Origin of the sequence: Stenotrophomonas ginsengisoli (assembly GCF_001431485.1) — a bacterium.
GTDB lineage: Bacteria > Pseudomonadota > Gammaproteobacteria > Xanthomonadales > Xanthomonadaceae > Stenotrophomonas > Stenotrophomonas ginsengisoli.
Genome location: NZ_LDJM01000010.1, coordinates 1 through 57,320, shown reverse-complemented (window position 1 = coordinate 57,320; position 57,320 = coordinate 1). Strand labels below are relative to the sequence as shown.

At 65.3% G+C, this 57,320-nt stretch carries 53 protein-coding genes and 2 pseudogenes (1 of these 55 running past the window's edge); 49 read left to right on the top strand and 6 right to left on the bottom strand.

What is annotated here, in order from left to right:
• The 33 genes and pseudogenes from ABB30_RS03755 to ABB30_RS03605 all read left to right on the top strand — a co-directional run.
• A protein-coding gene (locus ABB30_RS03755; RefSeq protein ID WP_057636980.1) for a putative Ig domain-containing protein crosses the window boundary here: on the top strand, positions 1-7,627 show its 3' portion. It extends 8,573 nt beyond the left edge of the window; the window shows 7,627 of its 16,200 coding nt (coding positions 8,574-16,200); the start codon falls outside the window, past its left edge; its stop codon occupies positions 7,625-7,627.
• 2 nt (positions 7,628-7,629) lie between these two features.
• Positions 7,630-7,995 (top strand): hypothetical protein, encoded by a 366-nt coding sequence (locus ABB30_RS16105; RefSeq protein WP_152980543.1) that lies wholly within the window; start codon positions 7,630-7,632, stop codon positions 7,993-7,995.
• Positions 7,996-8,360: 365 nt separating this feature from the next.
• Positions 8,361-8,618, top strand: coding sequence for a hypothetical protein (locus tag ABB30_RS03750; RefSeq protein WP_211263444.1), 258 nt, complete (start codon positions 8,361-8,363; stop codon positions 8,616-8,618).
• Positions 8,619-8,695: 77 nt separating this feature from the next.
• Positions 8,696-9,406: pseudogene (locus ABB30_RS03745) on the top strand (IS30 family transposase); the annotation flags it as partial.
• A gap of 71 nt (positions 9,407-9,477) precedes the next feature.
• Positions 9,478-9,735 carry a hypothetical protein gene (locus ABB30_RS03740; RefSeq protein ID WP_211263443.1) on the top strand — a complete coding sequence of 86 codons (258 nt, stop codon included), beginning with the start codon at positions 9,478-9,480 and terminating at the stop codon, positions 9,733-9,735.
• 113 nt (positions 9,736-9,848) lie between these two features.
• A pseudogene (locus ABB30_RS03735) lies at positions 9,849-10,052 on the top strand (transposase); the annotation flags it as partial.
• A gap of 21 nt (positions 10,053-10,073) precedes the next feature.
• Positions 10,074-10,664, top strand: coding sequence for a putative Ig domain-containing protein (locus ABB30_RS15620; protein WP_083489666.1), 591 nt, complete (start codon positions 10,074-10,076; stop codon positions 10,662-10,664).
• Positions 10,665-10,688: 24 nt separating this feature from the next.
• A complete protein-coding gene (locus ABB30_RS16920) occupies positions 10,689-11,840 on the top strand; it encodes a tetratricopeptide repeat protein (RefSeq protein WP_083489665.1) in 1,152 nt (383 codons plus the stop codon).
• Positions 11,837-12,100: a flagellar biosynthetic protein FliQ gene (locus ABB30_RS03725; protein WP_057636975.1), complete on the top strand. Its 264-nt coding sequence runs from the start codon at positions 11,837-11,839 to the stop codon at positions 12,098-12,100. The genes ABB30_RS16920 and ABB30_RS03725 overlap by 4 nt, the downstream gene beginning before the upstream one ends.
• 2 nt (positions 12,101-12,102) lie before the next feature.
• On the top strand, positions 12,103-12,861 hold the full coding sequence (locus ABB30_RS03720; protein ID WP_057636974.1) for a flagellar biosynthetic protein FliR: 759 nt from the start codon (positions 12,103-12,105) through the stop codon (positions 12,859-12,861).
• Position 12,862: 1 nt separating this feature from the next.
• Complete coding sequence (locus tag ABB30_RS03715; RefSeq protein ID WP_057636973.1) at positions 12,863-13,930, top strand: EscU/YscU/HrcU family type III secretion system export apparatus switch protein; 1,068 nt, start codon at positions 12,863-12,865, stop codon at positions 13,928-13,930.
• Positions 13,927-15,993 carry a flagellar biosynthesis protein FlhA gene (gene flhA, locus ABB30_RS03710; protein WP_057636972.1) on the top strand — a complete coding sequence of 689 codons (2,067 nt, stop codon included), beginning with the start codon at positions 13,927-13,929 and terminating at the stop codon, positions 15,991-15,993. Before ABB30_RS03715 ends, flhA begins: the two co-directional genes overlap by 4 nt.
• A gap of 3 nt (positions 15,994-15,996) precedes the next feature.
• A complete protein-coding gene (locus tag ABB30_RS03705) occupies positions 15,997-16,686 on the top strand; it encodes a flagellar hook-basal body protein (protein ID WP_057636971.1) in 690 nt (229 codons plus the stop codon).
• Between the two features lie 11 nt (positions 16,687-16,697).
• Positions 16,698-17,471 (top strand): flagellar hook-basal body protein, encoded by a 774-nt coding sequence (locus ABB30_RS03700; protein WP_057636970.1) that lies wholly within the window; start codon positions 16,698-16,700, stop codon positions 17,469-17,471.
• Between the two features lie 3 nt (positions 17,472-17,474).
• Positions 17,475-18,140, top strand: coding sequence for a flagellar basal body P-ring formation chaperone FlgA (flgA, locus tag ABB30_RS03695; protein ID WP_057636969.1), 666 nt, complete (start codon positions 17,475-17,477; stop codon positions 18,138-18,140).
• Positions 18,133-18,729 carry a flagellar basal body L-ring protein FlgH gene (locus ABB30_RS03690; protein WP_245626409.1) on the top strand — a complete coding sequence of 199 codons (597 nt, stop codon included), beginning with the start codon at positions 18,133-18,135 and terminating at the stop codon, positions 18,727-18,729. The genes flgA and ABB30_RS03690 overlap by 8 nt, the downstream gene beginning before the upstream one ends.
• A gap of 2 nt (positions 18,730-18,731) precedes the next feature.
• Positions 18,732-19,847 carry a flagellar basal body P-ring protein FlgI gene (locus ABB30_RS03685; protein ID WP_245626408.1) on the top strand — a complete coding sequence of 372 codons (1,116 nt, stop codon included), beginning with the start codon at positions 18,732-18,734 and terminating at the stop codon, positions 19,845-19,847.
• Positions 19,848-19,860: 13 nt separating this feature from the next.
• On the top strand, positions 19,861-20,229 hold the full coding sequence (locus ABB30_RS03680) for a flagellar basal body rod protein FlgB (protein ID WP_057636966.1): 369 nt from the start codon (positions 19,861-19,863) through the stop codon (positions 20,227-20,229).
• A gap of 2 nt (positions 20,230-20,231) precedes the next feature.
• The gene (locus ABB30_RS03675) at positions 20,232-20,606 is read left to right on the top strand and encodes a flagellar basal body rod protein FlgC (RefSeq protein ID WP_057636965.1); all 375 of its coding nucleotides are present in this window, start codon (positions 20,232-20,234) and stop codon (positions 20,604-20,606) included.
• Positions 20,606-20,899, top strand: coding sequence for a flagellar hook-basal body complex protein FliE (fliE, locus tag ABB30_RS03670; protein WP_057636964.1), 294 nt, complete (start codon positions 20,606-20,608; stop codon positions 20,897-20,899). Before ABB30_RS03675 ends, fliE begins: the two co-directional genes overlap by 1 nt.
• 2 nt (positions 20,900-20,901) lie before the next feature.
• Complete coding sequence (gene fliF, locus ABB30_RS03665) at positions 20,902-22,290, top strand: flagellar basal-body MS-ring/collar protein FliF (RefSeq protein ID WP_083489663.1); 1,389 nt, start codon at positions 20,902-20,904, stop codon at positions 22,288-22,290.
• Positions 22,287-22,730: a hypothetical protein gene (locus tag ABB30_RS03660; RefSeq protein ID WP_057636962.1), complete on the top strand. Its 444-nt coding sequence runs from the start codon at positions 22,287-22,289 to the stop codon at positions 22,728-22,730. The genes fliF and ABB30_RS03660 overlap by 4 nt, the downstream gene beginning before the upstream one ends.
• A 1-nt stretch (position 22,731) precedes the next feature.
• On the top strand, positions 22,732-23,409 hold the full coding sequence (locus ABB30_RS03655) for a FliH/SctL family protein (RefSeq protein WP_057636961.1): 678 nt from the start codon (positions 22,732-22,734) through the stop codon (positions 23,407-23,409).
• Positions 23,406-24,734, top strand: a complete 1,329-nt coding sequence (locus ABB30_RS03650; protein ID WP_057636960.1) for a FliI/YscN family ATPase — start codon at positions 23,406-23,408, stop codon at positions 24,732-24,734. The genes ABB30_RS03655 and ABB30_RS03650 overlap by 4 nt, the downstream gene beginning before the upstream one ends.
• Positions 24,731-25,183: a hypothetical protein gene (locus tag ABB30_RS16100; RefSeq protein ID WP_152980542.1), complete on the top strand. Its 453-nt coding sequence runs from the start codon at positions 24,731-24,733 to the stop codon at positions 25,181-25,183. Before ABB30_RS03650 ends, ABB30_RS16100 begins: the two co-directional genes overlap by 4 nt.
• Entirely contained in the window at positions 25,180-25,797 is a 618-nt protein-coding gene (locus ABB30_RS03640) for a hypothetical protein (RefSeq protein WP_057636958.1), read from the top strand. Before ABB30_RS16100 ends, ABB30_RS03640 begins: the two co-directional genes overlap by 4 nt.
• Positions 25,787-26,215 (top strand): flagellar hook assembly protein FlgD, encoded by a 429-nt coding sequence (locus tag ABB30_RS03635; protein ID WP_057636957.1) that lies wholly within the window; start codon positions 25,787-25,789, stop codon positions 26,213-26,215. Before ABB30_RS03640 ends, ABB30_RS03635 begins: the two co-directional genes overlap by 11 nt.
• A 15-nt stretch (positions 26,216-26,230) precedes the next feature.
• On the top strand, positions 26,231-27,412 hold the full coding sequence (flgF, locus tag ABB30_RS03630; RefSeq protein WP_057636956.1) for a flagellar basal-body rod protein FlgF: 1,182 nt from the start codon (positions 26,231-26,233) through the stop codon (positions 27,410-27,412).
• Complete coding sequence (locus tag ABB30_RS03625) at positions 27,409-28,143, top strand: hypothetical protein (protein WP_057636955.1); 735 nt, start codon at positions 27,409-27,411, stop codon at positions 28,141-28,143. The genes flgF and ABB30_RS03625 overlap by 4 nt, the downstream gene beginning before the upstream one ends.
• 14 nt (positions 28,144-28,157) lie before the next feature.
• Positions 28,158-28,454 (top strand): FliM/FliN family flagellar motor C-terminal domain-containing protein, encoded by a 297-nt coding sequence (locus ABB30_RS03620; RefSeq protein ID WP_057636954.1) that lies wholly within the window; start codon positions 28,158-28,160, stop codon positions 28,452-28,454.
• The gene (locus ABB30_RS03615) at positions 28,451-28,804 is read left to right on the top strand and encodes a hypothetical protein (protein WP_057636953.1); all 354 of its coding nucleotides are present in this window, start codon (positions 28,451-28,453) and stop codon (positions 28,802-28,804) included. Before ABB30_RS03620 ends, ABB30_RS03615 begins: the two co-directional genes overlap by 4 nt.
• Positions 28,791-29,552, top strand: a complete 762-nt coding sequence (gene fliP / locus ABB30_RS03610) for a flagellar type III secretion system pore protein FliP (RefSeq protein ID WP_152980541.1) — start codon at positions 28,791-28,793, stop codon at positions 29,550-29,552. The genes ABB30_RS03615 and fliP overlap by 14 nt, the downstream gene beginning before the upstream one ends.
• A 6-nt stretch (positions 29,553-29,558) precedes the next feature.
• On the top strand, positions 29,559-30,254 hold the full coding sequence (locus tag ABB30_RS03605; RefSeq protein ID WP_083489662.1) for a sigma-70 family RNA polymerase sigma factor: 696 nt from the start codon (positions 29,559-29,561) through the stop codon (positions 30,252-30,254).
• Positions 30,255-30,301: 47 nt separating this feature from the next.
• Here ABB30_RS03605 and ABB30_RS03600 read toward each other — a convergent pair whose 3' ends face one another.
• From ABB30_RS03600 to ABB30_RS03590, 3 genes are all read right to left on the bottom strand, one after another.
• Complete coding sequence (locus ABB30_RS03600) at positions 30,302-33,535, bottom strand: efflux RND transporter permease subunit (RefSeq protein ID WP_057636950.1); 3,234 nt, start codon at positions 33,533-33,535, stop codon at positions 30,302-30,304.
• Positions 33,535-36,762, bottom strand: coding sequence for an efflux RND transporter permease subunit (locus ABB30_RS03595; protein ID WP_057636949.1), 3,228 nt, complete (start codon positions 36,760-36,762; stop codon positions 33,535-33,537). Before ABB30_RS03595 ends, ABB30_RS03600 begins: the two co-directional genes overlap by 1 nt.
• Positions 36,763-36,863: 101 nt before the next feature.
• Positions 36,864-38,051 carry an efflux RND transporter periplasmic adaptor subunit gene (locus ABB30_RS03590; RefSeq protein ID WP_425477371.1) on the bottom strand — a complete coding sequence of 396 codons (1,188 nt, stop codon included), beginning with the start codon at positions 38,049-38,051 and terminating at the stop codon, positions 36,864-36,866.
• Between the two features lie 182 nt (positions 38,052-38,233).
• On the opposite strand from ABB30_RS03590, the gene ABB30_RS03585 reads away from it, so the two are divergent.
• Positions 38,234-39,556 (top strand): amidohydrolase, encoded by a 1,323-nt coding sequence (locus ABB30_RS03585; RefSeq protein WP_057636947.1) that lies wholly within the window; start codon positions 38,234-38,236, stop codon positions 39,554-39,556.
• Here ABB30_RS03585 and ABB30_RS03580 read toward each other — a convergent pair.
• A complete protein-coding gene (locus ABB30_RS03580) occupies positions 39,543-39,974 on the bottom strand; it encodes a protease inhibitor I42 family protein (protein WP_057636946.1) in 432 nt (143 codons plus the stop codon). The two genes, ABB30_RS03585 and ABB30_RS03580, sit on opposite strands and share 14 nt — an antisense overlap.
• A gap of 44 nt (positions 39,975-40,018) precedes the next feature.
• Between ABB30_RS03580 and queF the strand changes: the two genes are divergently transcribed.
• The 10 genes from queF (at position 40,019) to ABB30_RS03530 (ending at position 49,720) form a co-directional block, all read left to right on the top strand.
• Complete coding sequence (gene queF, locus ABB30_RS03575; RefSeq protein WP_057636945.1) at positions 40,019-40,834, top strand: NADPH-dependent 7-cyano-7-deazaguanine reductase QueF; 816 nt, start codon at positions 40,019-40,021, stop codon at positions 40,832-40,834.
• Positions 40,835-40,936: 102 nt separating this feature from the next.
• Entirely contained in the window at positions 40,937-41,203 is a 267-nt protein-coding gene (locus ABB30_RS03570) for a LysM peptidoglycan-binding domain-containing protein (RefSeq protein ID WP_057636944.1), read from the top strand.
• 28 nt (positions 41,204-41,231) lie between these two features.
• Positions 41,232-41,702 (top strand): hypothetical protein, encoded by a 471-nt coding sequence (locus ABB30_RS03565; protein WP_057636943.1) that lies wholly within the window; start codon positions 41,232-41,234, stop codon positions 41,700-41,702.
• A 282-nt stretch (positions 41,703-41,984) separates the two neighbouring features.
• Positions 41,985-44,216, top strand: a complete 2,232-nt coding sequence (locus ABB30_RS03560; RefSeq protein WP_057636942.1) for an NADP-dependent isocitrate dehydrogenase — start codon at positions 41,985-41,987, stop codon at positions 44,214-44,216.
• A 188-nt stretch (positions 44,217-44,404) separates the two neighbouring features.
• On the top strand, positions 44,405-45,547 hold the full coding sequence (locus ABB30_RS03555; protein WP_152980540.1) for a hypothetical protein: 1,143 nt from the start codon (positions 44,405-44,407) through the stop codon (positions 45,545-45,547).
• Positions 45,548-45,551: 4 nt separating this feature from the next.
• On the top strand, positions 45,552-46,088 hold the full coding sequence (locus ABB30_RS03550; RefSeq protein WP_057636940.1) for a GTP-binding protein: 537 nt from the start codon (positions 45,552-45,554) through the stop codon (positions 46,086-46,088).
• Positions 46,089-46,119: 31 nt separating this feature from the next.
• Positions 46,120-46,515: a roadblock/LC7 domain-containing protein gene (locus ABB30_RS03545; protein WP_057636939.1), complete on the top strand. Its 396-nt coding sequence runs from the start codon at positions 46,120-46,122 to the stop codon at positions 46,513-46,515.
• A gap of 49 nt (positions 46,516-46,564) precedes the next feature.
• Complete coding sequence (locus ABB30_RS03540; protein ID WP_057636938.1) at positions 46,565-46,924, top strand: hypothetical protein; 360 nt, start codon at positions 46,565-46,567, stop codon at positions 46,922-46,924.
• Between the two features lie 114 nt (positions 46,925-47,038).
• Positions 47,039-48,760 (top strand): bifunctional isocitrate dehydrogenase kinase/phosphatase, encoded by a 1,722-nt coding sequence (aceK, locus tag ABB30_RS03535; RefSeq protein ID WP_057637026.1) that lies wholly within the window; start codon positions 47,039-47,041, stop codon positions 48,758-48,760.
• Between the two features lie 39 nt (positions 48,761-48,799).
• A complete protein-coding gene (locus ABB30_RS03530; RefSeq protein WP_152980539.1) occupies positions 48,800-49,720 on the top strand; it encodes an energy transducer TonB in 921 nt (306 codons plus the stop codon).
• A 63-nt stretch (positions 49,721-49,783) separates the two neighbouring features.
• On the opposite strand, the gene rho is transcribed toward ABB30_RS03530, so the two are convergent.
• Together rho and trxA are read right to left on the bottom strand one after the other, a co-directional pair.
• Positions 49,784-51,523, bottom strand: a complete 1,740-nt coding sequence (gene rho, locus ABB30_RS03525) for a transcription termination factor Rho (RefSeq protein ID WP_057636936.1) — start codon at positions 51,521-51,523, stop codon at positions 49,784-49,786.
• A gap of 225 nt (positions 51,524-51,748) precedes the next feature.
• Positions 51,749-52,078, bottom strand: coding sequence for a thioredoxin TrxA (gene trxA / locus ABB30_RS03520; protein WP_057636935.1), 330 nt, complete (start codon positions 52,076-52,078; stop codon positions 51,749-51,751).
• Between the two features lie 214 nt (positions 52,079-52,292).
• Here trxA and rhlB point away from each other — a divergent pair, with 214 nt between their 5' ends.
• From rhlB to ung, 5 genes are all read left to right on the top strand, one after another.
• A complete protein-coding gene (gene rhlB, locus ABB30_RS03515) occupies positions 52,293-54,035 on the top strand; it encodes an ATP-dependent RNA helicase RhlB (RefSeq protein WP_057636934.1) in 1,743 nt (580 codons plus the stop codon).
• Between the two features lie 64 nt (positions 54,036-54,099).
• The gene (locus ABB30_RS03510) at positions 54,100-54,786 is read left to right on the top strand and encodes a cell division ATP-binding protein FtsE (RefSeq protein WP_057636933.1); all 687 of its coding nucleotides are present in this window, start codon (positions 54,100-54,102) and stop codon (positions 54,784-54,786) included.
• Positions 54,783-55,736 (top strand): permease-like cell division protein FtsX, encoded by a 954-nt coding sequence (ftsX, locus tag ABB30_RS03505; protein WP_057636932.1) that lies wholly within the window; start codon positions 54,783-54,785, stop codon positions 55,734-55,736. The genes ABB30_RS03510 and ftsX overlap by 4 nt, the downstream gene beginning before the upstream one ends.
• A 3-nt stretch (positions 55,737-55,739) precedes the next feature.
• Positions 55,740-56,582 carry a response regulator gene (locus tag ABB30_RS03500; RefSeq protein ID WP_057636931.1) on the top strand — a complete coding sequence of 281 codons (843 nt, stop codon included), beginning with the start codon at positions 55,740-55,742 and terminating at the stop codon, positions 56,580-56,582.
• A complete protein-coding gene (ung, locus tag ABB30_RS03495) occupies positions 56,579-57,295 on the top strand; it encodes a uracil-DNA glycosylase (protein ID WP_057636930.1) in 717 nt (238 codons plus the stop codon). The genes ABB30_RS03500 and ung overlap by 4 nt, the downstream gene beginning before the upstream one ends.
• Positions 57,296-57,320 lie beyond the last annotated feature (25 nt).

Sequence of the window (57,320 nt, the reverse complement as noted above, 5' to 3'; positions counted from 1 at the left end):
CGTAGTGCAGGACGATGCTTCGGCCGGTACAGCCCGGCGCATGTTTGATATCCGCTACGACTACGACGCCGTAGGCAACCGCCGTCACGTGCAGGTGCAGTCCAGCTACGGCCCGAACGCCGCCGCCATGCCGGTGACCAACACTGCGCCCACCGCAGTCAAGGCCGTGGCCGACCGCACTGTGCGCAAGGGTATCCTGTCCGAGTTCCGTGTGCTGTTCAGCGACGTGTTCCGCGATGCCGAGCAGGACGCGCTGATCCTGGACATCACCCTGGCTGACGGCAGTGCGCTGCCGTCCTGGCTGGGTGCCCGCTACGACGCAGCCACCGGCGAGATCATTTTCAGTGCCGCACCGCCGGCAGGCAGCAGCGACGCGGATGTCGTGGTCAAGCTCACTGCCCGCGAAACCGCCAACGCCGCCAATGAGGTGGCCACGCTGTTCACCGTGCGCAGCCGCACCAACACCGCGCCGCGCGCACTCACTGGCGATGTTGCCCAGCTCAACGCCAAGACCGAGCGCCCCTGGGCGGCCGAGCTTCCTGCGTCGATGTACTTCATCGACGAAGACGTGGGGGACATGCTCAGCCTCAGTCTGGACAACGCCGCGGCGCTGCCCGCGTGGCTGAAGCTGGACCTGAGCAATCCTTACGTGCTGCGTCTCAGTGGCACTCCGCTGGTAAGCGAAAGCATCACCCTGACCCTGCGCGCCACCGACCAGAGCGGGGCCTCGGTGGTCAAGACCATCCAGCTGCGCACCGCTGCCAACGCTGGCCCCAATGTGGTGTCCACGCCCAGCCTGGGCGAGGCCATTCAGGGCCGCGCCTACAGTTGGACCCAATCGCTGTCGCAGCTGTTCGTGGACCCCAATGGGGATCGGCTGCAGGTGCGCGCCAGCGGGCTGCCCAGCTGGTTGAATTTCACCTTCATCGACCAGGCCAATCCCACGCTGCGCCTGGACGGCAACGTCCCGTCCACCGTGGCCGATGGCACGCAGTATGCGGTGACCCTGACCGCCACTGACCCGGATGGGCTGACCAGTACGGTCACGCTGAATCTGGTGGTGCGCGCCAACCGGGCACCGGTGGTGCTGAACCCGGGTGGGTACCAGCTGCCCGGCATTCGCGTGCACGACCAACTGGATGTCACCGTCGCCATCAGCAGCCTCTTCACCGACCTCGAAGGCGACAAGATCGCCTTCGAGGCACTGAAGGTTCCCTCGTGGATCACGGCTACGCTGGATCGTGAAGCAGGCACCATTCGTCTGCGTGGCCTAGCCAAACAGGCGGGTTCGGTCAGCCTCGACGTGAAGGGGGTCGACGTAAATGGCCTGAGCAGCACCGCCACGCTGCTGTTGAACATCGGCCAGGACCGCGCCCCGTATCGCGACACAACCGTGCCGTTGAACGACATCAATCTGAGCATCGGCCGCAACTTCAGCATCACCTTGCCGGACAACCTTTTCATCGAGCCCGATGGTGATGGTTTCACCATGCGGATGGCCGTCGTTACCCAGGGTGGTTACAGGCACGACGTCATTCCGCCGGTGTGGATCGATGAGCTGATCACGCAGCCGTGGCCGTCATGGATGACCTTCAATCCGGCCACCCGTACCCTCAGCGGGCAAGTGCCGCCAGGCACCGCCGCCAGCAATTTCACCATCGTCGTGACCGCAAGGGATGGGCGCGGCAACCCCAGTGACCCGGGCGGCAAAATCGGCCAGACTGGCTACGCCAACGACTCGTTCATGCGCGTCAACCTGGTGCCGTTCGTCAACACCGCGCCGGTGTACAACGCCGACAGCATGCCACCACGCACGCTCAACCACGGCACTCCGGTGAATTTCACCCTCCCGCAGGGGGCGTTCTGGGAGCCGGATGGCGACACGCTGACCTACATTGGCTACGTGCAGCAGCCCGATTACTGGGAGTATGTGCGCGACCCGAGAAACCCCAGCGAGTACCTGCCCGACCCGGTGCTGCGCGACGGCTTGCTTGTCTCACTTTCGACCATCGGCCTGTCCATCGATGCGGCCACCGGCACCATTACCGGAACGCCGACCAACCTTGAACACCTCAGCTACCGCATCTGGGTGATGGCACGCGACCCGCAGGGAGCTCTCGCCCAAGGCAAGTTCGTGGCCAACGTGCAGAACGCTGCCCCGATTGCGCCCGGTGGCATCAGCCGCACGGCACCCGCCGGCAGTGCCTGGAGCTACAGCCTTGCTCCGTTCACGGACGCTAACGGTGAGACGCTGATCTACACCGCCAGTAATCTGCCGTCGTGGATGAGCTTCAACCCGGCCACCCGTACCCTCAGCGGAACGCCCTCCGCCGTGGGCAGCTGGACCATCACCATCACCGGCACCGATGCGGCCGGGGCCAGTGCTTCCACCACGATTACCGTCACCACGCCGAACTCCGGTCCGGTGCTGACCAGCCCGTTGTCCTCGCACGAAACCTGGCGCAACACTGCGTGGAGTTACCAGATTCCCGCCAACACTTTCGTGGATGCCAACGGGGATGCGCTCACCTGGAGCGTCAGCGGCCTGCCTGCCGGTATCAACTTCGATCCGGCCACCCGCTACCTGTCTGGCTACGCCACCACCCTGGGTGCGTACAGCGTCACCGTAAGTGTCAGCGATGGCCGCGGTGGCACCAACTCCACCAGTTTCGTCATCAACGTCACCAATGCCGCGCCGGTATACAACGGCGGCCTGGTGAACCGCAACGCGCAGTTGAACGAGCAGGTCAACTGGGCGCTACCGCCGGGCACCTTCACCGATGCGAACAACGACAATCTCACCTACTCAATCATGGTCGAGAATCCGGGCTACGATGAGGTCTATTGGGAGCCCCGCGAAGCGGCATGGATGATCCGCTACATCCCGCCCACTTGGCAGACCTCGTACTCGCTCAAGATCGACCCGAATACTGGCACCGTCACCGGAACCATGCCGGCCTTCACCGAGCCGCGTCATCCGGTCACCGGCGCCGCTGGCCGATACCTGCCGTCGTTCCGGATCAAGATCATCGCCAGCGATGGCATCGCCACCAGTGAGGGGATTTTTGGCGGCTACCTGAACTTTGCGCCGGTGGGTGGCCAGAACCCCCGGACCATCAAGGCCGGTGTTGCCACCAGCATCCAGCTCAACGCCTTCAGTGACCCCAATGGTGACCCGCTGACGTACTCGGTCAGCGGCCTGCCGGCTGGCATGTGGTTCGACGCGGCCAGCCGCACCATCAATGGTTCGGCTTCGGCGGGCAGCTATGCCATCACCATCCATGCCAATGACGGGCGTGGCGGTGTCGGCACGGCCACGTTCACCTTGACGGTACAGGCCAACAACGCACCTGCCGCACCGGCCATCGCCACGATGAACATGCAGGTCGGCACCGGTGTGGGCGTTGTGCTTCCCGCTTTCTCTGACCCGGATTCTGACCCCGTCACCCACAACGTCCCGACACTGCCGCCGGGGCTGTGGTGGGATGCGGCCAGTCGCACCATTGGTGGCACGCCTTCCCGGCCGGGCACATATTGGGTGCAGTACACAGGTACGGATAACCGCGGCGGTGTCGGCTCGGTAACGTTCCAGATCATCGTCGCAGCGGCCCCGATTCCAAACCGCGCACCGTATGTGGCGGTGGCCCCCCCGGCGAACGTCGCCCACTTCCAGAACACCAACCAGTACATCATCCAACCCAGCGGCTTCACGCTGCCGCCCAACACGTTCGCTGATCCGGACAACAATCCGCTCACCTACACCATCATTACCAAGCCGGCCTGGCTGAGCTACGAGTACACCGCCAACGGCCACAGCTTCTGGGGCAAGAGCAACGACAGCCGTTCGTGGGCCATCTGGGCCATCACCATTCGAGCTACTGACCCAAGTGGGTTGTATGCGGATGTCAGCTTCAACGTGACCTCGGAATATTGGGGCACCACCCCGGGTGGCGGCGGCACCGTGCCGCGCCGTGTGGCCGCTTCTGCACCGGTCTCCGATTCGGCGATGACCACTTCCTCCACGGGCCTCGGTCTGCCGGCAACTGGCGCTTCGTCGGGTGGTCTGATTGATCACATCGAGGTCGAGGACATTGCGCAGCGACCGCCGGAGCAGGCCGCGCTGTCGGTCGAAGCCACCTCGAGCCCGGTGCCGCAGGCAAGCCCTTCGCAGGCGCCGGTGGCACCCACGGTGACCGCGTGGGGCGGCCCGGTGAACATCGCTGGCGGTTCGGTACCCTCCGGGCCGGGCGAGGTCTCCAGCGCCACCGGTACCGGTGCCATTGCGGTGGAAACCAAGGACTACTGGTACACCTACGATGCAGAGAACCGCATTGTGGTGAACAACGGCTCGCTGCAGAACGGTGAGATTGTGCTCACCCTCTACGGTGAGGATTCCTATGCGCTGGACTATGACTTGTCCGGCAACGTGGTATCGCGCCGAACCAACCGCAGCGCCAATGGGGTGGAGTTCTACTGGATTGACCGCACGGCATATGACCTGCGCGGTAACCGCCTGTACGAATACGCCACCGACACCATACGCAATGGAATCTTCAATTCCGGCGGTGGCGTGCAGAAGAAGTTTGTCCATGACGCCGCCAACCACCTGACCGCGACCTACAACTACTACGCGTCGGGAAGTGTCTGGGAAGACAAAACCGGGCCCGGTGAGTATGAGGAGATCTGGGGCGTTTACGACTATGGCGGCTGGCTGTACAGCGCCGAAACCTACTCCTACGACATGGACGGCCGGGTTACCGTCCAGCAGTCGTTCCTGCGTGACACCAGTACCTTCACCTGGCTGCGCAATGCCGACAACACCAATGGACGCCAGACCTATGACATCAGCCTGCTGAACTTCCAGAACGGTACCGACTACACCAATGGCTACGACGCAGCGGGTCGTCTGGTCAGCTACAAGTACCAGACCCCGCAGTACACCCACACCTACACGACCACTTACGAGGGCCGTGAGAACTGGCTGCAGAAGTCTGTCACTGGCACCAGCACCAACAGCAACTACAAGACCACCACCAACACGCTGACTTACGATGCGTTCGGCAGGCTGATGTCGCAGCGCGAGACCACGCCGCTGCGCAGCGGCAGCATGGATGACCGCCAGCGCTACTACGCCAGCGACATGGACGGCAAGGTCATCAACCGCCGCGAAGGCACCATCAACGGCAACGGCACCTTCATCCAGGAAGGCGTGGGTGGCCCGGGCAACTACCGTCTGGTGCACGCCAACGGTGAGCAGATTGCCGAGCTGAAGGAAGGCTTCCAGGGGGTGTTCGCCGGCCGGGCCTTCACCACCACGCAGATCCAGAGCGTGGCGGGTCGAGGCGTGTACACCGCCGGTGGCGGGCAGACCACCGCGCAGGCAGGTGACACCTTGCGCACCATCGCCAAGCGCGTGTATGGCAGCGACCAGCTGTGGTATGTGCTGGCCGAGGCCAATGGCTTTGGTGACCCGGATACCGAAATCGGCGCAGGCACGCGCCTCAGCACGCCAGAATCATCGGTCAACCGCAACGATGCCGGCACCTTCAAGCCGTACAACCCGTCAGAGGCCATCGGCAACACCGCCCCGAGCCTGCCGTACATCGCACCGCCGCCGAGCGGTGGCTGTGCAACCTTGGGCATGATCATCATGATTGTGGTGACCATCGTGGTCACGGTGTACACGGCAGGTGCGGCAAGCGGTGCTACAGGTTCGCTTTGGTCCGCAGGCCTCTCATCGCTTGGAGGCGGAAACCTTGCAGCCGCGGGGGTTGGCGGATTCGTTGGCAGCACAGCTGGCCAGGCTGTTGGCAGCGCCATGGATGTAACCAGCTTCAGCTGGCGCAATGCCGCCGTGTCTGGTGCAACGGCCATGGCCAGTGCTGGGTTTGGTGCAGCGGCGAACGCAGGAAAACTCGGCAGTTACGTGCAGAACACGCAGTACGCCCGCGCCGCCGCCCAGTCAGTGGCTGGCGGAATGACCAGCTACGCAGCCGGCCGCGCAGTGGGTCTAGATACCAGCTTCAGCTGGAGGAGCATCGCGGCCAATGCTGTGTCGGCGGCGATCAGTACGCGCGCAGGCGATGCATTGGGCTGGAACCCCACACCCGATGCCGGTGGTAGCGGTGGCTTCTGGACTGACGTGGGGAACGGCGTGCTTGACGGCGTGGTCAACCTGCACACGCGTCGCGCGATGGGCTTTGGTGAACGGGTCGACTATCGCAGCATCGTCGCGGATGCCTTCGGCAATGCGTTGGGGAATGCCGCGGTGCGGGGTGTCCAGAACTGGCGAGCCAATGGTTCCGAGCCGCAGCTCCGTCACGACCTGATGGAGCAGTGGCGCGAGGAAGATATGCGCCGACTGCAGGCGGACATTGCTGCGGAAGAACAGTCGCGCCTCCCGGGCTGGGCTTCGAACAATCAGACCGCGCCTTACGACGCTTCGCGCTACACACAGCAGTTGGATGACATCGTGCTACAGGGACCGAGCACAACGTTGACGGCAGACGAACGTCGGCGCTTGGTGTCAACGACCACCTATCACACGCGTCATGTTGACCCGTATGCCATCGCCAGGAACGGCGGTCAGGTGGACGAGTACAACACTGTGCAGACGTTCCGGTTGCCGGAGAACACCCCGGTGAGAATCGAGGCCTTGCCTTTGGAGGCAGCCCGCACGGTGGCAGCGCGCCTGACGGCGACGGAAGCACGGGCGAACAGCCTTGAGCAATCGAAACAGTCGACAGTGGAGTATTGGGGCCGCAACGTGCCGATGCGGATGGCGGCGAAGGCCGGCTACAACATCATTCAGGGCACCAACAGCCTGTATGGAATGGCAACCGACCTGGAATACGGTCGCAAAGTGCAGGGCGCGATCGGCTACGCCGTGCAGAACCCGGGAGCGGTCGCGGATGCGGCGGGAGCGAGCCTTGGTAAGTGGTGGGATTCCCCGTTGGGCGACAAGCTGGAAGGTGCGGGCACCTTTGGGATAGAGTTACTGGCCAGCGGCGGAACGTCGTTGCTGACGCGCAGCGGAACGGGCGTGCGAACTTTCGGAGCGGTGGTAGACGTGGCCGAGGAAGCGGCGGCGTTGCGCAGGATTGCGGACTTGAATGCAACGCCCGAGGCCCAGTCGCTGCACGCGCGGATCAATTCACGAGCGGAGTTTTCTGCTTTAAGCCCGCAGTTGGCGGAAAACAACGTCCCGCTCTCACAGGCCTATGTCGCTTGGGAGCGCGGAGAGTGGAGCAAGCTTGAAAGCATGTTGCCTCCTGGAGAGTGGCCGCCCTATCGAGGGTTTGTTTCCAGGGGTAATGGCGTTCTCGAGCCTGGTTCGCAAATCGATAGGTTCGGCGGGCGGTTTAAGGATGGGGTATTCACCGATAGAGGCAGTTTTGTATCGCCCGCAGGGACATCTTTTACGTCTCGGGCGCTTCCGGATTCTGCGCTGAAGTCACCATCGAGCGTCTATGAAGTGGTAAGGCCAATAAGAGGGCATTACGGTCCTGCCATGCCATGGTTTGGGCAAACAGGGATGGGGGTTCAGTGGGAGTTGGGTGCTAGTATTGACCAGCTTCTGAAGGGGGGTTACATCCGTTTGGTTGATCGAAAAACTTCTGGGCAATAGAGATGCGAAAAATTGTTCTACGGGATATGGTATTTGATGGAGTAGAGGAAGACCTTTACTCGTTGAAGTTGCGCGTTGGCTGCCCGGGCTGTGGCAGTGGTGTTGATTTCGATTCGGATGATTTGACTCCTCTTGGCGGCGCTGATAATTCGAGACTGTCCAGTTTGCTTGCTAAAGATTTCGGCTTGCGACGCAGATCGGGCGGACTTGGATATGAAAATGAGAAGGGCTTGGAGGCTTGCTTCTTTGGCTATCGGTGCATGTCCTGCAGTGCCAAGGGGTACGTGGTTGCCAGCGTTGGAGAAATTCAGCCGACGCGGTTCCAGGCAATTCTGGAAGGTGTTTTGTTGGAGTCAGAAGGGTCGTAGTCAGCGGCGCTCGGCTCAGGTTAACCGCTGCACGGCTCAAGCCGAAGCCGCTTCGTCGCTCCGTTGAAGTGGCGTCGCGACCGGACGGGTCTGTCAAACGAACTGTGTAACCTCGGTTTTCACAGCGCGTCCAACGGCACGCGGTCCTCGCCGAACATCACCGCGTTGCGCGTGGACTGCTTGTCATCGCTTCGGTGATTCCCTCGCCACGCGCTCGTGCGCGTGCTGCGCACGCCCACAAGAACTTGGTACGAAACGTTAGATCATGCAGGCAGAGTCCGTAGCGTCGCTCCCAAACCTGTAACTGAGCTCAATAACCATAGAATTTTCGATGCTGATGGTAAATGCACTCACCGGAGATGAGGATGAGAAAGCAGTTGCCAACACGAGAGGCGGTTTTCGCTAAGTTGCGCGAGGTCAGATTATCTGACCTCTATCGCGAAGAAGTTGCAGCTTGGGCCTTCTCCTTCCTAGACAACGATGATATTGATGTCACTGACGATGACGTGTGGGAGGCTCTCGCTTTGTTGGGGGCGGCGGATCTTCCTTCGAGTGACCGGGAGTATCTATATGAGGATGCGGATTTTGCAGCATTTGAGATTCGGCTAGGGCAAACTTCTTAGGGAATCTCTAAACAACTGCCCCCGAGACTGCTTAGACTCAACTTCCAAGTGCAACGCCCCCATATCGGGCCGTTGCCATGTCCAGAAGCTATCAACACCTGAGCCCTGAAGAACGAGCCGTAATCATGATCGAGCGCCAAAACGGCAGCAGTTTGCGAGCAATCGGGCTGCGCCTTGGGCGTTCGGCAGCCACTGTTTCACGAGAGCTCCGGCGCTGCGATCAAGCTGCGTACAACGCCAGCAAGGCCGCTCTGAACTATCGCCGGCGCCGCAGCCGTTACAGACCGATGAAGCGGTTGGTGGCCGGAAGCAGGCTTTATCAATACGTCCACGACCACCTTGTCTACAGGCGCTGGTCACCGCAGCAGATTGCCGCCAAACTCCGCCAGATGCCTGAGTCCATCCGCCCTGGCCTTGTCAGCCACGAAACAATTTACGCGGCCATCTATGCCCAGCCACGCGGCGGACTCAAGCAGGCCATGGTGGAGGCGCTGCGGCAAGCCAGGCCGACGCGCGGCCTGGGCCGCAAGTCCGCCGCGGCCAAGACCTTCGTCCCGGAAGAGCTGAGCATCAAGCACCGTCCCGAGGAAATTGAGCAACGACTGCTGCCTGGCCACTGGGAGGGCAATCTGATCAAGGGCGCCTTCAACCGCTCGGCCGTGGGCATATTGGTGGAGCGCAAGGCACGCTTCGTCATCCTCTGCCGGATGGACGGCTGCACAGCAGCAGATGCACTGGAGGGCTTCAGCCGCCAAATGAAGAAACTGCCAGCCCTTTTACTACATTCAAAAATAACGCGATGGATAGGTACGTTGGAAGGCCGTTTCTGAAGCTCCTGGATTGCTATGTGCTGAGTGCAATGGGGCAGCTCGATCCTCAGCAGGATGAGATCCTGAAAGGCATGGAGGGCAAGCTGGCTGAAATCTATGGCGCGACGGGTTCTTGGTTCGAAATTGTCGGCTCGCAGATGGATTTTCCAGATGCCGTGCCAGCTCAGATCAGGGCCATTTGGGACAGTTATTTGATGAAGGTGCATCCGCTCGGTGGCGCCGTTGATCCAATTGAGTTTGCAATGACCTTTGTGAACACGAATTTCCCCTACGTATTGAAACGCTGAGAAATATCATTCAACCTCCAAGCGCTTCGTCCCCGTAAGTGTGGTGGCACTGAACAATTACCTTTTTCGAACATGCCGAACTTCTATCCCCGATTCGATAGCCTGATCCAAAGATGCAAAAGACCTTTGGCGATGCCGAACAACAAAGCCGACGCAAGCGTCCACTGCGCGAGATTTTCCTGTTCGAGATCGAGCAGGTTGTGTCGTGGAGGGCCTTGCTGGCATTGATCGAGCTGTATTGCCCCGCGTTGGACGACATGGGCCGGCAGCCGTATCGCTTGGATACGATGCTTCGCATCCGCCTGTTGCAGCAGTGGTAAGTACTGAGCGATCCGGCGATGGAAAAAGTGCTGTGCGACATGCCCTGGACATCAACGAAAGCGCGTAAATCCACACATCTGGGCTTATTGCTCAGTCGCTTTCTCAAGGTCGGCGTTGACGCCAGCTTTCAGCTCAACGCCTTCAGTGACCCCAATGGTGACCCGCTGACGTACTCGGTCAGTGGCCTGCCGGCTGGCATGTGGTTCGACGCGGCCAGCCGCACCATCAATGGTTCGGCTTCGGCGGGCAGCTATGCCATCACCATCCATGCCAATGACGGGCGTGGCGGTGTCGGCACGGCCACGTTCACCTTGACGGTACAGGCCAACAACGCACCTGCCGCACCGGCCATCGCCACGATGAACATGCAGGTCGGCACCGGTGTGGGCGTTGTGCTTCCCGCTTTCTCTGACCCGGATTCTGACCCCGTCACCCACAACGTCCCGACACTGCCGCCGGGGCTGTGGTGGGATGAACCCGGTCGCGTCGAATTTCTTGGACGAAGTTCGCTTGCTTTCACGCGCCTTTTACCACATGATTTCAAGTCGAACAGCCCGGCATGGGGATGTTCAGGGGGAATGGTTCCGCGCAACGGGCCATTGCATTGAAGTCGACAGGGGTTGTTCTTGAGCATGGTCCGCAAACACTCGCGAGCCGCGCGTTTGCGTGTGTATTTGGCGTCAGATCCCAACAACATTGACCTCGCGTTCGCATTGGGCGAGGAGCTGGTGTTGGATGGGCAGGCCGGTGAGGCCGTCGAACTGCTGATTACGCATCCGTCGGCTGCCAAGCCAGCGGTGATGCACCGCATCTCGCAGTGGGCGCTGGGTTGCGGCGAATACACACAGGCATTGCGCCAGCTGGAAACCTTGCGTGTGTCCCGCGATACGTCGGTCTCCATTGACCACGATTACGCTTTTGCGCTGATGTGCCTGCACCGGCTGGATGACGCCTCCGCGGCAGTGCTTGAAGCAATGCAACGCCATGGGCAGCATCCGGCACTGACGATTCTGCTTGCCCGTCTGACAATGCTTGCGGGTGAGCCTGACAAGGCCATCAGTGCGCTCCAAGCGCTGGAAGCACAACAACCACTGGACGCCCAGGCCCTTGGCGTACTGGCCCTGGCAATGCTGGACGCTGACTCCACAGCACCTGCTGCCGAGCATGCTGCGCGTGCCCTTGAACTGCAGGACAATCAGCACGAAGCCTTGCTGGTCATCGGTACCCTGGCGCTGGCGCAGGCTGACGCAGAGCATGCCTTGGCTGCCTTCGACCGCGCGTTGAGCGCGCATTCCGGGTCCGGCCGGGCGCTGTCTGGCAAGGGCCAGGCACACATGCTGCTGGGTGAGCTGCCAGTGGCGGAAAACACCTTGCTGCAGGCCACCCGCGCCATGCCCGAACACCTGGGCACCTGGCACGCACTGGCGTGGTCGCAACTGCTGCAGGGCCGTGCCGATGCGGCGCGTGGCAGTTTCGAACAGGCCAATGCGGTGGACCGCACCTTTGGCGACACCCATGGCGGCCTGGCGCTGGTGCATGCCCTGCAGGGGCGGACCGACGAGGCCGAAGACGCACTGAAGCGTGCGCTGCGCCTGGATCCGAATTCCAGCACCGCACGCTACGCGCAGCTGGTGTTGCGCGATGGCAGGGGCGATTCCGCGGCCGACTCGCAGGAGCTGGCCGCACTGCTGGCCACCACCGGCCGCAGCGTTGGTATGCCGTTGCCAGTGTTCGCCAGCGCGTTGCGCGGCATTCTTGGCGGGCAGGCCCCGCTGCGCACATGACTGCCGATTTTGCCGTCCGCCTGCTGATTGAGACGCTGCTGGCCGCCGTCAAGATGAGCGCTCCGATCTTGCTCGCCACCTTGGTGGTGGGCCTGCTCATTTCCATTGTGCAGGTGGTCACCCAGGTGCAGGAAATGACGCTCACCTTTGTGCCCAAGATCATCGTGGTGGTGGTGGTCTGCGTGATGCTGGGTGCGTGGATGCTGGGCGTGGCGGTGGAGCTGGCCAAGCGCATGTTCGAAACGGCGGCCGGGTTGTAAGTATGTCGTACATCCACGATTTCCTGACCACCTACCTGTTGGCCATGCTGCGGTTTCTGCCCGCCGTATTGTTGGTGCCGTTGTCACCGCTGCGCTGGGCTCCCGGCTTGGTGCGCATCGCTTTGTTGATGCTGCTGGCCTGGCTGGCCACCGCGCTGATGAGCGCGCCGGTGGGCCTGCACAGTGCAGCGGCGTGGATCTCGGCCATCTGTGCGGAACTGTTGATCGGAACCGCCTTCGGGCTGGCCGTGATGCTGCCCAATGCGGCGCTGCACACGGCGGGCTGGGTGTTGGACGTGCAGGCCGGCAGCAGCGCCGGCGTGCTGTTCGACCCGGGCAGCCAGAATGACACCCAGGCGGTGTTCGGCACCGCGCTGATGCTGGTGGCCATCGCGCTGTTCTTTGTGCTGGACCTTCACCTGCAGCTGTACCGCATGCTGGCGGTGAGCATCCAGCTGGCCCCGTTGGGGCGTGGTGGCGTACAGCTGCAATGGGATGGCTTGGCCGGCCTGCTGGGGCAGAGCTTCCTGCTCGGCTTTGCGGTGGTGTTGCCGGCCATTCTGGGCCTGCTGCTGGTGGATGTGGGCGTGGCCTATGCCACCCGCTCGATGCCGCAGGCCAATGTGTACTTCCTGGCGCTGCCGCTGAAGCTGCTGGCGGCGGTTGGTCTGCTGATGGCCACGCTACCGTTTGTGCCGGTGCTGTTTGCACGGTTGTTCCGCGACGCGTATGCGCGCGTGCCTGCATTGCTGGGGGGCTGAGATGGCCGAAGGTGACCAGGACAAGACCGAACAACCCACCAGCTACCGCCTGGAAGAGGCGCGCAAGCAGGGCAACGTGGCGCGCAGCCAGGATGTGACCGGCATTGTGGTTCTGATTGTCTTCGCTGGCGTGGTGGCGATCACCGCCGGCGACGTCGCCCACGCGCTGGCACAGGCCAGTCGCGAGATGGTGCAGCTGGCCGGCAGCGCGCCCCGCCCAGGTGCCTCACTCTTGCACGCACTGGTAACGTTCTATGCCCCGTTGGGCGATGCGCTGATGCCGCTGGTGCTGGCGTTGTTGGTGGCGGCAGTGCTGGGTAATGCGATGCAGACCGGATTGATGTTCACCACTCAGCCACTTACCCCCGATCCGAAGCGCCTGAACCCGGCGGCGGCGTTCAAGCGCCTGTTCGCGCTCCGCAGCTTGTGGGAGCTGGGCAAGATGGGGGTGAAGTTCGCTCTGTTGGCCATCGTGTGCTGGATGGCACTGCGCAATGCGCCGGCCATTGTGGATGCAGCCACCCGCATTGCGCCCGGCGAAGCCGGCCGCCTGCTGCTCAGTGGATTCGTTCGTGTATCCATCTATGTGCTGCTGATTCTGGCCGTGGTGGCCGCAGCGGACCTGCTGTTCAGCCGTCGCGACTACATGCGCAAGATGCGCATGAGCCGGCGCGAACTGAAAGACGAGGTGAAGCGCCGTGATGGCGATCCGGCCATCAGGGGCCGTCGGCGCGAGAAGCTGCGTGAGCTGCTGAAGAAAACCCAGGCTCTGGGCAATGTGGCCCAGGCGGACATGGTGCTCACCAACCCCACCCACGTGGCGGTGGCGCTGCGCTACCGCCCGGGCAAAACCCTGGGGCCGGTGGTGGTGGCCAAGGGCGCGGGGCTGATGGCCGCGCACATCCGCAAGCTGGCCTCGCAGCACCGTGTGCCGGTGTGGCCGTCAATGACGCTGGCACGGGCGCTGTACCGTGAGTGCGACATCGACCAGATGGTACCTGAGGCGCAGTACGGCGCACTGGCCCCGCTGTATCGCCGGCTGTGGGCGCAGCGTGGAGCTGCCGCATGAAGGCGTTGTTTGGCCAGCTGTGGGAAGGCAAGCGCGACCTGGCGATGGTGGGGCTGGTGCTGGGCGTGCTCATCGTGCTGTTCGTGCCGGTGCCGCCGATGCTGCTGGACCTGCTGCTGGTGCTCAACATCAGCATGGCCCTGCTGATTCTGCTGGTGACCTTCTTCACCGATTCGCCGCTGAAGTTCTCCACCTTCCCCACCATTCTGCTGCTGTCCACCTTGTTCCGGTTGGCGTTGAATGTGTCGGCCACGCGGCTGATCCTGGAAGGCGGCGACGCTGGCCGGGTGATCAACGCCATTGGCGAATTCGTGGTGGGCGGCAATTACATCGTCGGCATCGTGGTGTTCGTCATTCTGGTGGTGGTGCAGTACGTGGTGGTTACCAGCGGTGCCCAGCGCGTGGCCGAAGTGGCGGCCCGCTTCACCTTGGATTCCATGCCCGGCAAGCAGATGAGCATCGACGCCGACATGAACATGGGGCTGATCGACGAGAAGGAAGCTCGGCGCCGCCGCAGCCAGATCGAGCGCGAAGCCAACTTCTACGGAGCGATGGACGGTGCCACCAAATTTGTGAAGGGCGACGCCATTGCCGGCATCGTCATCATTCTCACCAACATCGTCGCGGGCCTGGCGGTGGGCATTGCCCAGCTGGGTCTGCCGTGGGGTGAAGCGGTGCAGCGTTTCACCCTGCTGACCATCGGCGATGGCATCGTCACCCAGATTCCCTCGCTGGTGATTGCGGTGGCCACCGGCATCATCATCACCCGGGCCGCCACCGATGCGCAGCTGGGCACGGAGATTCCCAAACAGATCCTGGCCAACCCGAAAGCACTGCTGATCGTCGCGATGGTGCTGATGATCGTACTGGTGCTGCCGGGCTTCCCGGTGGCCCCGGTGCTGGTGGTGCTGGCCATTCTGGGCGGATTGGCATGGCTGGCTACGCGCGCGCAGCAGGGCGAACAGAACGACGCCGTCGGCGATGCGGAGATGCCAGCTTCGAACGAGCCGTCCAGCGTGGCCCCGCCTGACATCGGCCAGATTCTGCGCGTGGAAGCGATCGAGTTGCGTCTGGGTAGTGAGTTGTGCGATGCCTTCGCCGGTGCGGACAGCGACCTGATGGATCGCATCGAGCACCTGCGCCGGCAGTTCGCGCAGGACCTGGGCTTCGTCATGCCGCGCGTGCAGCAGCAACTGCGCACCGAGCTGGGCCCGGACCAGTATGAGATCCACTTCCACGGCTGCCGGGTTGGGCAGGGCGCGCTGATGGTCGACCGCGTGCTGGCCATCAATCCCGGTGGACAGCGCGCACGTCTGGAAGGGCCCGACACGCGTGACCCGGCCTACAACCTGCCGGCGCAGTGGATCGACCGCCAGGCACGCCAGTCCGCGCGCAGCGCCGGCTATACCCTGGTGGAGCCGGATACGGTGTTGATCACCCACCTGAGCGAGCTGGTCAAACGCCAGTCGGCCGACCTGTTGACCCGTCAGGACACCGAGCGCATGCTCAACCGGGTGCGCGAACAAAATGCCTCGCTGGTGGAGGAGCTGGTCCCGGCCATCCTGAGCATTTCCGAAGTGCAGAAGGTGCTGCAGCTGCTGCTGCGTGAGCAGGTCAGCGTTCGCCACTTGGAAGCGATTCTGGAAGTGCTGGTCGACGCCGGGCGCACGGTGAAGAATCCGGAGGACCTGGCCGAACGCGTACGCGAGCGGCTGGGTGGCACCATCTGCCAGGCACTGCGCGACGCCAACGGCGACCTGCACGTGATGACCCTGGCTCCGGAGCTGGAACACGAACTGCTGTCCAGCGTGCGCGGCAGCGAAGGGCGGGGCAGTCTGTTCGGTGAGATCGCGCAGCTGGATGGCTTCATGAAGAGCCTGGCCACGCAGAGCGAATCGATGATGGGCCGCAACCTGGTGCCAGTGCTGCTGTGCCCGGGCCCGGTGCGGCGCAGCCTGCGCCAGCTGCTGTCACGCTCGATGCCCTACCTGGCAGTGATCAGTCTGTGCGAGATTCCGGCGACGTTGCCGGTGCGCTCCTTCGCAGCCATCCGGAGCCAATAAGCAATGACCGATACCCTGCAAGCGCTGGGCCGCCAGATGAGTACGGACGTGGACACGCTGTCGTCCATCAGCCGCAATGTGGCCAATCTGCAAACGCCGGGCTACCGCGCCGAGCGCATGCGCGCGGACTTCGCGCAGCAGTCCGGGCTGACGCCGGCAGTGGACCAGCGCGACGGCAGCTTGGCGCAAACTGGCCGGGCACTGGATCTGGCACTGCGTGGACAGGGCTTCTTTGCTGTCGAACGCCAGGGCCAGCCCATGCTGGTACGCGCGGGTAATTTCCAGATTGATGCCGATGGCTACCTGGTCACGCGACATGGCGACCGCGTGCTGGGCCAGTCGGGCGCGCTGCAGATCGATCCGACTCTCATCACCGCCGATACGCCGCTGCGCGCCGATGCCGATGGCCAGCTGTGGGCCGGCCAGCAGCCGCTGGGCCAGCTGCAGATCGTGGCGGTAGCGCAGCCGTTGGAGCTGCGCGCAATGGGCAACGGGGCCTACCGCTACAACGGTGCGCTGGCGCAGTGGCAGGGCAGCGTGGTGCAGGGCGCGCTGGAAGCGGCCAACGTGGACCCGGCCGATGAAATGCTGCGGCTGATGGAACTCACCCGACATGTCGACGCGGTACGACGCGCCATGAGCAGCTACGACCAGATGCTGGACACCGGCATCAACCGGATTGGCGAGAACTGAAAGGACACCTCATGATCGACGCATTGCACATTGCCGCCAGTGGTTTGCGCAGTGGCCAGCAACAGCTGGACACAATCTCCAACAACGTGGCCAACCTGCAGACGCCGGGCTTCAAGCGCAGCCGGGTGAACTTCGCCGACATCGCCACACCGTTGCCGGCGGTGGGGGCCGACCTGACGCTTGCCCTGGCTGAGCAACGCCCGGGCGGAGTGCGCGTTGCCTCCACCAGCACCTCGTTTGCACCGGGTGAGATGCGCCAGACCGGCAATCCGCTGGATGTGGCGATTGACGGTGCAGGCTTCTACGAGTTCGAGGCCACTGATGGCAGCCTGGTGTACTCGCGCAGTGGTCAGTTCCGCGTGGATGAAGAAGGCTCGCTGCGCAACTTCCAGGGCTTGCGCCTGAGCGGCGACGTGCGCGTGCCGCAGGAAGGCCGCGACCTCAAGATTTCCCCGGAAGGGGAAGTGACCGTGCAGCTGCCCGACGAGATCGACCGCACCGTGGTCGGCACCATTGAAGTGGTGCGCTTTTCCGCGGCTGAATTGATGCGCTCCATTGGCGACAACCTGTACGCGGTGACCCCGCAGGCCGGTGCCGCCACCTATGGCCGCGCGGGCGAGGCGGGTGCCGGCAAGTTGCGCCAGGGCCAGATGGAAATGGCCAATGTGGAGATCATCGAGGAAATGTCCGGGCTGGTGCTGGCCCAGCGTGCCTATCAGCTCAACGCGCGTGTGCTTCAGGCGGCTGACCAGGTCATGGACACCATCAACAACCTGAGGCGCTGACGGATGTGGAGCCTGCTGCTGGCGCTGACCACGAGCGCCGCCCCCAATGCCGATGCCGTGACTGCGCAGATCCAGAGCGAACTGCAGCAGCGCCTGCTTGCGCAGGGCAGCAGCGCGGTGGTGCAGGTGGGCAGGGTGCGGCTGCAGGCACTGCCGGTCGGTGCCGTGCAGCTCGAAACGGGCGAAGTGGCCGGACGTTGGCCACGCGCGCGTGCTTCGGTACCGCTGAAAGTGCGCGTGGACGGCCATGTGCTGCGCACACTGAACGTGCCGGTCACCGCGAGTGACGTGCGGTCGGTGCTGGTGTTCGAGGCCTCCTACGCAGCGCGCACCGGACTGGACACCGTGCGTCTGCACGAGTCGAACGTCGACATGGTCTGCTGCAGCGGAAACGTGCTGGCGGCGCTGCCCGCCGAGGGCTACCGGCTGCGCCAGGACGTGCGCGCCGGCACGCCGCTCACCGATGCCGTGCTGGAACCCCTTCCCGCCGTGCAGGGCATGCAGGAAGTCCAGCTGCTGGTGCGGCACAAGGACATCGAACTCTCTGCAGCGGCGGTGGCGCTGCAGGACGGCCAGGTGGGCCAGCGCATTGCGGTGCGCCCCAGCTATGCGCGTGGAACGGTGGTGGCTACGGTCACCGCCCCGGGCGAGGTACAGATCCATGACTGATACACAACGCGCGCTGCTGATGGCGGTGTGCCTAATCGGTGCAACGCAAGGGGCACAGGCAACCGAGCCGGTGCGCCAGACCCTGGTGGATATCGAGAACTACCGCCCGCTGATCGCGGACCATCGTGCGTTCCGGGTGGGTGACGTCCTCACCGTCTACGTGTCTGAAGCCACCCGCGCCAAGTCGCAGGCGGCAACAGACGCCTCCAGCCAGCTGGCGTTGGGAGCCTCGCTGTCGTCGCCAAGCACCGACTATTCGGCCAAGGCAGGGCTCAGCGGCAGCAACGGTGCCGGCGCACAGACCACCCGCAGCGGCGAACTGCGCACGCAGATCTCGGTGCAGGTCGTGGACGCGCGGCCGGACGGCACGCTGGCGGTGGAAGGTGCGCAGACCCTGCTGGTCAACCGCGAGCGCCAGCACATCCGTCTGCGTGGTCTGGTGCGACCGCAGGATATTGCGGCCGACAACACGGTCTGGTCGCACCGCATTGCCAATGCGGAAATCGAACTGGACGGCGTGGGCGATGTGAGTGCGTCGCAGCGCCAGAGCCTGATCTACCGCACGCTGAAATGGTTGAGGTTGCTGTGAGCGTGAAGCGCTTTCTTCTGCTGTCCCTGCTGGGTGTCTGCGCACTGGGCGGCGATACCCTGGCCGCCACCGTGAAAGTGAAGGACATAGCCCGCGTCGCCGGTGTACGTGAGAACCAGCTGACCGGTTATGGCCTGGTGTTTGGCTTGTCCGGCTCGGGTGATTCCAGCCGCAACCGCGCCACCGTGCAGTCGGTCGCCAACACCTTGCGGACCTTCGGCGTGAACGTGAGCGACACCGACATTGCCAGCCGCAACGTGGCGGCGGTGATCGTGACCGCGCGCCTGCCGTCGTTCGCTGAACCGGGCCAGTTGATTGACGTTCAGGTAGCTTCGTCGGGCGATGCCCGCAGCCTGACCGGTGGCACCTTGATGCTCACCCCGCTGCGGGCGGCCGATGGCCGCTTGTATGCGTTGGCGCAGGGCGCACTATCGGTGGGCGGCTACCAGTTCGAAGGCATGGCCGCCTCGCTGCAGCGGAATCACCCTACGGTGGGCTGGATTCCTTCCGGCGGCAGCATCGAACAGGCGTCACCCCTGCAGGTGGACACCGATGGCAGCTCGCTGGCGATCGTGCTGAACGAGCCGGACTTCACCAATGCCACCCGCATTGCAGAAGCCATTCGCGGGCTGGGCGATGTGGGTAGCGCCAAGGCCGACCACGCCGGCAAGGTCAGCGTTCACTTCAACGAGCGCCCTGACGACATGGTGGCGTTGATCGCGCAGCTGGAAAATCTCACCCTGGAACAGCAGCGCAAGGCGCGCGTGGTGGTGAACGAGCGCACCGGCACCGTAGTGGCGGGCGGGGATGTGCGCCTGGGCAAGGTCAGCGTCTCGCACGGTGGTTTGAAGATCGAGATCCGTACCGAGTTCCAGGTGTCCCAGCCCGACGGCGTGTACTACCGCCCGGGCAGCGGGATTGCCTCGGTGGTGACGCCGTCCACCCGCATTGAAGCCGATGAGGGCGTGGCACCGCTGGTGCAGATGCAGGAGGGCGCGTCAGTCGCTGACCTGATCAGTGCGCTGCGCGCAGCGCGATTGTCCACGCGCGATGTCATCGCGGTCCTTCAGTCGATCAAAACCGCTGGCGCGCTGGATGGCGAGCTGGTGATCCAATAACAGGGGAAAGGCAATGGAAGCGTCAACACTGGATGCCGTGCGGCTGTCCATGGGGCTGCAGCAGATGCGCGCCGAACTGGCCAGCAGCAACATCGCCCGCGCCGGCGCACCGGGCCTGCGTGCGCACACGCTGGATTTCTCGCGGCTGGAAGGGCTGCTCACCGCCTATGGCGAAGGCCGCGCCTCCGCCGCCGACCTGCAGCAGGGCCTGGCCGAACTGCGTGCGCTGAGCCCGCGCGAAGGCAGTACAGAAGCCAGCGCACTCGGGCTGGATGCACAGGTGGCGGAAATGGCCTCTGCCTCGATGAACTACCAGACCCTGGGCGACGCGCTGAGCCGGCAGTTCAGCCTGATGCGCCTGGCCGTCACCGGAAGGAGCTGATCATGGCCATCGACAGCATTCTCGATACCGTTCGCGCCGGCATGAGCCAGGAGCGCCTGCGCCTGGAAGCGGCCAGCCGCAACATCGCCAACGCAAACACGGCGTTGCCGGTGGGCGTGGAAGCGCAGCGCTGGCAGATGACGGTAGGCAAGGATTTCTCGGCGCAGTTGCAGGCCGTGCCCACGCCCACGCGCGAGGTCAGCGACCCGGGCCATCCGCTGGCCGACACCGAAGGCTTCGTGCGCTATGCGCGCGTGGACATGGTGCAGGAAATGACCACCCTGATGACCGCCAGCCGCGGCTATGAAGCCAACGTGCGCTCGTTCAACCTGCTGCGCGGCATGACCCTGCGCGCCCTCGACATTGGAGCCAAGTAATGGCCATCGAAGCCATCGGCGCGCTGGATGCACTGCGCCTCAATGCCGCCGAGCAGACCGCTGCGGCCCCCACCACCGACTTCAGCACCGTCGTCGGGCAGGGGCTGTCGCATCTGGACGGCCGCCTGCAGGCCGCCGACGCGGCCACCCAAGCGCTGGCCAGCGGCCAGAACGTGCCGGTGCACGAAGTGATGATCGCCATGGAGCAGGCGCGCATGGAGCTGACGTTTGCGGTGGAAGTGCGCAACCGCCTGTTCGAGTCGTATCAGGAACTGGCACGGATGCAGCTGTGACCATGAACGTGCCGTCTTTTTATCGTTCGCTGTCTGCGCCCGCCCGAACCGGCCTTTTGGTGGGTGTGGTGGTGGTGGTGCTGGCCACGCTGGCCGTGCTGTACTGGTTGCTGGCCCCGCGCCAGCAGACCCTGTTCAACAACCTGCGTCAGGCCGATGCGGCGGAGATCGTGCAGACCCTGGGCGAATGGAAGGTGCCCTACCGCCTCACCGACGGGGGTACCACCATCACCGTGGACGAAGCCCGGGTGTACGACACGCGTATGAAGCTGGTGTCGGCCGGCATTCCCAAGGGCGGGCATGTGGGCTTTGAGCTGTTCAACGAGTCCGACTTCGGGGTGACTGAGTTCGCGCAGAAGGTGAACTATCAGCGTGCGCTTCAAGGCGAAATCGAACGCACCATCACCAGCATGCCGGGCGTGCTGGATGCACGCGTGCATCTGACCATTCGCCGCCAGGGCTTGTTTGCCGAACAGGAAGACGGCTCCAAGGCATCGGTGGCGCTGTCGCTGTCGCCGGGGCAGAGCCTGGGCCGGCGTCAGCTGGATGGGATCCGCAGCCTGGTGGCGGCATCGGTGGAAGGGCTGAAGCCCGAACACGTGTCGGTGCTGGATTCGCAGGGTGCGCTGTTGTCTGGCGGCAGCACCGAACTGGTGGGAGGCACGGCTGACGAACAGACCCGAGGTGACCGCAAGAGCGCGTTGGAGAAAACCCTGACTACGCGTGTGGCGGACTTGCTGGGCAAGACGATGGATGCTGGCGACTTTGCCGTCTCGGTCGACGCCACCTTGAACTACGATGCTGTGCGCGAGGTCAGCGAACGGCCGGTGGCGCTGGGCGAGCAGGGCAATGGGCTGGTGCAGCGTCGCCGCACCACCACCCAGGTGCAGGCCGAAGGCAGCACCACCCCGCGCCAGGAAGAAGACACCAAGTACGTGCTGGGTACCAGCCGGCAGGAAGTGAGCCGCGCACCGGGCCGCGTTGAACGCCTGTCCGTGGCGGTGGTGGTGCCGGTGCGACTGGACGACGTGGAGCTGTACCGCCTGCGCTCGCTGGTGGCGGCGGCGGCGGGTATGGACTTCGAGCGCGGCGACCAGCTGGAAATCTCGCGCCTGGGTCAGGTAGCCGTAGCGCCGCCAGTGGCTGACGACGCCCCGGTGGTGAAGCCGGCAATCGTGCCTGCAGACGCGGCACCCGCGCAGCGCCCTGCCGGGACCACACCGGCCGCGACGAGTGGTTGGCACCTGATCGCCGCCGCAGGGCTGGGTATGCTGGTGGCGCTGCTGTGGTTCGGCCTGCGTCGTCGCCAGCCCGCACGCCTCACCGCGCAGGAGCGCGAACAGGCCCTGCAGAAGATGCGCCTGTGGTTGCAGGATGGTAGCGCTTCATGAGTACGCTCGCCGCTGCCCACCGCCGCTGCGCGTTGCTGCTTGCGCCACTGCACCCGCATGACCAGCGCCAGCTGTTGGCGGCCCTGCCTGCCGAAGACGGCGCAGTCGTACGCGTGCTGCTGGACGAACTGCGCGCCTTGAACCTGCCGCTGGACGCGCTGTCCGCGCAGGCGCTGCAGGGCGATGCAGCGGTGTCGGCAGGGCAATTGCCGGGAACACCCGCACTGGACTGGAACGGCTTGGCCGAGCGCAGCTCACCGGCGTGGGCGGCGCGTGCGCTGGCGTGCGTGCAGGGCGCTGAGCGTGAGTTCTGCCTGGCGGCACTGGAGCCGGCGCAGCGCGAGGCCATTGGCCCTCTGTTGAGCCACACGCCCGAGCTGCCCCCCGCCTTGGCGCAGTCGTTGCGCCGCCATCTGCTCAGTCCGGCGGAGGCGCACTGATATGCAGCGCGTCACCACTTCTGCCGCATCGGCGCTGACCCTGTCGCAGGCGCTGGCACCCGCGCCGGCACCGGCGAAACAGGCCGTGGAAGCAGCGGAACCGATGGTCCCCGTGCTGCCTGCGGGTCCCACGCTTGCCGAAGAGCGGGAACAGGTGCTGGCGCAGGCGCGGCAGGAAGGGCTGCGCAAGGGAGAAGCGGATGCCACCGCCCGCTTTGATCAGCGCGTGGCTGTGGCCCGCGCGGAACTGGATGCCGTGCACGCCGAACGCATGCAGGATCTTGCCACGCAGCAGGAACAGCTGGATGCATTGCTGGCGGGCCTGCCGGCGGCGCTGCAACAGCTTCAGACGCGCACGCTGGAAGACGCGGCGGTGCTGGCATTCGAAGTCGCCACGCGGCTGTATGGTGGCGTGGCCGGCATCGACTTCCCGGCGCTGTGCGCGCAACTGCTGCAGGAGCAGACCGAACATACGGTAGTATTGCGGGTGGCTCCGGCGCAGGTTGCTGCTGTAGCGTCACTGGCCGGCCCAGCGGTACGCGTGGTCGCCAGTGCGGGTCTTTCGCCCGGCCAGGTGCAGGTGCAGACCGCCACCGGCACGGTGGATGGCGGGCTGGATGTGCGCCTGGATGCTATTCGCAGCGCGTTCCTGGCCAGCCTGGGCGGAGCAACCGCATGACCACGCCGTCGGTCGCCCACGTCGTGCAGCAGCTGCGCAGCGCGCCGATGGTGCGCCGGCTGGGTCGTGTGGAGTCTTTCAACGGCCTGGTGGTGGAAGCATTGGGTCCGGAGGTAGTGCTGGGCGAGCGCTGTTTGATTGAAGGCAACGCCGGCCACCAGGTGGATGCCATGGTAGTGGGCTTCCGTGCCGGCCTGACCCAGCTGATGCCCTACGGCGAGCTGACCGGCATCGCCCCCGGACACCTGGTGCGTCCACTCGGCCGTGGCGTGGACATCGGCGTGGGCGATGCCCTGCTCGGCCGCGTGATCAACGCCCATGGCATGGCACTGGACGATGGCCCAGCGCTAGAACTGCCGCAGCGTTACCCGCTGACCCGCGCACCGCTGAACCCGCTGCACCGGCAGCCGATTGAACGCGTGCTGGAAACCGGTGTGCGTGTCATCGACACGCTGCTTACTCTGGGCGAAGGCCAGCGCATGGGCATCATGGCAGGCAGTGGCGTCGGCAAAAGCACCCTGCTGGGTGCGTTGGCACGGCAGGTGAGCGCTGACGTGACTGTGCTGGCGCTGGTGGGCGAACGCGGCCGCGAGGTCAATGACTTCCTCCAGCACTCGCTGGGCGAGGAAGGGTTGAAGCGCTCGGTGGTGGTGGTGGCTACGGCTGACGAACCCGCGCTGATGCGTACCCAAGCCGCCTACGCCGCGCACGCTGTGGCCGAATACTTCCGCGACCAGGGCAAGGCAGTGCTGCTGGTGGTGGACTCGATGACGCGATTCGCGATGGCGCAGCGCGATATCGGCCTTTCCATTGGTGAGCCGCCGACCTTTCGTGGCTATACGCCATCGGTGTTCGCGCAACTGCCGCGCATGCTGGAGCGTTGCGGCCGCGTGCGTGGCGGCGGCTCGATCACCGGTCTTTACAGCGTGCTGGTGGAGGGCGATGACATGAACGAGCCGGTAACCGACCACATGCGCGCCATTCTGGACGGCCACATCGTTCTGGACCGCGCACTTGCGGCACGTGGTCATCACCCGGCCATCGATGTGCTGCACAGCGCCAGTCGTCTGCTGGGTGCAGTGGCCAGTGCGGAAGAGCAGGAGGCCGCGCGCCGCGCGCGCCGCGAACTGGCGGTGTATGAAGGCGCTAGGGACCTGGTGGATCTGGGCGCGCACCAGCCGGGAGCCAACCCGGAACTGGACGGCATCCTGGAGCGCCGCATGGCCATGGAAGCCTTTCTGCAGCAACCGCCGGCCGAGCGCACCGCGCGTGCAAGCGCGGTGTCGCGCCTGCACGATGTGCTGGCCAAGGAGGCGTTGGCATGAGCCGCCGCGAACAGGCGTTATCGGTATTGCACCGACTCCGCTCCCTGCAGCAGAGCCAGCAGGCGCTGGCGCATTGCCGCGCCCAACAGGAGGTGCACGCCTGCAATGAGGCACTGCTGCACGCCCGATCCCAACTTGCCGCCGCACTGCGGCAGGCGGGTGACGTGGTGCCGGGCAGCGAGCTTCGGCTGGAGCGTCACCATAGTGTGGGTCAGATGCTGAGTGACCTACAGCATGGTGTGCAGGCACGCCACGCCGAACACGTACACGCGGTGGAACAGTGCGACGCTGCAGCGCAGGCACATCTGGCCGCACAGCAGCACTGCGACCATGCGGCCGACACGCTCGCCGTAGAGCGCGCTCAACTGCAGCAGCAACGCGACCTGCACGACTACGACCACGGCAGCGACCTGCGCCTGGCGCGGACATTGACCGGAGCCAAGGCATGATCAACGCCCTGCTGGACCCCAACCAGATTCCAGTTGTGCGGGCGATCGAGCGCCGATCAGGCGAGACCGCACAGCGAGCATTCGAGCCGGGCCTCCCCTCGGCAGCCGTGGATGCCGATAACCCGCTGCAGATCGAACTCCACACCCACGACACGCAGGGCGAGGCACGCCACATCGCTTTCGCTTGGACGCCAGCGGCGGGCGCGGACATGGCTTCGCCCACCACCCCATGGGCGATGAGCACACAGGCGTTCCTGCTGACCCAGATGGCCGGTCCGTCATTTGTTGCAACGCCGGTTGTTCCGGTGTCGACACCTCCCGTGCCTCCGCCGCTGACCACGGCCGAGCCGCTGACGGGTGCAACGCCGACGGCGGCGGATGCCGGCGCGCCGTGGCAGCAGCGCTGGCTGCAGTGGCTGCAGGAGGGCCACAACGCCGAGCTGCAGGTACGTCTGCGCGACTACCGCCTGCAGGAAAGCGACTACCCCCGTTTGATTGAACAGCTGCATCACTTTACGCGCGAGCAGGGACTCACCTTGACCCGGTTGATGGTCAACGGACGCGAGCTCTGGCGTCTTCCCGCTACAGAAACAGGAGTTTCCCATGGCCGTTGATGCCATCGGCAGCACGCTGGGTACCCAGCAGACCGAACTGACCAACAACAACACGATCAACCAGGATGACTTCATCCGCCTGTTCCTGGCTCAGTTGCAGTTCCAAGATCCGATGGAGCCGGTGGACAACCGCGAGTTCCTGGCCCAGCTGGCGCAGTTCTCCGCGCTGGAACAGTCACGCCAGCTTAGCCAGAACACGGCTGACCAGCTGACCATGTCCGCCGCCAGCCAGGCGGTGAGCCTGATTGACCGGCAGGTGGAGATTGCCGGCCCGGGCGGTAACAGCACCGGCCGGGTGATTGCCGTGCAGTTCGGAGCCAATGGTCCGGAGCTGAGTGTGCGTGACAGCGGCGGGCAGGTCAGCACGGGTGTACGCCTGTCGCAGGTGTCGCTGGTGCAGCCGGTCAGCACCCCCTGAGCAAGGAGGCTTTGAATGTTCCAGGCATTATTCACCAGCCTCTCCGGGCTGTTCAGCTTCTCGCGCAGCCTCAACACGGTGTCCAACAACGTGTCGAACATGAACACGCCCGGCTTCCGGGGCAGTGACTCGTTCTTCGCCAACATCGAGGGCAACCTGGGCACGCGCATTGTGGGCGAGGACCTGCGCACGGTCGCGGGCGACGCTCGCCAGACCGGCAATGCCACCGATCTTGCTGTCGATGGCGAAGGCTATTTCGTGCTGCGCGACCCGCAGGGAGCGCTGTACTACACACGGGCAGGCCAGTTCCGCTTCAATGACGATGGTATCCTCGTCGACAGCGTGAACAACTATGAGGTGATGGCGATTGGCCCGAGCGGGTCACTGGACATCATCTCCATCGAAGGCCTTCGCACGGTGGGCGCGGTACCGACCACGGGTGTGCATGTCAGCGGGAACCTTGTGCCAGTGAGCAACTCGGCCACCGTGCCGGCAACGCCGGTGGACCTCAATTCAATCACCGTGTATGACGCCAGCGGCACCGCCCGTGTACTGAAGATGCAGTTCAGCCGCGCTGCCAGCCAGATTCCGGGCAGCTTCGACGTGGTGGTGCAGGATGATACCGGCGCGACGCTGGGCACGGGCGAGGTGCGCTTCAGTGTGCAGGGTCTGCCCCAGGCGGGTTACAGCACGATGGATATCGTACTGCCGAGCGCTGCAGGTGATCAGACCATTACCTTCGATTTCGGCACACCGGGTGCCTTCAACGGCATGACCTCGCAGTCGGGCACGCCCTCCGGGCTGTCGGCCAAGGTGGACGACGGCCATGGCGTGCTGCCGATCACCAGCATGAAGTTCGATGACAAGGGCGTGCTGCAGCTGGTCTACTCCACGACCGAGAAACGCAGTGGCGGCCAGGTGGCACTGGCCCTGTTCGCCAACGAAAGCGCGCTCAAGCTCAGCGGCGGCCGGGTGGTCTCCGGTGTGGATCCCTCGCAGCGGGAGCTCGGCGCACCGGGCGCGGGGCGTTACGGCAAGATCGCCGGCTCCAGCCTGGAGATGTCGAACATCGACCTGACCCGTGAGTTTGCCGACATGATCATCATCCAGCGCGGCTATCAAGCCAGCTCGCGGGTAATGACGGTCAGCAACGAGATGATCGAGCAGCTGTACAACAGCACCCGGGGCGGATCATGACGTCGCAGATGATCCGGTGGTACGGGCCGGGCCGGCACGAAGCGCTGCGCGCGGCGGTGGCTGCGCGGCTGCAGCTATGGTTGCAGCAGTGGGCGCTCACCCCCGAGGGGCTGAGTGTGCAGCTGAGCACCGGTGCCATCGATTCCGGTGCGTGGCAGCGCTGCACCGGCGCCGATGGTGCGAACGCATGGGCAGGACTGGGGCGCACCGATTTGGCGCAGCTGGGCAGCTTGCTGGCCAACGCACCGTTGCGTCACGCAACCGATTCCGAGCACGCACGCGCCGTGGGCACAGATGCACTGCAGGCTATGTTTGCGAGCCTGCTGGAGCACGCTTCGACGCAGCGGCCGGAAGCCGCGCTTCCCGATGGCGCGCTTGTGGAGCGGCACGGCTGGGTAGCGCTGGACGTGTGCTGGGCAGCTTTTACCTTCGTGCTGCTCATGGATCCGGCGTTGTGCGATCAATTGGCACCCCCTCAACGCAAATCGGCCGGGCTGACGCGCCGAGCCTCGGCGCTCGGTCCCTCCCGCGCCACCCTCACCGCTCGACTGGACCTGGGCAGCGTGGATGTCGCGCTGGTCAGTTCGCTGCGGCCGGGCGACGTATTGCGTACGAGCGTGCCCCTGGACGCGCTGCTCTCACTAGCGGCTGCTGAAGGCCGAACGGTTTCCACCGGGCGTTTGGCCCTGCTGGACCAGCACAAGGCCATCACGGTCGAATCTTCTCTTTGACAGGTACTTACATCATGGAATCCCTTTCCGCTGCGCCAGCTCCAAGCCTGGCCGAAGAACTGTCCGGGCTCGGCTCGGCGCACCCCGCGCTGGCGCTGGTGGGCCACGTTGAGGTGAAGATGGCGGCTGAGATCGGCTCGCTCACGCTCAGCATCGAACAACTGCTGGCGATGAAGGCTGGTGACCAGCTCAAGCTGGACCAGACCCTGGATGCGCCGGTGTCGCTGTTGCTCAACGGCCGGCTGGTCGCCCATGCCGAGCTGATGGCAGTGGACGACCATTACGCCATTCGCATTCTGGAATTGCTGTGACCACAGCGGCACCGACCAGCACGACCGATGCAGCGATTGCGTTCCGCGAGGAGGGCAGCAGTACCGGTGCGGACGCCGCACAGGCGCTGGGCATGACCGTGCTGCTCCTGGCCGTGGTAGTGGTGGGCTTGTGGGTAGCACGTCGGCGCGGTTGGCTGCAGCACTGGCTGGGTGCGGCGGTGCTGGCGCGGCCGGCCGGCAGCGCGGACCTCAAGCTGGTACACACGCTGCGCCTGAGCCCGCGCACTTCGGTGCATCGCATCCAGAATGGCAGCGAGTCCTTCCTGTTGGTGGAGTCCAGTGCGCAGGTCACCCTGCAGCGGGTGGAGCAACACGATGCAACCACGTAGTCCGCGCCGCCATGCTAAAGCCGCGCTGGCCGTGCTGATGGGGGCCAGCGTGCTCGGTTTTGCAATGACCGCGCAGGGTAGTGCGCTCGACAGCGTTGCTGACGAAGTGACACGCCAGGATTTCTCGCCTGTACTGCGCAACTTTGTGCTGCTCAGCCTGTTGTCGCTGGTGCCGGTGATGATGATCGCAATGACCTCGTTCACGCGCATCGTGATCGTGCTGTCGCTGCTCAGGCACGCATTGGGCCTGCCGCAGACCCCGCCCAACAGTGTGATCATCGTGCTGTCGTTGTGCTTGACGTGGTTCACCATGGCCCCGGTGGCGGGCAAGATCGATCAGGACGCGCTGGCGCCTTACCTCAACCAGCAGATAACCGCGACCGAGGCCATTGAACGCGGCAAGGATCCGCTGCGCCAGTTCATGCTCTCGCAGACCCGTGAGAGTGATTTGAAGGTCGTGCTGGAGATGGCCAAGGCTCCAATGCCGGCCACGGCCAAGGAGGTGGCATTCTCACATCTGGTGCCGGCGTTTCTGCTCAGCGAACTGCAGACTGCATTCCAGATCGGCTTCGTGATCTTCCTGCCATTCCTACTCATCGACCTCGTAGTCAGCGCGATCCTGATGGCACTGGGCATGATCATGCTGCCGCCCACCACCATCAGCCTACCGTTGAAGATACTGCTGTTCATCCTGATCGATGGCTGGGTGCTGACGGCAAAGGCATTGCTGGGGAGCTTCTGGAATTGACTGGCCGTGAATACCGATCTGGGAGATAAAACCCTGTGGCGGGCGATGCAGGCAGGAGAGCAGAGAGCCAGCGACAGACTGGTGGCCCGCTTTCGTCCATGGGCCATGAGTGTTGCAGACCGTATCCATCGGCGCGTGGGGGGGCTGCAGGTGCCGCGCGACGATCTTCGCCAGAGCGCGATGGTCGGGTTGCTGGAGGCATTGTCGCGGTTCGATCCGGGCCGCGGCATTCCGTTCGAGGGATATGCCATGGCCAGAGTGCGCGGGGCCGTGTTCAACGAGGTGCGGCATTGTAGTCCTGGCAGAGAGTCGTCTTTTGCGCTGATCAGCACCCGAGAACGGCTGCAGTCCGTGCGTGCGCATGCCCAAGAGGATGAGGAGGGTGTGCTCGATCAAGTGGTCGGCGACATCGTGGTACTCGGCTTGGTCTTTCTACTCGACCATCAGGCAGTGCAGTCTCATGATCCGTTATGCGCCGCGCAGGAATATACGGAGCGTAGTCAGATGAACACGCGATTGCGTGCGGCAATTCAGCGTCTGCCGGAGCGCTCGCGTCTGCTTATCGAAGCACACTACTTCCGTCATCTGCCATTCAATAAGCTCGCAGAGGACCTCGGCATCAGCAAGGGCAGAGTGTCGCAGTTGCATCACGCCGCGCTGGGGGATCTTCGTCGGGTTCTCACTACCCCGTCGCCACGGTAAAGGTCTGGGCCGGGTTTGCTCGGCAGTTCGACGCCTGGTAATCCCCATCACCGCGCAGCCAGCTTCTTCTCCCGCTTCGCCTGCTTGCGCGCCAGCTTTGCTTCCCGCTTGGCCAGCTTCTTTTCACGGCGGCGTGCCGGCCAGCCGCGTACCCAGTCACGGATTGCGCGCCAGGTATCGCGCCACCACTGGCGGCGCCAGGGCTTGAAGCGCTTCAGATGCCCCTTCAGGCAGTTGAACACCACATACAGCGCCGGGGTGCTGAGCAGGGTCAGGCCTTGGGAGAAAATCAGCCCGCCGATCAGGGCGATGCCCAGCGGTCGGCGCAGTTCGGAGCCTTCGCCGATGCCTACGGCCAGCGGCACGGCGGCCAGGATGGCGACCATGGTGGTCATCATGATCGGCCTGAAGCGCACGATGGAGGCTTCGCGTGCGGCCTCGCGCGAGCTCATGCCGTGCTCGCGTTCGGCCACCAGGGCGAAGTCGATCATCATGATCGCGTTCTTTTTGACGATGCCGATCAGCAGCACCAGGGCGATCATCGAGATCACGCTCAGCTCGGTGCCGGTGACAAACAACGCCAGCAGGGCGCCGACGCCGGCGGCAGGCAGGGTGGACAGGATGGTCACCGGGTGCAGCAGGCTTTCATACAGCATGCCCAGCACCACGTAGACGGTGATGATCGCGGCCAGCAGCAGGATCAGCATGTCCATCGGGTCGCCATCGAAGCCGAAGCCACCGCTTTCGGCGATGCGGATGTCGCCGGGCAGGCGCAGGCCGGCCAGGGTGTCGGCAATGATCTTCTTGCCCTCGCCGGCGCTCACGTCAGGGGCCAGGTTGTAGCTCAGCTCCATCGACGGGAACTGCTTGTCGTGGCTGATCTGGGCCGGGGCCAGGCCGGGCACCTGGGTGGCGATGGCGGTCAACGGCACCATCGAGCCGTCCCGGGCCGGCACATGGATGGCATCGATGGCGGCCGGGGTGGCGGTCTGCTCGGGCAGGGCGCTGATCACCACCTTGTATTCCTGGATGCCGGCATGGATGGTGGAGATCTCGCGCTGGCCGAAGGCGCCGAACAGGGCGCCGTCGATATCGCCCACCGAGATGCCCATGCGTGCGGCACGCTCGCGGTCGATCACCAGGTTCTGGCGCAGGCCGGCGGTGTCGATGTCACTGCCCACGTCGGTGAGCTTGGGGTTCTTCTTCAGAGCCTCGGCCAGCACCGGCAGCCACTGCTGCAGGCTGGCCACGTCATTGCCCTGCAGGGCAATGCGGTACTGCGCGCCGCGGCTGGAGCCGCCGCCGTCTTCGCTGGGCAGGTCCTGGATGGCCCGCAGGCGCAGCTCCAGGTCCGGGTACATGGCGGCCTGGGTGGTCAGGCGAGCCAGCACTTCATTGGTGGTGGCCTGGCGGCCTTCCTTGCGTGGGCGCAGCTGGATGATGAACTGCGCGCTGCCGCCCTGGCGGCCCGAGCCCAGGCGTACCGAGACCAGCTCCACATCGGGGTCGGCGCGCAGCATGTCGGTCACCCGCTGCTGGCGGCCGATCATCTGCTCAAAGCTCACCGTGGTGCTGGAGCTGGCACGGCCCCAGATCAGGCCGGTGTCCTGGGCCGGGAAAGCGCCCTTTTTCACTGCGCCCATCAGCATGCCGGTGGCTACCACCAGGATCAGCGGGGTCAGGGCCAGCAGCCAGGCCCGGCGCAGGGAAAAATCCAGCAGCCGGGTGTACACGCGCAGCATCCAGGCGTGGAAGGCCTCGATTGCCTTGCCGGTGCGGGTGGTGGGCAGGGCATCGGCATGGGCGGAAAGGAAGCGGCTGCACAACGCCGGGATCAAGGTCAGCGAGACCACCATCGACACCGCAATCGCCGCCACCAGGGTGACAGTGAACTCCATGAAGAAGGCGCCCATCATCCCCGGCGCAAACAGGATGGGGATGAACACCGCAATCAGCGACACGGTGATGGAGACGATGGTGAAGCCGATCTCCCTGGCCCCGAGCATGGCCGCCTGCATCCGGCTCATGCCGGCATCCAGGTGGCGCATGATGTTTTCGATCACCACGATGGCGTCATCGACCACAAAGCCGATGGCGATCACCAGCGCCAGCAGGCTCAGGTTGTTGAGGGTGTAGCCGAGCACGTACATCACCACCGCCGCACCGGCCAGCGACAACGGCACGGTCACTGCGGCAATCAGGGTCGGGGCCAGGCGGCGCAGGAACAGGGCCATGGTCATGATCACCAGGGCCAAGGCGATCAGCAGGGTGATCTGCACCTCGTGCAGCGATGAGCGCACGGTGGGGGTGCGGTCAAAGAACGGGGAGATCTGGGTGCCCGGTTCCAGGTAGGTCTGCAGGTTGGGCAGGTCCGCCTTGATCTGGTCCACGGTGGCGACCATGTTGGCATCGGAGCGGGTGTTGATGAACATCAGCACCGACTTCTCGCCGTTGATCCATGCGGCCTGGTAGTTGTCCTGCTGGCCGTCGTAGACCTTGGCCACATCCTCCAGGCGCACCACCTGGCCGTTGGCGCGGTTGGCCACCACCAGCTGGGAAAACTCGCGTGCGTTGTGCAGGCGGTCGTTGAGGGTGATGGCCATTTCGGTCTGGCCGTCGGACAGGAAGCCGGTCGGAATGGCCACGTTGGCCGCGCGCACCGCATTGCCCAGGTCATCGGTGGTCAGGCCCAGGGCGTAGAGTTTTTGCAGGTCCACATCCACGCGCACGGCCGGGGTGGAGGCGCCGGCAATGTCCACCGTGGCCACCCCGGGAATGCGCCGCAGGCGCTGCGCCAGCAGCGAATCAGCCAGGTTGTAGAGCTCGTCGGTGGACTGCGTGGTGGAGGTCAATGACAGCGCGAACACCGGGTCGTCATTGGGGTTGGCCTTGAACGCCATCGGCGTCATCATCCCGGCCGGCAGGTCGGCCTGGGAGGCGCTCAGCGCGGTCTGCACGTCCAGGTAGGCCGAGTCGATGTCGTGCCCGCCCTGGAAGATCATGAAGATGATCGAGTTCCCTTCGCTGCTGGCCGAACGCATCATCGAGATGCCCGGCACCTGGCCCAGGCGGCGTTCCAGCGGCGCGGTGACGGTGGCCGCCATGGTGGTGGCATCGGCGCCGGTCTGCGGGGCGATCACGTAGATCACCGGGATCGGCAGGTGCGGCAGGGCCGACACGCCCAGCCGCAGGTAGCTGATCAGGCCCAGCACGAACAGGCCCATGGCCAGCAGGGCGATGCCGATCGGGCGGCGGATGAACAGAGCGGAGATGCTGCCCATCAGGCCACCTGTGCCCCGTTGCCGTTGCCGTGGGCATGGGCACGACGGCGCTGCCACCAGTCACCCAGGCGTTCCATGTACAGGTAGATCACCGGCGTGGTGTACAGGGTCACCAGCTGGCTGAGCAGCAGGCCGCCGACGATGGCGATGCCCAGCGGCTGGCGCAGCTCCGAACCGATGCCGGTGCCCAGGGCCAGCGGCAGCGCGCCGAGCAGGGCGCAGGCGGTGGTCATCATGATCGGGCGGAAGCGCAGCAGGCAGGCGCGGCGGATGGCGTCATGCGCATTGGCCCCGGCCCGTTTGGCCTCGATGGCGAAGTCCACCATCATGATGCCGTTCTTCTTGACGATGCCCAGCAGCAGGATGATGCCGACGATACCGTCCACCGACAGGCTCTTGCCGAACAGCATCAGCGCCAGCAGGGCGCCGACGCCGGCCGGGGGCAGGGTGGAGATGATGGTGACCGGGTGGATCCAGCTTTCATACAGCACGCCGAGCACGATGTAGATCACCACCAGCGAGGCCAGCAGCAGCCAGACCACGTTGGAGCGGCTGGAGGCGTACTCGGCGGCCTTGCCGGTGAAGGTGGCATGCACGGTGTCAGCCAGGTCCAGCCGGTCCACTTCTTCCTCGATGGCGGCCACGCCCTCGGACAGCGAGTAGCCATCGGCCAGGTTGAAGCCGATGGCAATGGCCGGCAGCTGCTGCTGGTGGCTGATCAACAGCGGGGCGGTGGTCACTTCGGCGGTGGCAATGGCCGACAGCGGAATCGCCCCGCCGCCGCCGACCACCAGGCCGGTGTTGCGCTCGCCCACGCCGGTGGCGGTGGAGGAGTTGGCACTGCTGACCATGCCGAAGCTGGTGGCGTTGGAGCCGGTGAGCGCACCGGCACCGTTGGAGGCGATGGCCAGCTGCTCCATCAACGCCTGGCGGGTGCGGAACTCCGGGGCCACTTCCAGCACCACGCGGTACTGGTTGAGGCTGGTGAAGATGGTGGAGATCTGGCGCTGGCCGTAGGCGTCGTACAGGGTGTCATCGATGGTCTGCATCGGCACCCCGAGCATGGCCGCCTTGTCGCGGTCCACGTTGACCGCCAGGGCGCGGCCGACCTGGCCCAGGTTGCTGTCCACATCACGCAGCTCATCGCGGCTGCGCAGGGCGGCGATCAGGCGCAGGGCTTCGGCCTGGGCACGGCTGCTGTCCACGTCGGAAAGCACGAACTGGTATTCGGTGGAGGCCACCCGGGTATCCAGGGTGACGTCCTGCACGGGCTTGAGGGCCAGGGTCACGCCGGGGATGCCGGCCGCGGCGGCCTGCAGGCGCGGCAGGATCCTGGCCACGTTCTCGCGCTGCCCACGGTCGGCCAGCACGATGGACAGCTGGGACTGGTTGAGGGTGGGGTTGAGGGTGCCGGCGCCGATGAAGGCGGCCACCCCGGTCACTGCCGGGTCACGGCGCAAGGCCTCGGCCACGGCAATGGTGCGCTGCTGCATCTGCTCGAAGGCCACGGTGTGGTCGGCCTGCACCACGGCGGTGACCAGGCCGGTGTCCTGATCGGGCAGCAGGCCCTTGGGGATGGCCACGTACAGCAGCACGGTGAGGGCGACGGCCGCACCGGCCACGCCCAGGGTGGTGCGCGGATGGGCCAGCACCACGTCCAGGCTGCGCTCGTACAGGCCGACCAGACGCGACCACCAGGTCACCTTGCCGCTGGCATGTGCCCGCTCGTGCGCATCCTCGCCTTCGGGCAGGGCATCGGCCTTGAGCAGGTAGGCGCACATCATCGGGGTCAGGGTCAGCGAGATCAGCATCGAGATCACCACCGCGATGCTCAACACCCAGGCGAACTGGTGGAACAGGCGGCCGGTGACCCCGGGCATCAGCATCAGCGGCAGGAACACCGCCACCAGCGAGATGGTCAGCGACAGCACGGTGAAGCCGATCTGGCGCGCGCCCACCTCGGCCGCTTCCTTGCCGCTCTTGCCCTGCTCGATGTAGCGCACGATGTTTTCGATCATCACGATCGCGTCGTCCACCACAAAACCGGTGGCCACCACCAGCGCCATCAGCGACAGGTTGTCCAGCGACATGCCCGAGGCCGCCATCACCGCGAAGGTGCCGGCCAGCGACAGCGGAATGGCCAGCGCCGGGATCAGGGTGGCCCAGAAGCGGCGCAGGAACACGAAGATCACCGCGATCACCAGGCCGATGGTCAGCCACAGGGTGAGCTGCACTTCGTGCACCGAGGCGCGGATGGTCTGGGTACGGTCGGAGAACACTTCCAGGCTGACATCGGCCGGCAGCACGCCGCGCAGCTGCGGCAGCAGCTTGGTCACCTGCTCGACGGTGGCCACGATGTTCGCACCGGGCTGGCGGCGGATTTCCAGCAGCACCGAGGGCAGGCCATCGGCCCAGGCGGCGACCTGGTCGTTCTCCACCCCGTCGCTGACCGTGGCCACGTCGCTCAGGCGCACCGGGCGGCCGTTGTTGTAGCGGATCACCGTGTCGGCGTATTCGGCCGCGCTGGTGAGCTGGTCGTTGGTGCCGATGGTGTAGGTCTGGGTGGTGCCGTTGAGGCTGCCCTTGGGGGCGGCCACATTGGCCCGGGTCAGGGCGCCACGCAGGTCTTCCAGGGTCATGCCCATGTTGGAGAGCTGGTCCGGGTTGACCTGGATGCGCACGGCCGGGCGCACGTTGCCGGCAATGGTGACCAGGCCCACGCCCTGCACCTGGGCCAGGCGCTGGGCCAGGATCGAATCGGCCAGGCCGTTGACCTCGCGCAGCGGCACGGTGGGCGAGGACAGCTTGAGCGTCATGATCGGCGCGTCAGCCGGGTTCACCCGGTTGTAGGTGGGCTGGTAGGGCAGCGAGCCGGGCAGGGTGGCCTGGCGGATGGCCTGCTGCACGTCCTGCGCGGCCAGGTCGATGTCGCGGTTCATCGCAAACTGCAGCACGATGGTCGACAGCCCGGCCGAGGAGTCCGAGCTCATCAGTTCCAGCCCGGCAATCTGGCCCAAGCGCCGCTCCAGCGGCGTGGTCACCAGGGTGGCCATGGTTTCGGCGCTGGCCCCGGGGTACTGGGTGGAGACCACCAGCGAGGGCGCGTCGATTTCCGGCAGCGCGGCCACCGGCAGTTTGCGGTAGCCCATCAGGCCGAGCAGCAGCAGGCCGGCCATCAGCAACGAGGTGGCGACAGGGCGGCGGATGAAAAGCGTCGAAAAGCCCACGGGTGACTCCTGCGGGTAGGCACCACGGCAAGCGCCGTGGCGCGGGATTCATGCAACGGGTCGCCGGCAGTGGCCAGGGGCTGGCCGGCTGCCGGGAAGGCTTACTCGACGCTGACCTGCGGGCCGTCGTCCTTTTCCTCGCCTTCGGCCTTGTCGGCCGGCGGCGCGGGCGGGGCCTGGCCCGGCGCCAGGGCAATCACCTTGCTGCCCGGCTTGAGCCGGAACTGGCCTTCGGTGACCACCTTGTCGCTGGCCTTGATGCCTTGGCTGACCTGCACGTGCTGGTCATCCACCTCGACCCCGACGGTGACGGCCTGCTGGCGCACCACGTCGTTGTCCACCACATAGACAAAGTCACCGTCCGGGCCGCGCTGCACGGCCTGGGTCGGGATCACCACCGCGTTGTCGATGCTGCCCAGACGCAGGCGCACATTGACGAACTGGCCCGGCCACAGCGCATCGTCGGCGTTGGGGAACACCGCACGGGCGCGGAAGGTGCCGCTGTCGGCATTGATCTGGTTGTCGATCACCTCCAGCGTGCCATCACCGGCCAGTGCACTGGCCGCGCCACGCTCGCTGACGATCACCGGCACGCTGCCGGCGCTGCGGGCCTGGCGCAGGGCAGCGAGCTGGCGCTCGGGCAGGTTGAACACCACCTGGATCGGCTGGGTCTGGGTCACCGTGACCAGGGCGGTGCCGGCGGTCACCACATTGCCGGCGTCGACATGGCGCATGCCGGCCACGCCGCTGATCGGCGAGCTCACCGCGGTGTACTGCAGCTGCACCCGGGCCGCGCTCAGGCTGGCCTGGGCGGCGGCCACCGAGGCCTCCAGCTGGGTCACCTGGTTGCGCTGGGTTTCCAGGTCGGTCTTGGACACGTACTGGCGGTAGGCCGGGGAATTGGCGCGCTCGTAATTGGCGCGGGCGGTGGCCAGGGCGGCCTGGTCACGGCGCAGGCCGGCCTGGGCCTCGGCCACGCTGGCCTGGTTGGTGCGCGCATCGATGCGCGCCAGCACCTGGCCCTGCTTGACCTTGCCGCCTTCGCTGAAGTGCAGGCTCAGCAGCTGGCCGCCGACCTGCGGCGACACCGTCACCGTGTTCTGCGCGGCCACGGTGCCCAGCGCGGTGGCCACCACATCAACGCTGCGCTGCTGCGCGGCGACCACGGTCACCGGCACCGGCGCGTCTTCCTTCTTGTCCTTGTCATCCTTGCCGCCCGGAGGGCCGCCGCAGGCGCTGGCCAGCAGGGCCAGCAGGCCACCGACAACCGCATTGCGCTTCCATGGCATCAGCTTGCGTGCACGCGACATTTCCAGACTCTCCGCAGGGGTAACCCGGGCCGGTCGGCCCGTGGCGGCGCAAGCATACCGCTATACCGAGGTAACACACCCGTGACGGATGTCATGCCGACTCTGGTCACAGTCTGTGCTTGAACGTAGAGTCTGAATTTCCGTTCATCTTTGGGGGCTGTATGCGCACGAGCGTGCCGTTGTTGCTGCTGTGGGGATCGCTGCTGGGGGCGCCGCTGGCGCTGGCTGCCACGCCGGTACAGCGGGCCGAGGTGGCCGCCGATGCGCAGGCCCTGGGCAGCCAGGTGGTGGCCTGGCGGCGCGACTTCCACCAGCACCCGGAGCTGTCCAACCGTGAAGAGCGCACCGGGCAGAAGATCGCCGAGGCCCTGCGTGCGATGGGCCTGGAGCCGAAAACCGGGGTGGCCGGGCATGGCGTCACCGCGGTGATCCAGGGCGGCCTGCCGGGGCCGAAGATCGCCCTGCGCGCGGACATGGACGCGCTGCCGGTGAGCGAACAGACCGGCCTGCCGTTTGCTTCCACTGCCACCGGTGAATACCGCGGCGAACAGATCGGGGTGATGCACGCCTGTGGCCACGATGCCCACATGGCCATCCTGCTGGGCACTGCCCAGGCCTTGGTGCAGCGCCGTGCGCAGCTGCCCGGCCAGGTGCTGCTGGTGTTCCAGCCGGCCGAGGAAGGGGCACCGCCGCCGGAGCAGGGCGGGGCTGACCTGATGCTCAAGCAGGGCCTGTTTGCCGACTTCAAGCCGGAGGCGGTGTTCGGCCTGCATGTGTTCTCCAATATCGCCGCCGGCCAGATCGGCGTGCGCTCGGGCCCGGCAATGGCCGCCTCGGACCGTTTCTCGGTCACCATCAACGGCCGCCAGACCCATGGCTCGGCACCGTGGAACGGGGTCGACCCGATCGTCGCCGCCGCCGATGTGATCGGCACCGCGCAGACCATCGTCAGCCGCCGGGCCAACCTGTCCAGGCAGCCGGCGGTGCTGACCTTCGGCGCGATCAAGGGCGGCATCCGCTACAACATCATTCCTGACAGCGTGGAGATGGTGGGCACCATCCGCACCTTCGATGAGGGCATGCGGCAGCAGGTGTTTGCCGACCTGCGCAATGTCGCCGACCACGTTGCCCAGGCCCATGGCGGCAGCGCGGTGACCGAGGTCTACGAAAACGACGGCAATCCGGCCACGGTCAACGACCCGGCCCTGACCGCACGCATGCTGCCCAGCCTGCAGGCGGTGGTGGGCAGCGACAACGTGTTCGAGCCGCCGCTGCAGATGGGCTCGGAGGATTTCTCCCTGTATGCCCAGCAGGTGCCCTCACTGTTCTTCTTTGTCGGCGCCACCGGTGCCGGCATCGACCCGGCCACCGCGCCCAGCAACCACTCACCGAAGTTCCTGCTCGATGAGAAGGCGCTGGACGTGGGCCTGCGCGCGATGCTGCAGCTGAGCTGGGACTACCTGCAGGGCGTCAGCGCACCGTAATGGTGTAGCTGGCCGTGCGCGCCGGCGCGGCATCGCCCTCCCACGGGCGGTGCCAGCGCAGGCGCAGTTCGGCGCTGCCGCGCTGCATGGCGCGGAAGTGCAGCCACTGGGTTTGTGGCGCGCCGACCATCGGCACCGCGCTGGCCGGGGTGTCCGGGCCGTCGGGCAGGCCGCTGACCTCCTCCAGCTGGGCCGGCAGGGCGCCGTCCACCGCCCACACATGACCGGTGGACGGATTGCCCTCGAGGGTCACCCGCAACAGCTCGCCGGTGGCCAGTTCGGTGGTGGTTCCGGCCACGGCCGGGATCACCGGTTCGGCATGCGCCGGCTGCGGCGGTGGTGGAGCCTCTGTCGGGGGCACGCTCTGACAGGCGGTGGCAAGCAGGGGCAACAGGCCGAGCAGGGCAGGCAGGCGCATGGGCACTCTCCGGTGGACATTCACTGCAGCCTACAATGTGCGCCATGAATACCCCCAGTGATTCCAGCCTGGGCCGCGAGGTCCGCTATCCCGACCAGTACGACGCTGCTCTGCTGTTCCCGATTCCCCGCCTGGCCGCGCGCAGCGAGATCGGCATCGACGAGGCGGCGCTGCCGTTTGTCGGCCATGACCGCTGGCATGCCTACGAGCTGAGCTGGCTCGATGCCGGCGGCCTGCCGCAGGTCACCGTGGCCACCTTCCAGGTGCCGTGCACCTCGCCCAACCTGATCGAATCCAAGTCGTTCAAGCTGTATCTGAACTCGCTCAACGGCAAGGTGTTCGCCTCGCCGCAGCAGGTGCAGGCCTGCCTGGAGCGCGACCTGGGCCAGTGCGCCGGTGCCCCGGTCACGGTCAGCTTCCAGCTGCCGCCGCTGGTGCAGGGCGGGGCGGCACAGTCCATTGACGGCCAGCAGTTGCAGATCGACTGCTACGGCCCGCCGCAGGCCGATTACCTGGCCGCCGATACCGCCAACGTGGTCGAGGAAGTCCTCACCAGCGCCCTGCTCAAGTCCAACTGCCCGGTCACCGGCCAGCCGGACTGGGCCAGTGTGGACATCGCCTACCGTGGCCCGGCCATCGACCGCACCGGCCTGCTGCGCTACCTGGTCAGCTTCCGCAACCATGCCGAGTTCCACGAGCAGTGCGTGGAGCGCATCTTTGCCGACCTGAGCGCGCGCTGTGCCCCGCAGTGGTTGAGCGTGCATGCCCGCTACACCCGCCGTGGCGGCCTGGACATCAACCCGGTGCGTTGCAGCCCGGGCGCCGCCTTGCCGGCGGCCAGCCGCGACCTGCGCCAGTAAGTGGGGCGGTTTTGCCTGCATCGTGGCCATTAACGTGGCCGCGATGCGGTTTTAACTTCCGCCGTGCCACTGTCGCCCCCTGTGTCCAATCAGGGAACTGGCATGAGCAACAAAGCAGATTTTTCCGGTGTGAGCAGCAGTGTGGACACCACCGCGCAGGTGGTGAGCCAGAGCAGCCCGAACCCGGCTCCGGCCGCCGCGCGGACCCACACCGTGGCCAAGGGCGACACCCTGTCGGCCATTGCCAAGCAGTATCTGGGCAAGGCCAATGACTGGCCGAAGATCTTCGAAGCCAACCGCGACGTGCTCAAGGACCCGGACAAGATCCAGGTCGGCCAGGTGCTCAAGATTCCCGCTGCCAACAACTGAGCCATTACCGAACCCAGAGGAGAAGCTGATGAAGCATGCGTCGTTGAACGTTGCCGCCCTGGCCGTCGTGGCTGGCCTGGCCCTGGTGGGCTGCAAGAAGAACGAACCGGCCAATCCGGCCCCGGTGCCGGCCCCGACCACCCCGGCTCCGGCACCCGCACCGGCTCCGGCCGCAGTGAGCGTGCAGGGCGTCACCGTGGGCACCACGGCGGCTGCCGACAAGACGGTTGCCGCCCAGGCCGTGGTCGGCCAGCGCGACCCGATCATCGTCTCGGTACGCACGGTCGGCACCGCCAGCAATGTGCCGGTGGTGGCCAAGCTGAGCTACCAGGACGGCCAGACCGCCGGTGAGCAGAACGTCACCCTCAACACCTCCGGCCCGGATACCACCAACATCACCTTCAGCAACGCCAATGCCTGGCCGGCCGGTACCTACACCGCCCACGTCAGCGTCAATGGCGTGCCGGCAGGCACCGCACAGCAGTTCGAAGTGCGCTGATTCGCGCCAGCAGCAAGACCTACGGGCGCGGCCGATCACGGTCGCGCCCTTTTTCATGCGCCGCTGCCGGAATGCTTGCATTTGCAAGCACGCAACATACGCCCGCGTGTGTCCTGCACGTTTTGCCAGCGGTGAAAAATCATCGACAATGGCCGATCACCGCAGTGCCCTTGGCGGCAGTTGCGGCCCCACCAGGGTGGTGCAATCCATCGCATCGTCTGCCGCCGGCCAACCCCCGGTGGCACGCGCCTTGACCGCTACCGACAGAGAAATCCCGCAGACATGTCCAATACGCCGAAGATCATCTACACCCTTACCGATGAAGCGCCCTTCCTGGCAACCGCCTCGCTGCTGCCGGTGGTCGAAGCGTTTGCCGCCACCGCCGGCATCGCGGTGGAAACCCGCGACATCTCGCTGGCTGGCCGCATCCTGTCGCAGTTTCCCGAATACCTGAGTGCCGAACAGCGCATTGGCGACCACCTGGCCGAACTGGGCCAGCTGGCCACCACGCCGGAAGCCAACATCATCAAGCTGCCCAACATTTCCGCCTCGGTGCCGCAGCTCAAGGCCGCCATTGCCGAACTGCAGGGCCAGGGCTATGCGCTGCCGGATTACCCGGAAAACCCGGCAGACGACGCCCAGCGCGAGATCAAGGCGCGCTATGACAAGGTCAAGGGTTCGGCCGTGAACCCGGTACTGCGCGAAGGCAATTCGGACCGCCGCGCCCCGTTGTCGGTGAAGAACTACGCCCGCAAGCACCCGCACCGCATGGGCAAGTGGTCGGCCGATTCCAAGTCGCACGTGGCCCACATGGACGCCGGTGATTTCTACGGCAGCGAAAAGTCGGCCACCATTGCCAACGCCGGCGCGTTGAAGATTGCCCTGCACAGCGCCGATGGCCAGGTCCAGGTGCTCAAGGAAAAGACCGCCGTGCAGGCCGGCGAAATCGTCGATGCCTCGGTGATGTCCAAGCAGGCGCTGGCCAGCTTCATTGCCGCCCAGATCGACGATGCCAAGGCCGGCGGCGTGCTGTTCTCGCTGCACCTGAAGGCCACCATGATGAAGGTCTCCGACCCGATCATGTTCGGCATCGTGGTGCGCCAGTTCTACGGCCCGGTGCTGGACAAGCATGCCGACGCACTGGCCCGGATCGGCTTTGATGCCAACAACGGCATCGGCGACCTGTACGCCCGCCTGGGCGCGCTGGATGCGGCCACCCAGGAAACCATCAAGGCCGACATCGCGGCCCTGTACGCGCAGCGTCCGGCGGTGGCCATGGTCAACTCGGACAAGGGCATCACCAACCTGCACGTGCCGTCGGATGTGATCGTGGACGCCTCGATGCCGGCGATGATCCGCGACAGCGGCGGCATGTGGAATGCGCAAGGCAAGCTGCAGGACGCCAAGGCCGTGATCCCGGATCGCTGCTATGCCGGTGTCTACCAGGCCGTGATCGACGACTGCAAGGCCAATGGCGCCTTTGACCCGGCCACCATGGGCTCGGTGCCCAACGTCGGCCTGATGGCGCAGAAGGCCGAGGAATACGGCAGCCACGACAAGACCTTCCAGATCGCCGCCGATGGCGTGGTCAAGGTCACCGATGCCGATGGCAACGTGGTGTTCGAGCATGCCGTGCAGGCAGGTGACATCTGGCGCATGTGCCAGGTCAAGGACGCGCCGATCCAGGACTGGGTCAAGCTGGCCGTCAACCGTGCCCGCCTGAGCAACACCCCGGCTGTGTTCTGGCTCGATGCCGCCCGTGCCCACGACGCCCAGGTCATTGCCAAGGTCGAAAAGTACCTGGGTGACCACGACACCAATGGCCTGGACATCCGCATCCTGGCCCCGGTGGAGGCCACCGCCTTCTCGCTGGCGCGCATCCGCGAAGGCAAGGACACCATCTCGGTGACCGGCAACGTGCTGCGTGATTACCTCACCGACCTGTTCCCGATCCTGGAGCTGGGCACCAGCGCCAAGATGCTGTCCATCGTGCCGCTGATGGCCGGTGGTGGCCTGTTCGAGACCGGTGCCGGTGGTTCGGCGCCCAAGCACGTGCAGCAGTTTGTCCAAGAGGATTACCTGCGCTGGGATTCACTGGGCGAGTTCCTGGCCCTGGCCGCTTCGCTGGAGCACCTGGCCCAGCGCTATGACAATGCCAAGGCCGCTGTGCTGGCCACCGCGCTGGATGTGGCCAATGGCCAGTTCCTGGACAACGACCGTTCGCCGGGCCGCAAGCTGGGCACCATCGACAACCGTGGCAGCCACTTCTACCTGACCCTGTACTGGGCCCAGGCACTGGCCGCACAGAATGACGATGCCCAGTTGAAGGCTCGCTTCGCACCGTTGGCGCAGGCCCTGGCCGACAACGAGCAGGCCATCGTTGATGAGCTGATTGCCGTGCAGGGCAAGCCGGTGGACATTGCTGGTTACTACCACGCCGATGTGGCCCGCATTGCCCAGGCCATGCGTCCGAGCCAGACCTTGAACAAGGCACTGGCACAGCTGGCAGGTTGATGCCGGCAGTTGATTGAAAAAAGCCCGCCTTCAAGGCGGGCTTTTTTGTGATGGGCTTTGCTGTTTTGTCTATTAATCCGTGTTTTTTGCGTGCTTTGATCATTTGCATGCCGAGGGTTCACGGCTGTTTCACCCCGGTAGCAGGCATGGTGTTCACTCATGCGGGACGGGGGAAAGCAATGACGAGGGTGCTCGTAGTTGGAGCCGATGTGGATGGCGAGCGTGTGTTGCTCGAACGTCTGCATCGCATGGCCGGTTTGCCGATGGGGAGTCTGCAGGCCTGCCGCGATCTGGATGAGTGTGAGCTGCTGATCGTGCGCAACAGCCCGGGATTGATCAACGCGGCCCAGCGCATGCGCATGACCCGTCCGGGTATGCGCCTGTGGGTTGAATCCCTGGACGGTGCCTTGCTCGATGGTGCACAGCAGGCCCTGCCCAAGTTGCCTGCCACCGAGATCCTGTCCGTACTCAATGGCCATGCACGGGTGGCTGCCAACAGCGAACCACTGCATCGGCAAGAACCTGATCCGTCGCATCCGTCGGCGGCATCATTGTCCACGCGCCCTGCGATCATCGCCGCACCCGCCTCCGATGCTTCGCCGCGGGTTTCGATCAGCCGCGATGCGCTGGCATCAAGTCAGACGGTGCATGCCGGTGACATCGATGCCGGGCGTTCGGGCATCCAGGGCAGCTTTGCGCTGGCCCGCGCCCTGCGCAGCGGCATCCGTCAGCGTCAGGGCAGCGCCCTGTTGTATGACGCCGATCAACCGGTGCTGGCAATCGATTTTTCCAGTGCACAGGCGGTGCCGCTGTTGCCGGTGATGCAGCAAGGGCTGGCCGAGGCGGCGCTGTGGCTGGGTGGGCACCTGTCGCAACTGCGTCTGGTGGAAATCAGTGCCGATAAATATCTGGGCCACGAACAGCAGGGCCAGCGCCTGCCGCTGCGCGCCCTGCTGTGGCAGGCCGCGCAGCAGATGCAGGACTGGGAGCGGGTGGATGCGCAGCTTGAACAAGGCGCGGTGATCCATCTGCAGGGCTGGCCGGATTTCCGTGTGCTGGCACGTCAGCAGGATGTATTCCGCCTGTGTTCGTTGCTGGTACGCAAGCCGTCCAGCCAGGCCGAATGCGTGCATTTGCTGGACCTGGCCCCGGCGACCGTGCAGGCATTTGTACACGGCGCTTTCCTGTCCGGCTATGTGCGCCTGGATGAAGTCAGCAAAAGCGCTTTCGAGCAAGTCCGCCAGGATCTGCGCAATGTGCCCGCACAGCCTCGGGGAGGCTTGCTGGCACGGATGTGGCGCAGTGTGCGTGCGGCAGCAGGAGGAAATTGATTCAATGCGTGAACACAAGATTGTGGTGATGGGCGCGATGGGGGCGGGGAAATCCACCATGGTCCGGGCCATTGCCAGCGGCAAGGTGGTGGATACCGACGTGGCCAACACCGATGCGCGCTCGTCCAAGCTGGCCACCACGGTGGCCATGGACTATGCCGATGTGGACCTGCCCAACGGGGACCGCCTGCGTCTTTACGGCACGCCGGGCCAGGACCGTTTTGATTTCATCTGGACGATGCTGCTGGAAGGGGCCAGCGGCGTGATCATCCTGCTCGATGCCACCGCACCGGACCTGGCTGGCGATATCACCACCTATCTGCGTCCGTTGGCGGCGCACGATGCCCAGTTGCCGGTCGTGGTGGGCTTGTCCAAGGCCGATATCGCGGTGCTGCCTGATCTGGATCTGATCAACCAGCATGCGGCGGCCTGCCTGCGCCCGTTGCCGTTGGTTCCATTCGATGCGCGCAGCGCCGAAGAGGTTTTCATGCTCATGGACGTGCTCATGGGCGAGGTCGAAGCAACAAGCCTTGCCGGTTGATCCGGCAGGCGGGGAATACACGGGGGGAGTCATGGAGTTGTCGCAACAGCAGCATGCGCAGATCAGCGCATTGCTGCAGCAGTACGTGAGCAGTGTGGATGGGGTGCGTTCTGCGGTGCTGGCCAGTGTGGATGGTTTTGCACTGGCCGAAGTGGCCGGGAACGATCGAAGTGGGCAACGCCTGGCAGCCATGACCAGCGCCATGCTGGCCCTGGCCGGTGCGGTTGGCAGGGAGTTGGAACTGGGGGATTTGAAAGTCCTGATGCTGGAGGCACTCAACGGCAAGGTGTTGATGCTTTCGCTCAATGCCGGGCAGACATCGGTGTTGCTGATGGCTGCCTGTGACCAGCGCAGCGTGATCGGCAATGTGCTGTGGAGTGCGCGCGAGTGCGGGGAAAAATTGATGGAAACGCTGGCCGGTACCTGAGCAATACCGCCGGTGACAACTTTTTGCTCTCGATCAAAGGGGATATGCAATGGCTAATTTGAATGATTCGTTGAAGGACCTGATGACCATCGATGGCGCACAGGCCGTGGCGCTGGTGGATTACAACAGTGGCATGTTGCTGGGCGAAGCCGGCAGCGGCATGGACATGGAAGTGGCTGCTGCCGGCAATACCGAGGTGATCCGCGCCAAGATGAAGACGGCCGCCTCGCTCAACCTCAATGACACCATCGAGGACATCCTCATCACCCTGGGCAAGGCGTACCACATCCTGCGCCCGGTGGCGGCCAAGCAAGGCCTGTTCTTCTATGTGGTGCTGGACCGCAGCAAGTCCAACCTGGCCCTGGCACGGCGCAAGGTGCTGGATGTGGAAAGCTCGCTGCAGATGTAACCGCGGCAACCACCTGCGTTCAAACCAACGTGCCGGGGCCCATGCCCCGGCACGTTCGTTATGGCCATGGGTCTGGCGTAAGCTGGCGGCAGACCATGGATACCGATGATGGCCATGCAGACCCCACTTTCCGGCGCTGCCAGCGCTTATGACCATGCGGTGCTCGTGCGCGAGGCTTTCGAGCGCTATCACACCGAATTTTCCCGTCTGACCGCACGCGCCCGGCAACATTTTGAAACGGCCGACTGGGCCGGCGCGCGCGCTGATGCGGTGCAGCGCATCGGCCTGTATGACCAGTGCATTGCCCAGACCATGGCCGAGTTGGCCGCTCCTGCCTTGGTGCAGCGGCTGTTCTGGTCGCAGGTGCGCGATGCCTATGCCGGGCAGATTGCCGGCCTGCTGGATTGCGAGCTGTACAAGACCTGGTTCAATACCCTGACCCGACGCCTGCTGGCCATCGATGAAGTGGATGCCGGCGTGGAGTTCATGGCCATGGACATTGAACCGTCCGATGCCATTACCCACCCGGTGGCCCGCCATACCTATACCGTCAACGAGGCGCGGCCGGTGGAGGCGATGATGCGCCTGCTCGGCGATTACCGCTTCGATGTTCCCTACGCACACCAACTGCGTTGCGCAGCGGCCATTGCAGTGCGCCTGCAGGATGACCTGACCCACTGGGGCAACAGCCCGGTGCGCTCGATCGAACTGCTGCAGACCGTGTTCTATCGTGAGCGCCGTGCTTATCTGGTCGGCCGTGTGTTCGGCGAGCATCGCTTCTCGCCCTGCGTGATTGCCCTGGTCAACGATGGCCAGGCACTGCGGGTGGACGCGGTGCTGACCAAGCGGCGTGATGTGGCCCATCTGTTTGGCGTTTCACGCAGCTACTTCATGGCTGACCTGGCGACCGTGGCCGATGCCGTGGTGTTCCTGCGCAGCCTGCTGCCGGGCAAGAGTGTGGATGAGATCTACACCGTGCTGGGGCGGGTAAAGCAGGGCAAGACCGAGCGTTACCGGGCATTTTTCAGCCACCTGCAACAGCAGCCCAGCGAGCAGCTGGTGCATGCCGAAGGCACGCCCGGGATGGTCATGGCGGTGTTCACCCTGCCCAGCTATCCGCTGGTGTTCAAGGTGATCCGTGACCGTTTCGGCTGGCAGAAGACCATGAGCCGGCAGGATGTGCAGGACAAGTACGAAATGGTGTTCCAGGCTGACCGTATCGGCCGCCTGCTCGATGCCCAGTCCTACCGCCACCTGCGCTTTCCCGCAGCGCGCTTTGCGCCGGAGCTGCTGGCCGAGCTGCTCCAGGGCTGTGCGCAGAGTGTGCGGCGCGAAGGCGATGAGGTGGTGATCGAGCTGTGTTACGTGCAGCGCCGCTTCCGCCCGTTGAACCTGTACCTGCACGAGCAATCGGAAGAGGCGCAGAAGGCGGCGGCTCTGGACTATGCCCAGGCCATCCGTGACCTGGCCTGCAACAACATCTTCCCCGGTGACATGCTGCTGAAGAACTTCGGCGTTTCGCGCCACGGGCGGGCCGTGTTCTATGACTACGACGAACTGTGCCGGGTGAGCGACTGTAACTTCCGCGCCTGGCCGGTGCCGCGCAACGAGGAAGAGGCGCTGGCCGGCGAGCCCTGGTTCCATGTCGAACCCGGCGATGTGTTTCCCGAACGGTTTGCCCAGTTCATGGGCCTGCCCCCGCGGTTGTTGATCCAGGTGCGCGAGCACCATGGGCAATTGTTCGATCCGGCCTGGTGGCAGGGGCTGCAGCGGCGCTTTGCCGCCGGCCAGTACCCGGACATGCCGCCATATCCGCGCCAGGCCCGCGTGGCGTGAGGTGAATCACAAAAGTTGCGGCGTGCGCGCTGGGGGAATGTGGCACAGGTCATTTCATGCCACTATCGGCCGCGGATAATCAGGGAGTTGATTATGAAAACCATGGTCGTCGGGGCGGTGCTTTCTGCCGCACTGCTGTGTGCAGGAGCAAACGTTGCCCAGGTGCAAGCACGGGTTCCGGCCGAAGTACTGGCGCGTGCGGAATTGAGCATGTTGGTCAAAGGCCGGATCGATGTGGAGCCCGATGGCAGGGTGTCGGCAATCAGGGTGGACGATGAGGCCGAGTATTCCGAGGCGGTCATGCGCTTTGTGCGTGACACGGTACGGGGTTGGGAGTTCGAGCCGATAATCCAGCAGGGGCAGGCGGTGGCTTTCACCACGCCGATGAGCCTGCGTCTGGTGGCCAGCCAGGCCGGGGGCGGGGCGTTCGATATCCGCATTGCCTCGCAGTCCTTCAGCGAATATGACCCGCAGGATCGCAGCATCGTGCGCAATGATCGGATGCAGCCCCCGCGCTATCCGGAAGCGGCTTACCGCGCCGGCATCACTGGAACGGTGTATCTGGCTTTGGCCGTCGGCCGTGATGGCAAAGTGGTGGAGGTGGCGGCCAAACAGGTCGATTTGACCAGTGCAGGCAACGAGCGCCAGATGCAGCAGGCTCGCCAGATTCTGGCCGATGCCTCCCTGCAGGCCGCCCGCCGCTGGACATTCCTGCCGCCCGAGACCGGTGATGATGCCGTTGCCCAGAGCTGGGTAGTGCAGGTTCCGGTGAGTTTCCAGCTGGCCGGCACGGCTGAACGTCTGCCCAGCTCGCGCTGGTTGCCTTATATCCCCGGCCCGAGGCTGGAGGTGCCGTTCCTGCAGGACGAGGATGAGCCGGTGAATACGGCATTGGCCGATGGTGGTGTCTACATGAGTGGGCGTACAGGCCCGCGCCTGAAACTGCCGCAGGACAATTGAGCGTTCGCCAGCCCACAAAAAACCCCGCCTGTGCGGGGTTTTTTGTGGGCAAAGCGCAATGGATCAGCGCTTCATCGAGGAGAAGAACTCGTCGTTGGACTTGGTGTTCTTCATCTTGTCCAGCATGAACTCCATCGCGGCGATTTCGTCCATCGGGTGCAGCAGCTTGCGCAGGATCCAGATCTTCTGCAGCAGGTCGGCTTCGATCAGCAGGTCCTCGCGGCGGGTACCGGAGCGGTTGATGTCGATGGCCGGGTAGACGCGCTTTTCAGTGATACGACGGTTCAGGTGCACTTCGCTGTTGCCGGTGCCCTTGAATTCTTCGTAGATCACTTCGTCCATCTTGCTGCCGGTATCCACCAGCGCGGTGGCGATGATGGTCAGCGAACCACCTTCCTCCACGTTGCGGGCGGCGCCGAAGAAGCGCTTGGGGCGGTGCAGGGCGTTGGCATCCACACCACCGGTGAGCACCTTGCCCGAGGACGGCACCACGTTGTTGTAGGCGCGGGCCAGACGGGTGATCGAGTCCAGCAGGATGACCACATCCTTCTTGTGCTCGACCAGGCGCTTGGCGCGCTCGATCACCATTTCGGCAACCTGCACGTGGCGCGCGGCCGGCTCGTCGAAGGTCGAGGAGACCACTTCGCCGCGCACGGTGCGCTGCATTTCGGTCACTTCTTCCGGGCGCTCGTCCACCAGCAGCACGATCAGGTGCACGTCCGGGTGGTTGTAGGTGATGGCGCTGGCGACCTGCTGCATCAGCATGGTCTTGCCGGCCTTGGGCGGGGACACGATCAGCGCACGCTGGCCCTTGCCCTGGGGGGCCATCAGGTCGAGGATGCGGCCGGTGATGTCCTCGGTCGAGCCATCGCCACGCTCCAGCTTGAAGCGCTTGCGCGGGAACAGCGGGGTGAGGTTCTCGAACAGGACCTTGTTCTTGGACGCTTCGATCGGCTCACCGTTGATGGTGTCCACGATGTTCAGCGCGAAGTAGCGCTCGCCGTCCTTGGGGAAGCGGATGCGGCCGGAGATGTGGTCGCCGGTGCGCAGGTTGAAGCGGCGGATCTGGCTGGGCGAGATGTAGGTGTCGTCCGGGCCGGCCAGGTAGCTGGCTTCGGCGGCGCGCAGGAAGCCGAAACCGTCGGGCAGGATTTCCAGCACGCCGTCGGCGGCAACGCCTTCGCCATGGCGGGTCAGCACCTTGAGCAGGGCGAAGATCACGTCCTGCTTGCGGGCGCGGGCCACGCCTTCGGAGATCTGCAGCTGCTCGGCAATTTCCAGCAGCTTGTGCGCCGGCATCCTCTTCAGGTCACTCAGCGAGTAGACCGGGAAGCCTTCCGGCACCGCCGGGTGCGGGCGCGGCACGAACGGCTCGTTGCTGCCGTCGCCACCGTTCTCGTCGCGGTAACGCTCGCGATTGCGGTCGCGGCGGTTGCGGAAGCGGTCGCGGCGATTGCCACCCTGGCCTTGTCCCTGACCCTGCTGGCCATTGAAGTTGCCGTAGGGACCGTTCTGGCGCTGGCCGCCGTCCTCACCACCGTTGTTGCCGCCTTCGCTGGCCGGGGCCGGGTTGCCGGCGTCCTGGCTCACCGCGGCAGGTGCTGCCGGGGCCGGTGCGGCAGAGGGGGCTTCGTTGCGGGGAGCTGCATCTTGCGTGGCGGGAGCCAGCGGCAAGGCGGTCTGCGAGCCAGCCGCGGGGCTGTCGGACACTGCAGCAGCGGCTTTGGTAGCACGCGGCTTGCGCACGCGCTTCTCGACAGGTGCGTCGGCGCTTCCGGTTTCGGAAGGAGTGTTCTCGGACAAGTGCTTGATTCCTCTCGCTATGGCGTGCGAGCGCCCCGGTCGGGCGGCGAACTGGTTGGAGTAGGGTGATGAGACATGCGCCGGCGCCACAAGGGGCGGGGCGTGCACGGCAACGCGAGTGCGGCCGGTCGTCCTGACACTAACACCGCCGTCAGCGGCGGCGCAAGTCAATCAGGGGAAGCGGCGGGCGCCGGGCCAGGTCGGGCCGGCGCCTGCCATCAGTGATCAGGCCAGGGCCTTGTCGATCATCTGCACCAGCTGGCCCTTGCCAACGGCGCCGACCTGGGTGGCCTGGATCTGGCCATCCTTGAACAGCAGCAGCATCGGGATCGAACGCACGTGGTAACGCACGGCGGTGGCGCGCGATTCATCGACGTTGACCTTGGCCACGGTCAGCTTGCCTTCGTAGGCGGCAGCGATTTCGTCCAGGACCGGCGAAATCATCTTGCACGGGCCACACCATTCAGCCCAGAAGTCGACCAGCACCGGCTGGCCCGACTGCAGCACTGCAGTATCGAAATCGGCGTCGCCGACGTGAATAACCTTGTCGCTCACTGAAGAGTCTCCTGGGGGAATGCGACCGGTCATGCCGGGTTGACGGGCGCATTGCGCTAAACTTGAGTACTGACAGAGCGTTCTGGCGAAGATGACAATCCGACAGCAACGTTCCCCGGCGTAAGGGGCGCAGTGTGCGACTCTGCCGTAACCGATGCAAGCCGGCCTGCCACTGTTGGCGGGCTGGCACTCATAAAAGAACAAGACTGCATTCATGAGCGACAAACCGCTGACCGATGTCACCTTCTCCGCTTTCGAGCTGCATCCGGCCTTGCAGGCGGGTCTTGAAGGCGCAGGTTTTACCCGCTGCACGCCGATCCAGGCGCTGACCCTGCCGGTGGCCCTGCCCGGCGGTGATGTGGCCGGCCAGGCGCAGACCGGTACCGGCAAGACGCTGGCCTTCCTGGTCGCCACCATCAACCGCCTGCTGACCCGCCCGGCCCTGGCCGAGCGCAAGCCGGAAGATCCGCGCGCGCTGATCCTGGCCCCGACCCGCGAGCTGGCCATCCAGATCCACAAGGATGCGATGAAGTTCGCCGCCGACACCGGCCTGCGCTTCGCCCTGGTCTACGGCGGTGTGGATTACGACAAGCAGCGCGAGCTGCTGCAGCAGGGCGTGGACATCATCATCGCCACCCCGGGCCGCCTGATCGATTACGTCAAGCAGCACAAGGTCGTCTCCCTGCATGCCTGCGAAGTCTGCGTGCTGGACGAAGCCGACCGCATGTTCGACCTGGGCTTCATCAAGGACATCCGCTTCCTGCTGCGCCGCATGCCCGAGCGCACCACCCGCCAGACCCTGCTGTTCAGCGCCACCCTGAGCCACCGCGTGCTCGAGCTGGCCTACGAACACATGAACGAGCCGCAGAAGCTGGTGGTGGAGACCGAGAACGTCACCGCCGACCGCGTGCGCCAGCGCATGTACTTCCCGGCCGACGAGGAAAAGCTGCCGCTGCTGCTGGGCCTGCTGTCGCGCAGCGAAGGCGCCCGCACCATGGTCTTCGTCAACACCAAGGTGTTTGTCGAACGCGTGGCCCGCTCGCTGGAGCGCGCCGGCTACCGTGTCGGCGTGCTCTCCGGTGACGTGCCGCAGAAAAAGCGCGAGAGCCTGCTCAAGCGTTTCCAGGCCGGCCAGCTGGAAGTGCTGGTGGCCACCGATGTGGCCGCCCGCGGCCTGCACATCGATGGCATCAAGTACGTCTACAACTACGACCTGCCGTTTGATGCGGAGGACTATGTCCACCGTATCGGCCGTACCGCCCGCCTGGGCGAGGAAGGCGATGCGATCAGCTTCGCCTGCGAACGCTATGCGATGGGCCTGCCGGACATCGAGGCCTACATCAACCAGAAGATCCCGGTCGAGGCCGTGACTGCCGAGCTGCTGACCGCACTGCCGCGTCCGGAGCGGGTCAAGGTCGAGGGCGAGGAAGAAGGCGAAAGCGTCGGCGCGATCTTCCGCGAAGCGCGTGAGGCCAAGGCGGCTGAAGAAGAACGCCGCGGTGGCGGTCGTCGCAGCGGTGGCCCGGGTGGCCGCCGTGATGGCGAACGCGGCCCGCGTGGCCCGCGCAGCGAAGGCGAGGGCGGCGAGCGCCGTCGTCGTGGCCCGCGCAAGCCGCGCGAGGAAGGCCAGGGCGAGCAGACCGATGCCGCAGCCGTGGCCCTGAACCCGGTGGTGGCTGATGCCGCCGCGCAGGGGCCGGCCGTGGAGCTGGGCGAGGCCGGCGAGAAGGGGCCGCGCAAGCGTCGTCGTCGTCGTCGCGGCCGTCCGGTCGAGGGCGCTGAAGGCGTCGCAGGCGTTGACGCGGTCCAGAACGGCGATGTTGCCCAGGCCAGCACCCCGGCGCCGTTCACCGGTGCGGTACAGGTGCCGGCGACCCCGGTGCGCAAGGCCGATGCCTCCGACTCGTTCCTGACCCGGATGGGCCGCAAGATCCGCCGCATGCTCGGCGGTCAGTGATACCGCTTGCGCGGGACGTGACGCGCGGCGGTAATTTACTGCCGCGCTTGGGCATAATCAGCAGATGAGCGTCCTGCGTTTTGATTCGGTCACAAAAACCTATGCCGGTGGTCGGGTTGCCTTGTCAGACTTCAGCTTTGCGCTGGGGGAGGGCGAGATGGCCTTTGCCACCGGGCATTCCGGTGCCGGCAAGAGCACCATCCTGAAGCTGGCCCACCTGGCCGAGCGCCCGACCCACGGCGAGGTGATCTTCGCCGGCCGCAACCTGTCACGGGTACGTGGCAGCCAGGTGCCGGCGCACCGGCGCGAGGTCGGCGTGGTGTTCCAGGACCACCGCCTGCTGGCCGAATCCAGCGTCGCCGAGAATGTCGGCCTGCCGTTGGTGGTGCGTGGCCTGGGCGCCAGCCAGGTCCGTCAGCGGGTTAACGAGGTGCTGCAGCGCATGGGCCTGGCCGACCGTCTGGCGGCGCTGCCGGCCGAGCTGTCCGCCGGTGAACAGCAGCGTGTGGGTATCGCCCGGGCCATCGTGGCCGCGCCGCGCCTGTTGCTGGCAGACGAACCTACCGGCAACCTGGATCCGACCCTGGCGGCCGAAATCATGGCCCTGCTGGCCGAGCTGCCGGCACGCGGCACCAGCGTGCTGGTGGTCAGCCATGATCTGGCCTTGATCAAGCAAATGCGCCAGCGTGTGCTGGTGCTCGACAAGGGGCAGCTGGTCGATGACATCTGCCCGCAGGACCTGGCGCAATGAGCAGCGCATCGGCATCCCCTTCCGCATCCTCTCCGTCGCCGGCCAGTGCCTGGCTGGCGCATCACCGGCGTGCGGCCGGCAGCAGCCTGATGCGCTGCCTGCGCCGTCCGTGGGCCACCTTGCTCACCGTCTGTGTGATGGCCCTGGCCCTGGCCCTGCCGATGGGCCTGTCCGTCACCCTGGACAACCTCAAGCACTTTGCCGGCAGCGTGCAGCAATCGCGCCAGATCAGCCTGTTCCTGCATCCGGATTTCAGCGTCGAGCAGGCGCGTGCGCTGCAGGCCGAGCTGCAACAGCGGGCGGACGTGGAGCACATCGAGCTGCGCACTCCCGAGCAGGGCCTGGCCGAACTGCGCGAGCGGGCCGGCATGGGCGCGGCCATCGATGCGCTGGATGACAACCCGCTGCCCAGCGTGCTGCTGCTGACCCCGGCCGCCGAAGCCGACGACCAGGCCTTGGGCACGGCGCTGGAGGCATTGCCGCAGGCTGACCTGGTCCAGCATGACGCCCAGTGGCGGCAGCGCCTGGATGGCTGGCTGGCGCTGGGCACGCGCATGGTCAACCTGCTGTCGCTGTTGCTGGGTATCGGTGCGGCCCTGGTGGTCGGCAATACCGTGCGCCTGGACATCCTGGCCCGGCGCGAGGAAATCGGCGTGCTGCAGCTGCTCGGTGCCAGCAATGGCTTCATCCGCCGCCCGTTCCTGTATCTGGGTGCGTGGTATGGCCTGGGCGCCGGTGCAATCGCGCTGGGCCTGTGGGCCGCCTGCGTGGCCGCGATCCGGCCGCCGCTGGTGGCACTGACCCAGAGCTATGCCAGCCCGTTTGTGTTCAAGACCCTGGATGCCCTGCATTCGGGCTTCGTCCTGCTCGGTACCACCGTGATCGGTGTCATCGGCGCCTGGTTGGTGGCATCGCATGTGCTGCGCCAGAACCGTCTGCTGGAAGGTTGACCAATGCAAGCCCAAAGCCTCAAACACCTGATCAATGAAACCCCGCGTGTGCTGGTGGCCGATGGCTCGCGCCTGGTGCGCAAGCTGATCGCCGATGTGCTGGTGCGCCAGCTGCCGCACGTGGAAGTGCTGTCCTGTGCCAGCATCGCCGATGCACAGGCGGTGCTGGAGCAGGGGGAAGTGGACCTGGTCACCACCTCGCTGACCCTGCCCGACGGTGATGGCCTGGCCCTGGCCCGGCTGGTGCGTCAGCAGTCCGGCCGCCGCTATGTGCCGGTGATCGTGGTCTCCGGCGATGCCCAGGAGCACCTGGAACAGCGCCGTTTCAACGACGATGTCACCGATTACTTCGACAAGGCGCTGGGCCACGAGGCACTGGCTGCCTTCATCACCGGCTATGTGCAGCCGCAGACCATTCCCGGCGCCCGTGTGCTCTACATCGAGGACAGCCGCGTGGTGGCCGAGGCGACCAAGCGCATGCTCGAGCGCCAGCAGCTCAAGGTGCTGCATGTGCTGACCGCCGAAGAGGCCTTCGCCCTGCTCACCGCCGACTCGCTGGGCACCAGCGACGAGCGCATCGACCTGGTGCTCACCGACGTGACCCTGAAGGGCGAGCTCAACGGGCGTGACGTGGTGGAGCGGGTGCGGGTGGATTTTGGCTATGCCAAGCGTGAGCTGCCGGTGCTGGTGATGACCGGCGACACCAATGCCTACAACCAGGCCACCTTGCTGCAGGCTGGCGCCAACGATCTGGTGATCAAGCCGATCGAGGAACGCCTGCTGATCACCAAGGTGCTGTTCCAGCTGCGTCTGTCGCGCCTGGGTGTGCCGGCGGCGATGCTGTGAGCGGCACCGGGCTGGAACAGGTGGCTCTGGAGGCCAGTTGGAAGGCGCGCATCGGTGACTGGCTGCTGCGCCAGGACATGCAGGCCTTGTCGGCCTTCCTGCGCCAGCGCAAGAGCGAAGGAGCCACGGTGTTTCCTCCTGGCCGGCAGATGTTTGCGGCCTTCGATGCCACGCCGTTTGAACAGGTGCGGGTGGTCATCCTCGGCCAGGACCCGTACCACGGCCCGGGCCAGGCCCATGGCTTGAGCTTCTCGGTGCCGCCGGGCGTGCCGGTGCCGCCGTCGCTGCTCAACATCTACAAGGAAATCGAAGCGGACCTGGGCATAGCCCGGCCCGAACATGGCTGCCTGCTGCCGTGGGCGCAGCAGGGCGTGCTGCTGCTCAATGCCGTGCTCAGTGTCGAGCAGGGCCAGGCCGGGGCCCATCAGGGCCGGGGCTGGGAAGGCTTCACCGACCATGTGGTGGATGTCCTGAACCGCGAGCGCGACGGCCTGGTGTTCATGCTCTGGGGCAGCTACGCGCAGAAAAAGGGGGCGGTGATCGACAGCCGCCGCCATTGCGTACTCAAGGCCCCGCATCCCTCGCCGTTGTCGGCCCATCGTGGCTTCCTGGGCTGTGGCCACTTTTCGCGCGCCAATGCCTGGTTGCAGCGCACCGGCCAGCCACCGATCGACTGGTCGCTGCCCGCACGCAGGGTCATGGAAGGGGCGTAAGCGCCTTCGAATCTCGGCCGGGGGG

Excerpts from the sequence above, each read along its gene's own strand:
- ABB30_RS16105 (WP_152980543.1), top strand. The coding sequence starts at position 7,630 with ATGCGAAAAATTGTTCTACGGGATATGGTATTTGATGGAGTAGAGGAA.
- ABB30_RS03640 (WP_057636958.1), top strand. The coding sequence starts at position 25,180 with ATGATCAACGCCCTGCTGGACCCCAACCAGATTCCAGTTGTGCGGGCG.
- aceK (WP_057637026.1), top strand. The coding sequence starts at position 47,039 with ATGCAGACCCCACTTTCCGGCGCTGCCAGCGCTTATGACCATGCGGTG.
- ABB30_RS03675 (WP_057636965.1), top strand. The coding sequence starts at position 20,232 with ATGGCCATCGACAGCATTCTCGATACCGTTCGCGCCGGCATGAGCCAG.
- ftsX (WP_057636932.1), top strand. The coding sequence starts at position 54,783 with ATGAGCAGCGCATCGGCATCCCCTTCCGCATCCTCTCCGTCGCCGGCC.
- ABB30_RS03620 (WP_057636954.1), top strand. The coding sequence starts at position 28,158 with ATGGAATCCCTTTCCGCTGCGCCAGCTCCAAGCCTGGCCGAAGAACTG.
- ABB30_RS16920 (WP_083489665.1), top strand. The coding sequence starts at position 10,689 with ATGGTCCGCAAACACTCGCGAGCCGCGCGTTTGCGTGTGTATTTGGCG.
- ABB30_RS03680 (WP_057636966.1), top strand. The coding sequence starts at position 19,861 with ATGGAAGCGTCAACACTGGATGCCGTGCGGCTGTCCATGGGGCTGCAG.
- fliP (WP_152980541.1), top strand. The coding sequence starts at position 28,791 with ATGCAACCACGTAGTCCGCGCCGCCATGCTAAAGCCGCGCTGGCCGTG.
- ABB30_RS03540 (WP_057636938.1), top strand. The coding sequence starts at position 46,565 with ATGGCTAATTTGAATGATTCGTTGAAGGACCTGATGACCATCGATGGC.
- flgF (WP_057636956.1), top strand. The coding sequence starts at position 26,231 with ATGTTCCAGGCATTATTCACCAGCCTCTCCGGGCTGTTCAGCTTCTCG.
- rhlB (WP_057636934.1), top strand. The coding sequence starts at position 52,293 with ATGAGCGACAAACCGCTGACCGATGTCACCTTCTCCGCTTTCGAGCTG.
- ABB30_RS03635 (WP_057636957.1), top strand. The coding sequence starts at position 25,787 with ATGGCCGTTGATGCCATCGGCAGCACGCTGGGTACCCAGCAGACCGAA.
- ABB30_RS03580 (WP_057636946.1), bottom strand. The coding sequence starts at position 39,974 with ATGCGCCTGCCTGCCCTGCTCGGCCTGTTGCCCCTGCTTGCCACCGCC.
- ABB30_RS03660 (WP_057636962.1), top strand. The coding sequence starts at position 22,287 with ATGAGTACGCTCGCCGCTGCCCACCGCCGCTGCGCGTTGCTGCTTGCG.
- ABB30_RS03625 (WP_057636955.1), top strand. The coding sequence starts at position 27,409 with ATGACGTCGCAGATGATCCGGTGGTACGGGCCGGGCCGGCACGAAGCG.
- ABB30_RS03550 (WP_057636940.1), top strand. The coding sequence starts at position 45,552 with ATGCGTGAACACAAGATTGTGGTGATGGGCGCGATGGGGGCGGGGAAA.
- ABB30_RS03700 (WP_057636970.1), top strand. The coding sequence starts at position 16,698 with ATGATCGACGCATTGCACATTGCCGCCAGTGGTTTGCGCAGTGGCCAG.
- ABB30_RS03545 (WP_057636939.1), top strand. The coding sequence starts at position 46,120 with ATGGAGTTGTCGCAACAGCAGCATGCGCAGATCAGCGCATTGCTGCAG.
- fliF (WP_083489663.1), top strand. The coding sequence starts at position 20,902 with ATGAACGTGCCGTCTTTTTATCGTTCGCTGTCTGCGCCCGCCCGAACC.
- ABB30_RS16100 (WP_152980542.1), top strand. The coding sequence starts at position 24,731 with ATGAGCCGCCGCGAACAGGCGTTATCGGTATTGCACCGACTCCGCTCC.
- ABB30_RS03590 (WP_425477371.1), bottom strand. The coding sequence starts at position 38,051 with ATGCCATGGAAGCGCAATGCGGTTGTCGGTGGCCTGCTGGCCCTGCTG.
- ABB30_RS03690 (WP_245626409.1), top strand. The coding sequence starts at position 18,133 with ATGACTGATACACAACGCGCGCTGCTGATGGCGGTGTGCCTAATCGGT.
- ABB30_RS03650 (WP_057636960.1), top strand. The coding sequence starts at position 23,406 with ATGACCACGCCGTCGGTCGCCCACGTCGTGCAGCAGCTGCGCAGCGCG.
- ABB30_RS03500 (WP_057636931.1), top strand. The coding sequence starts at position 55,740 with ATGCAAGCCCAAAGCCTCAAACACCTGATCAATGAAACCCCGCGTGTG.
- ABB30_RS03750 (WP_211263444.1), top strand. The coding sequence starts at position 8,361 with ATGAGAAAGCAGTTGCCAACACGAGAGGCGGTTTTCGCTAAGTTGCGC.
- ABB30_RS03570 (WP_057636944.1), top strand. The coding sequence starts at position 40,937 with ATGAGCAACAAAGCAGATTTTTCCGGTGTGAGCAGCAGTGTGGACACC.
- ABB30_RS03720 (WP_057636974.1), top strand. The coding sequence starts at position 12,103 with ATGTCGTACATCCACGATTTCCTGACCACCTACCTGTTGGCCATGCTG.
- ABB30_RS15620 (WP_083489666.1), top strand. The coding sequence starts at position 10,074 with ATGGAAAAAGTGCTGTGCGACATGCCCTGGACATCAACGAAAGCGCGT.
- queF (WP_057636945.1), top strand. The coding sequence starts at position 40,019 with ATGAATACCCCCAGTGATTCCAGCCTGGGCCGCGAGGTCCGCTATCCC.
- ABB30_RS03705 (WP_057636971.1), top strand. The coding sequence starts at position 15,997 with ATGACCGATACCCTGCAAGCGCTGGGCCGCCAGATGAGTACGGACGTG.
- ABB30_RS03600 (WP_057636950.1), bottom strand. The coding sequence starts at position 33,535 with ATGGGCAGCATCTCCGCTCTGTTCATCCGCCGCCCGATCGGCATCGCC.
- flgA (WP_057636969.1), top strand. The coding sequence starts at position 17,475 with ATGTGGAGCCTGCTGCTGGCGCTGACCACGAGCGCCGCCCCCAATGCC.
- ABB30_RS03560 (WP_057636942.1), top strand. The coding sequence starts at position 41,985 with ATGTCCAATACGCCGAAGATCATCTACACCCTTACCGATGAAGCGCCC.
- ABB30_RS03715 (WP_057636973.1), top strand. The coding sequence starts at position 12,863 with ATGGCCGAAGGTGACCAGGACAAGACCGAACAACCCACCAGCTACCGC.
- ABB30_RS03565 (WP_057636943.1), top strand. The coding sequence starts at position 41,232 with ATGAAGCATGCGTCGTTGAACGTTGCCGCCCTGGCCGTCGTGGCTGGC.
- ABB30_RS03740 (WP_211263443.1), top strand. The coding sequence starts at position 9,478 with ATGGGGCAGCTCGATCCTCAGCAGGATGAGATCCTGAAAGGCATGGAG.
- ABB30_RS03725 (WP_057636975.1), top strand. The coding sequence starts at position 11,837 with ATGACTGCCGATTTTGCCGTCCGCCTGCTGATTGAGACGCTGCTGGCC.
- ABB30_RS03510 (WP_057636933.1), top strand. The coding sequence starts at position 54,100 with ATGAGCGTCCTGCGTTTTGATTCGGTCACAAAAACCTATGCCGGTGGT.
- flhA (WP_057636972.1), top strand. The coding sequence starts at position 13,927 with ATGAAGGCGTTGTTTGGCCAGCTGTGGGAAGGCAAGCGCGACCTGGCG.
- fliE (WP_057636964.1), top strand. The coding sequence starts at position 20,606 with ATGGCCATCGAAGCCATCGGCGCGCTGGATGCACTGCGCCTCAATGCC.
- ABB30_RS03585 (WP_057636947.1), top strand. The coding sequence starts at position 38,234 with ATGCGCACGAGCGTGCCGTTGTTGCTGCTGTGGGGATCGCTGCTGGGG.
- ABB30_RS03655 (WP_057636961.1), top strand. The coding sequence starts at position 22,732 with ATGCAGCGCGTCACCACTTCTGCCGCATCGGCGCTGACCCTGTCGCAG.